Here is a 57,671-nt window from a genome sequence, read left to right on the forward strand (position 1 = left end):
GTAGCTGATCGCTTTCCAAAATTCCTGTGATCGTATCGCTTTCTTAAAGCGGGTGCAAACATACAAACTGTTTTTATTCTGACAAAAACTTTTTTAAAGTTTTTTTAGTCTGTTTTTCGCTGTTTTAATGAACTGTCTCCGTTAAAATCGGACTGCAAAGATACTACCTTTACTTTAAATAAAACAAGAAAAAATTAAACTATTTTTTAACCTTTTCTTATTGTATCACACACCCTATTTTAATGAACTCTTACTAACTTTTTAGCTTACCGCTTTTCCGTTAGCGGGTGCAAATATAGAACCCTTTTTCCATTCAACAAGCACTTTTCTTACCTTTTTCTTACCCCTCTTTTTAACCTGTTAAACCTTAACTATTTACATGTAAACTTTTTTTATTCCATCACCCTTCTTCAACGAGTACACTTCTATTTTAGCCCTCCCCCTGCTATTAAAAAGGTAGAGTTCTCTATTTATACATCATAATAACGGTAACAATTCGCGTTAGGGATTGCAGCGACATCCTTTTGTTTTTATTTTTAAAGTTTAGTTGAGACTAAAAACAAAAGATATAGTGGAAAGCCCGACAGTTTGTATTGTTGTAGCGCAGCGGAAACCAATGACAAAGTGGAACGCCCACACAAATAGATTAGCTTATTTGAAATACCTTATATATATATTGTATTAAAAATGCTTTTACAATATCTTTGCGATTCAAAATTTCCACTTGTAAGGAAATTACACATAACACATAATATATAATGATTAAAATTACATTACCTGACGGGAGCGTCAAAGAGTTTGAAAAGAACAGCACTCCAATAGATGTTGCTAAAAGTATTAGTGAAGGTTTAGCTAGAAATGTTATTTCGGCTAGTTTTGAAGGAAACACTATTGAAACCTCTACCCCACTTACCACAGATGGCTCGTTAGTTTTATATACATTTAATGATACAGCAGGTAAAAAGGCTTTTTGGCACTCGTCTGCTCACGTATTAGCGCAAGCTATTTTAGATTTTTATCCGAACGCAAAATTGACAATTGGTCCTGCTATTGAAAACGGGTTTTACTATGATGTTGATTTTGGTGAGGATACCGTTTCTGAAAAAGACTTTGATAAGATAGAAAAGAAATTCTTAGAGCGTGCTCGCGAAAAAGCAGAGTTTAAAATGCGTTCTATTTCTAAAGCTGATGCTTTAGCTTATTATAAAGCACAAGATAACCAATATAAGGTAGAGCTTATTGAAGGTTTAGAGGATGGTGATATTACTTTTTGTGACCATAGTGACTTTACTGATTTATGCCGCGGAGGTCATATTCCGAATACTGGAATTATCAAAGCTGTAAAGATTATGAATGTTGCTGGTGCATATTGGCGCGGTGATGAAAAGAACAATCAGCTTACTCGTGTATACGGAATCTCTTTTCCGAAGCAAAAAGAATTAAAAGAATATTTAGAACTTCTTGAAGAAGCCAAAAAACGTGATCATAGAAAACTTGGAAAAGAATTAGAACTTTTTACTTTTTCTCAAAAAGTAGGTCAAGGTTTACCTTTATGGTTACCTAAAGGGGCTGCTTTACGTAATAGACTTGAAGACTTCTTAAAAGCTGCTCAAAAGAAAGCAGGATATGAAATGGTAATGACTCCACATATTGGTCAAAAGGAATTATATGTTACTTCTGGTCACTATGCTAAATATGGTGAAGATAGTTTTCAACCAATTACAACTCCAAAAGAAGATGAGGAGTTTTTATTGAAACCTATGAACTGTCCGCATCACTGTGAAGTTTACAACCATAAACCTTATTCATACAAAGATTTACCTAAACGGTTTGCTGAGTTTGGTACTGTATATAGATATGAGCAAAGTGGCGAATTACACGGTTTAACACGTGTACGTGGTTTTACTCAAGATGATGCACATATTTTCTGTACTCCAGAACAATTAGATGAAGAATTTAAAAACGTAATTGACCTTGTATTATATGTATTCGGATCATTAGGTTTTGAAAACTTTACCGCTCAAGTTTCTATCAGAGATATGAAAAATCCTGATAAATATATTGGTTCTGTTGAAAATTGGGAAAAAGCTGAACAAGCAATTATCAATGCAGCAAAAGATAAAGGTTTAGATTATGTAATTGAAGAAGGTGAAGCAGCTTTTTATGGACCGAAGTTAGACTTTATGGTAAAAGATGCTTTAGGTAGAAGTTGGCAGTTAGGAACTATTCAGGTAGATTATAACTTACCAGAACGTTTCGATTTACATTATAAAGGAGCTGATAACCAATTACACCGCCCTGTAATGATTCACCGTGCACCATTTGGTTCTATGGAACGTTTCATTGCTGTTTTATTAGAACATACCGGTGGGAATTTCCCACTTTGGTTAACCCCAGAACAAGTTATTATACTGCCAATCAGTGAGAAATATCAAAATTATACCAAAAAAGTTTTAACTTTGTTGGAAAATTCCGAAATTCGCGCCCTCGTTGATGATCGCAACGAAAAGACGGGAAGAAAGATTCGTGATGCCGAAGTTAACAAAATACCATTTATGGTAATTGTTGGTGAACAAGAAGAAAAAGATGGCACAGTATCTGTAAGGAAACATGGCGAAGGAGACCTAGGCACATTTACTATAGAAGAGTTCATTTCTTTAATACAGAATGAAGTTAGTAAAACATTAGTTCCTTTCGGTAGTTAAAAAAATAGATAGTAATTTTAAATTTATAAGTCATAGCAATTAGAAGAAAAGGCGGTAGAAGACCCGCAAGAGTAATTAAAGAAGATCAACATAGAATTAACGATAAGATTAAATATGTTGACGAAGTTCGTCTAGTAGGCGATAACATAGAAGTAGGTGTATATCCTTTAGCTAAAGCTAAAGAGATTGCACGAGAGTTAGAATTAGATTTAGTTGAAATTTCACCTAAAGCTGTTCCTCCTGTTTGTAAAGTTATTGATTACAAAAAGTTCTTATACGAGCAAAAGAAACGTGAAAAAGCTTTAAAAGCAAAAGCTACCAAAGTTACTGTAAAAGAAATTCGTTTCGGACCTCAGACTGATGAACATGATTATGAGTTTAAAAAGAAACATGCCGTTAAGTTTTTACAAGACGGAGCAAAATTAAAAGCATTTGTTTTCTTTAAAGGACGTTCGATTGTATTTAAAGAACAAGGACAAATTTTACTATTAAAACTAGCTCAAGAACTAGAAGAATATGGTAAAGTAGAGCAAATGCCAAAATTGGAAGGAAAACGTATGATTATGTTTATCGCCCCTAAAAAGGTTAAATAAACAAATCTGTAACAATAATATAAGCAAGATAAAACTAAAGATCAAAGATGCCTAAAATTAAAACAAAATCTAGTGCCAAGAAACGTTTCAAGTTAACTGGTTCTGGAAAAATCAAAAGAAAGCACGCGTTTAAAAGTCACATCTTAACAAAGAAGTCTAAAAAACGTAAGCTTGCATTAACACACGCTACATTAGTACACAAGTCTGATGAAGCTAACATTAAGCAACAATTAGTATTAAAATAATTGTTAGCCAGGTAGTAAATTAATTATTAACCATGGAGTTAGGCTCAATAAAGTACTTTTAAATAAGTCGCCTACTACAAAAACACATTTGAATTATGCCAAGATCAGTAAATTCAGTAGCTTCAAGAAATAGAAGAAAGAAAATCTTGAAGCAAGCAAAAGGTTACTTTGGACGTCGTAAAAACGTTTACACAGTAGCAAAGAATGCGGTTGAAAAAGGAATGCTTTATGCATACCGTGACCGTAAAAACAACAAGAGAAACTTCCGTTCATTATGGATTCAACGTATTAACGCTGGAGCTCGTCAGTTCGGAATGTCTTACTCACAGTTTATGGGTAAAGTTAAAGCTAATAATATCGAGTTAAACCGTAAGGTTTTAGCTGATTTAGCTATGAACAACCCAGAAGCTTTTAAGGCCATTGTAGAGAAAGTAAAATAAGTTTCATAACCTTGCTTATACTAAAAACCCAAACCTAAACGTTTGGGTTTTTTTAAACCATCTTATATTCATCAATTGAAATAAAATACCAATCCTATGAAATTTTTCAAAATAGCATTCATCTTTATTTTTACTCAAAGTATTATCGCTCAAGAAAACCTTCCTGAACAACCAAATACTGTTGAGAACCAATTTAATGAACTTTATAAAAAATCAAATAATTACCAGATTTATAAAGTAATAAAGAAGAATGAATACTTAAGACTTCAAAAAAGTATATTAGACAGTATAAAGGTAATTAAAACAGATGCTGCTTCTAAACAAGTTAAAATAAATGAACAACAAAAAAGTATTACTGAGTTACAAACAAAAATTGATACTCTAAATACGGATTTAGCTACTTCTATTGGTAAAGAAGATGCGATTTCATTTATTGGAATTCCTTTAGACAAGGCTACCTATAACACTATTGTATGGGGTATTATTTTTTCATTATTAGCTGGATTAGCTTTCTTTATTTATCGTTTTAATAATAGTAATGTAGTTACTAAAGAAACTAAGAGTTTATTAGCTGATACTGAAGAAGAGTTTGAGCAGTACAAAAGGAAGTCTATAGAAAAAGAACAAAAATTACGTAGACAATTACAAGATGAAATAAACAAACAACGTGGTGTAAATTAACCTCACCACTCGTTAACATAAAAAAGCAACCCTCATCTGGCTACTTCTGTAACCTAAGGGTTGTTTTTTGGTTTAACCTTTTACATTATTTAGATAATTTTTGTCTGTATAAAAAAGCTATTTGAAATTAATACACTTAACAAATTAATTAATGAAAAAGAATTTAACACTCTTACTAATTTTCACTTTCCTGAACACATTTAGTCAAACCAAATACGAGATTAAAGGTTTTTCAGAAAAATATAAAGGACTGTTAACTATTGAAAAAGGTTATGAAAATGAAATTTTTAAAAAAGGAAGTGTTGTCGTTTTTGACTCTAAAACAAATACAAAAATAATAGAAATCTACTCCGACGAATTAACCTTTGAATTAGAGACCATAGGAGTTGTTAAAACTAATATTTTAGAACTTCCTTATGGAGAACAAAGTATTTTAATATATAAAGATTTTAATTTTGATGGCATTAAAGATTTAGCCATTATGGATGGTCAATTTAGCTGCTATCATGGTCCATCTTTTAGAATATATCTAGAAATTAACAACAAACTAACATTTAGTCCTGAGTTTACTCGATTAGCACAAGAATATTGTGGTATGTTTCAAACGAATGACAACACAAAAACCATTCACACTATCACAAAAAGTGGTTGTTGCTGGCATCAATATTCAACTTTTAAAGTAGTTAACAATATACCAACCCCTACTCTAATCATAGAAGAAAGTGCTGAAAATGCTCCTTTTTATTCGACTACTACAACAGAATGGAGTAACAATAAAAAAAGCAAAAAAACTACTAAAACACTAGATTTAGAATATGATGGAATCTCTCAAATACTATCATTTAATCTTATTAAAAACCAAAAACAGGTAGTTCTATTCAGCATGAATGACCAAGAACTTAATTATGCGTTGATTAAGCCTAACGGAGTTGTAGAATTTTCATTTCCTCTTGAAACGATACAAGAAAATCATAATTTCACCCTCAATAGGAAAGATAACACATTGACCTTTAAAAACAGGAATGCAACTTACCAAATCTATCAAAAAGGTGAAGAAAACAAAATTAATAGCATTGGAATACTTGTTACGGTAAATGGTAAAAAATACGATTTAAAAGGAGAACTAAGTTCTATAGAAGGAAGCTTAGAAACTCTGAAAAACATAAAATTAGACAATCTAATCAGCAAATAAGTTTTAGCTTCGAATATTTTTAACAAAAAATCCCGAGTTTGTAACTCGGGATTTTTTTATGTGTTATTCTACCTATTAAGATAAACCAGAGATTACTCCGTTATTATCAATCTTCATGTTTTCTGATGCTGGCACTGCAGGTAACCCAGGCATACGCATCATTTTTCCTAAAATAGGAATGATAAATTGTGCACCAGCTGCTATTTCTATTTCACGAACATTTACGGTAAACCCTTCCGGCCTTCCTGTTAAACTTTCATTATCAGAAAAAGACTTTTGAGTTTTAGCCATACAAATAGCAAAATCATTAAAACCTAACCTATCTATTCTTCGCAAGTTTAATTCTGCTTTTTTATCGTAAGTTACTCCACTAGCACCGTAAATCTCTTTAGCTATCTTTTCTATTTTCTCTTTTACAGGACTTTTCCAATTGTACAACGGTTTGTATTGAGTTGCTTTATTTTCAACTACATCAACCACAGCTTTGGCTAATTTTTTAGTTCCTTCACCTCCTTTAGCCCATCCTTCTGAAACGACTGCTTGCACTCCTAATTTAGCACAAGCGTCAATTACAAACTGTACTTCTTCATCAGTATCGGAAATAAAAGAATTAATAGCTACAACAGGTTCAATATTGAACTTTCTAATATTTTCAATATGCTTTTCAAGGTTTTTGAATCCATTCTGTACACGTTCTAAACTCGGCGTATTGTATTCTTCTTTTGGTGAACCTCCGTGATGACGCAACGCTCTAATGGTAGCTACCAACACCACACATTTAGGATTTAATCCTGCATATTGTGATTTAATATTCAAAAATTTCTCAGCTCCTAAATCTGCGCCAAAACCAGCTTCTGTGACAACATAGTTTGATAATGACAATCCCATTTTAGTCGCAATAATTGTGTTTGTTCCTTGTGCGATATTTGCAAAAGGTCCACCATGAATAATTGCAGGATTCTCTTCCAATGTTTGTACTAAGTTAGGTTTTATAGCATCTTTTAATAAAATAGCCATAGCATCTTGCGCTTTTAAATCACGAGCGAAAACTGGTTTTTTATCAAAAGTAAATCCAATAAAAATATTCCCTAAACGTTCTTTTAAATCGTCAAAATTAGTTGCCATACAAAGAATTGCCATTACTTCAGATGCTGGTGTAATGTTGAATCCGTCTTCTCGAGGAATTCCATTAGCTGTTCCTCCCAGTCCAATCGTTATTTGACGTAAAGAGCGATCGTTCATATCAATAACACGCTTCCATAAAATAGTTCTTGGGTCAATATTTAAATTATTAACGCTACTCTGTAAATTGTTATCTATTAAGGCAGACAATAAATTGTTTGCTTTTTCAATAGCATTAAAATCTCCTGTAAAATGTAAATTGATATCTTCCATAGGAACTACCTGAGAGTATCCCCCACCTGCGGCACCTCCTTTAATACCAAAAACAGGTCCTAATGATGGTTCACGTAATACGACAGTAGCTTGTTTTCCTACTTTATTTAATCCTTCAGTTAACCCAATAGAAACTGTTGTTTTTCCTTCGCCTGCTGGTGTCGGAGTTAATGCTGTTACCAACACCAAATTATTCTCTTTTATCTTTTCTTCGTCTATTAAATCAAGTGGTAATTTAGCTTTGTACTTTCCATACATTTCTAAATCATCTTCACTTACTTTTAATTTACTGGCTATATGTTTAATATGTTGTAATTCTTTTGCTTGAGCAATCTCGATATCGGTTAAATGCGCCATGGCAAATTGTTTAAAATTTAAGTTATTTGTTTGTTGTAAAAAGTAGGTAAATATACGCAATATAATCCCTACAAAAACTGACTTTTGTTAGCATTTATTCCCCAATTATTAGCTTATTACATAAATATGATAAAAGAATTGGCTTTTCTTTTAACGAAACGCTATATTTGCACGTTTTTAAAATAAAGTCGATTTAAATTATTTACAATGCAAAACAAAGGATTAATTAAATTATTTGCTATACTTTTTGGTTTAGTAAGTATTTATCAATTATCGTTCTCGTTTTTCGCCAATAAGGTAGAAGACAGCGCGAAACAGTATGCGAAAGCAAATGTTAGTGATAACAATGGAAGAGCTTTAGCTAGATATGAAAGAAAATACTTAGATAGCGTAGCTAACAAAGAGGTAGTAAACTTAGGATTTGCTAAGTACTCTTACAACGACATCAAAGACAAAGAAATGAACCTTGGTCTTGATTTAAAAGGGGGTATTAATGCAATTTTACAGGTATCAGTAAAAGATATCTTAATTGGATTATCTAACGATTCTCAAAACACAACTTTTAAGCAAGCATTAAAAAATGCTGATGAAGCTCAAAAGAACAGTCAAGCGAATTACTTAGATTTATTCTACGATGAGTTCGAAAAATTAAGCAACGGTAACGTTAAATTAAGCGACCCAAGCATTTTTGGAACTAAAGCTTTACGTGATAAAATAGACTTCAATAAAACCAACGAGCAGGTTAAATCGACTTTACAAGAAGAAATCAACACTTCTATCAACACTGCTTTTGAAGTATTACGTAGCCGTATTGATAAATTTGGAGTTGTTCAACCAAACATCCAACGTATTGGAAACTCTGGTAGAATTCAAGTAGAATTACCAGGAGCAAAAGATATTGATCGTGCTCAAAAATTATTACAAAGTACTGCTGAATTACAATTTTGGGAAGTACACACAAATGCTGATGTACAAAACTTTTTCTTTACTGCGAATGCTAAAGTTGCTGAATTATTAAAAGATGACTCAGCTACTGAAGAAGTTAAAGATACTACTAAAACAGCTGATAATATTGATGATTTATTAGGTGAGTCTGCTGATTCAACAAATGTTGAAACTCAAAAGAACTTATTCACTTACTTATACCCTAATGTAGCTCGAAGTCCTCAAGAAGTGAGTCCTTTAGTAGCTCAATCTAGAGTTCAAGATACAGCAAAAGTTAATAACTTTTTACATAACAAAGAAGTAAGAGCTTTATTACCTAACAACTTAAAATACACTAAGTTTTTATGGGATTATAAAGCACATCCAGGTGCTGATGGTAGTGAACTTATAAATTTATACGCTATTAAATCTAATAGAAAAGACAAAGCTCCAATTGATGGTGACGTTATTGCCGATGCTAAGCAAGAATATAATGAAATGAGTAAGCCTGTGGTATCTATGTTAATGAATGCTACAGGAACTAAGCAATGGGCAAAAATGACAGGTGAAAACGTTGGTAAATTCGTTGCTGTTGTTTTAGATAATTATGTATATACAGCCCCTAGTGTAAACCAAGTAATTTCTGGAGGTAGCACTCAAATATCTGGAGGTTCTATGACCGTTACAGAAGCACAAGATATTGCAACTGTATTAAAAGCTGGTAAATTACCTGCACCTGCTAGAGCTATTCAAATGGAAGTAGTTGGACCTTCTTTAGGTAAAGAATCTATCGATGCAAGTATGGCATCATTCGGATTAGCTATTATTTTAGTTTTAGTTTGGATGTTCTTATATTACGGAAGAGCTGGTTTATATGCTAACATTGCCTTAGTGGTAAACATCTTATTCATCTTCGGAATTTTAGCTTCTTTCAACTCTGTATTAACATTACCAGGTATTGCGGGTATTATCTTAACTATAGGTATGTCGGTTGATGCGAACGTAATCATTTTCGAAAGAATTAAAGAAGCTTTAAGCGGAGGTAAAAACTTAGGTGACTCTGTAGAGGAAGGATTTAGTATAAAAGGAGCATTATCTGCAATTATTGATGCTAACATTACCACTTTATTAACGGGTGTTATCTTATATACTTTTGGTACAGGACCAATTAAAGGATTCGCTTTAACATTAATGATTGGTATTGCTACTTCTTTATTTACTGCTGTATTTATTACTCGTTTATTTATTGACGGAGCAGTTACTAAAGGAACAAGTTTACCTTTCAATACTGGATTATCTAAAAACTGGTTTAAAAACATCTCTATCGAGTTTTTACAAAAACGTAAAATCGCTTATATCATTTCAGGATTCTTCATCGTTGTTGGTTTAGTTTCTATATTCACTGTAGGATTAAAACAAGGAGTTGACTTTAAAGGAGGTCGTTCTTATGTAGTTCGTTTTGACGAAGCTATGAAAGGTAACGAGGTTGCTGAAGAATTAAAAGCTGTATTCGGTACTGCTCCTGAGGTTAAAACTTATGGATCTGATCATCAATTAAAAATTACAACTGCCTTTAAAATTGACGAGGAAGGAACTGAAGTTGATGACGAAGTACAAACTGCTTTATACAATGGGTTAAAGTCTCACTTAGGAAATACTTCTTACGAGGATTTCAAACCAGGTTTTGAAAAAGCTGGAAACGGAATTATGAGTTATATGAAAGTAGAACCTACAATTGCTGACGACATTAAGCAGGCTGCTTTATGGGCGGTATTAGGATCGTTAATTGTAGTATTCTTATATATCTTATTACGTTTTAGAAAAATGGCTTACTCTATCGGTGCAGTAGTTGCTGTTTTCCATGATGTATTAGTAGTATTAGGAGTATTCTCTTTATTATACAAATTCATGCCATTTGATATGGAAATTGGTCAGTCGTTTATCGCTGCTATCTTAACAGTAGTAGGATACTCATTAAACGATACCGTGGTAATTTTTGATAGAATTAGAGAGTTTACTGAAGGTAAAAATTCAGTTACTGCTAACTTAGTAAACAAAGCATTATGTAGTACTTTAGGAAGAACTATCAACACCTCTTTAACAACATTATTAGTAATGTTAGCTATCTTCTTCTTCGGAGGAGACAGTATTAAAGGATTCATGTTCGCATTAATCGTGGGTGTAGTGGTAGGTACTTACTCTTCTTTATTCGTTGCAACACCAATTATGTTCGACGTTTCTAAAAAAGAAGAAAACAAATAAGCGCTACTTAAACATATATAAAACCGTTTTGAAGTTTATTCAAAACGGTTTTTTCATTTAATATCAAGAAACTATCTTTGCATTCTGATGAAAATTACAAAACTTCACGATTTATATTTTAAAGAGTTCATTTCAGCTAATGAAATCTCTAGCATTATTACATCTTTAGCTAAACAAGTTAAAAATGACTTACCAAAAGACGAGGTTCCTGTTTTTATAGGGATTTTAAACGGTTGCTTTGTTTTTACTGCCGATTTTTTACGTCAATACAAAGGTGATTGTGAAATAAGCTTTGTAAAATTATCTTCCTATGAAGGTACTAGTTCAACAGAAAATGTAAAAAGTTTAATAGGTCTTAACGAAGACTTGACAGGACGTACTGTTATCATTTTAGAAGATATTATTGATACCGGAACAACACTTCAAGAAATCTACGAGATTTTTGCAACAAAAAATTTAAAAGAATTAAAAATAGTTACACTTTTCTACAAACCAGATGTATATCGTAAAGAATTACATATAGACTATATCGGAAAAGGTATTGAAGACAAGTTTATTGTTGGTTACGGTTTAGATTACAAAGGTTATGGTAGAAATTTACCCGCTATTTATCAATTAACAACACAACCCAAAATGAAAAACATCGTATTATTCGGTCCTCCAGGTGCAGGAAAAGGCACACAAGCAGAAATTTTAAAAGAAAAATACAATTTAGTACACATTTCTACAGGAGACGTATTCCGATTTAATATTAAAAATCAAACTGAATTAGGGTTATTAGCAAAAACATATATTGATGCTGGTGATTTAGTTCCTGATGAAGTTACAATTAACATGTTAAAAGAAGAGGTTAACAAAAATGCTGACGTAGCAGGATTTATTTTTGATGGTTTTCCTCGTACAGAATCTCAAGCAGAAGCTTTAGATGCATTTTTAGCTGAAAAAGGTGAGCGCATTAACGGAATGGTTGCTTTAGAAGTTCCTGAAGACTTACTAGTTGACCGTATTTTAGAAAGAGGAAAAACAAGTGGTCGTTCAGATGATATGGACGAAAGTAAAATTCGTAATCGTTTTAACGAGTACAACACTAAAACAGCTGTTTTAAAAGATTTTTATCAAGCTCAAGGCAATTACTACGGCATAAACGGAGTTGGTTCTATTGAAGAGATCACACAACGTTTATCAGACGTATTTGATACATTATAAACAAACAAAAAGGTAAAGGTTAAGGGCAAATGTTCTTTTGCCTTTTATCTTTAACCTAAAACCCAAAACAATGACTGAAGGAAATTTTGTCGACTATATAAAAATTTACGCATCATCTGGTAAAGGTGGTCGTGGATCTGCTCACTTACATCGCGAAAAGTATATCACCAAAGGTGGTCCTGATGGTGGTGATGGTGGTCGTGGTGGACACGTAATTTTACGTGGCGATAAGAATATGTGGACACTTTTCCATTTAAAATTTAAACGTCATTTTAGAGCAGAACATGGTGGTGATGGTAGTGCTAGTCGTAGCACAGGTCATGATGGTGCTGATGTTATAATTCCTGTTCCGTTAGGTACTATTATCCGTGATGCTGATACTGACGAAATTTTACATGAAGTTATTGAAGACGGACAAGAAATCATCTTATTAGAAGGTGGTAAAGGCGGTCGTGGTAACTGGCATTTTAAGTCATCTACAAACCAAACTCCTCGTTACGCACAACCAGGTATTGACGGACAGGAAGGTTGGTACCGTATTGAGTTAAAAGTTTTAGCTGATGTTGGTTTAGTTGGTTTCCCAAATGCTGGAAAATCAACGTTATTATCAGTTATTACCGCAGCAAAACCGAAAATTGCTGATTATGCGTTTACGACCCTAAAACCTAACTTAGGAATTGTAGAATACCGTAATCACCAGAGTTTTGTAATGGCCGATATTCCTGGAATTATTGAAGGAGCTGCTGAAGGAAAAGGTTTAGGACATCACTTTTTACGTCATATCGAGCGTAACTCTACCCTACTCTTTTTAATTCCTGCCGATAGTGAAGATATTCAAAAAGAATATGAAATCTTATTGAATGAATTACGCAAGCACAATCCTGAATTGTTAGATAAAGATCGTTTGTTAGCTATTTCGAAATCGGATATGTTAGACGACGAATTAAAAGAAGAAATTAAACAAGATTTACCAGAAGGTATTGAAACTATATTTATCTCTTCTGTTGCCCAACAAGGTTTAACAGAACTGAAAGATAAATTATGGCAAATGTTGAATTAATTCTTCTTTCTAAATAACATTACAAAAAGCAATCTCATATGAGGTTGCTTTTTTGTTTTGGTTATTAATAGACAAAAAATTAAATTAGTAAATTAACTACTCATTTTAAAAAAAAACATGAAAAAGACAAGTTTACTAATACTGATTTTATTAATTTCAACTAATATTTTTTGTCAAACTAAAATAGATAGTTTAGAAATCTTAATTAACAACCTTAAAGAAGAAAAAAGTATCATAGATGAAAAAATAAAAAATGCCGAAAAAGAAATAATCAAGATTATTAAGGCTGAAGGTTATGAAATCACAGTTAAACTTCCTTATTATAAAAAGTATTTAGAGGTAAAAAACAAAATTAAAGGAGGGAGAATTATCGCCAAAATTAAAGATGGAGAAAAGCTTCTTGTTATAGGTAAAGAAGATATTTATCTAAAAGTAAAAATTAAAGATAAGATTGGATTTACTTTTATTTCAAATCTAGAGCCTCCAATTAATTTATTAAGTCAAAAAAAAGAATATTATAATTCTTTCAAAAAAAACACTACTTCGAATTCTTTTAACTATTCTACAGGCAAAACTTATAAAAGCAAATGTTCGAGTACTCAATGCACTGGAAGGACAAAAAAGGGTTCTAGATGTAGAAATAGAACAACTAACTGCAGCGGAAGGTGTTACAGACATTAGTGAAAACTGTTTACAACACTCTCTTCGCTTCTATAAAAGCACGTTTCCAATAATTTTAGAGTAAACAATAAGATAAAAAAACACCCTTTAAAAGGGCGTTTTTTTATTCCATATTCCATATTTTTTCAATTATTTCTTGATAGATGGTGTTTGCATTTTTATTCGTACTTCTTTCTACATACTCTCTCATTAACACTACTCTATCAACTGCTCCTGGATGTGTAAAGATTTCTGGTCCTAACAAGTTTTGTAAAACTTCAAAATTTGTTGTTAAATCATTTCCTAGCTCCACCTCTTGTGTAGTAATTAAATGAACCGCTATAATATCGGCAAGATATTCTGCTTTTTTATATGCATTTGTTTTATTTCCGTTAGGTATTTCTGATCCTAAATTAAATTGCTCTGCTTGTTTTAGTGTTACAATATGTCCTAACTCATGTGCCAATACAAAAGCTTTTATATAATCTTTATCGTACTCTATTAAACCTTGGCTTACTTCAACATAGTTCATTGCCGCTCCTGCATTTACAGTAGTGTCTTCTTTGTCAATTCTAAATTCATTTGGAATATCAACACCTGCAAACTCTTTAAACAACGGTTTTACTGTTTTTAAGTACAGTTCTTTTAATTTATCTTCTTTTGTTACGTTTTCTACTATTTCTTCTTTTTTAGTTTCACTAGTATTACAGCTTACTACTAAAAAAGCTGTGATAAGCATTATTATTTTTCTCATAAATTTTAGAATAAAAAAACACCCTTAGAAATAAATTCTAAGAGTGCTTTGCTGGGGAATAAACATTAATTAATAATATGTGTATGTAATACTAGTATTGATAAAACCGAATACAACATACGAAGCCGTTAATGGGTAACCGTCTGTATTATATACATAAGTTACCGGAGTATCGCTTGAAAAACTTCCCTGCGTAGGATTATTTATATTTACTCCATCTAACCCTGTTCCTACATTAATTTTAGCAAAAGCTGTAGGATATACTCCTTTAAAAGGGTTGTTTTTCTCATCATAAGTATTCTCTAACGCCTCAGTACCTACTGTTTCTGTTTTAACATTTCCTTCTTCGTTATATATATAACTTGTATTAGCTACTCTACCATTCTCTTTATTCAGCCTCTCTTTTTTCTCCAATCTATTTTCTGTATCATATGTATATGTATATGTATATACTTCTATACCATCTTCCTTCTCAACAGCACTTACAATTAAATCTGTATCATTATATGTATACACAGTGCTTTTTGTATCGGACTTTACTTCTATTACTTGATTTTTATTATTATATACAATCGTATAAGTTCTAGTAACTCCACCTTCTTCTACAACATATGAGTTAATAAAATTAGAATTTTCGTCATAAGTATATGTAGTAATACTTTCGCTATAGTCATCTTTAAAATGATACGTTTTTATTTGTGAACCACTACCTACTTCACCACGAATATTAATAGTAACATTGTATACTTTTTCATCACCGTTTTCAGCAGTAACCGTAAAAGGCATAGCTTCACCATCAACAAAGTTTACTGGTTGTCCTGGTGCTGGAGAAATTGTAGCTTTTTCTGAAATAGTAATATTAGGTACTAAACCTGAAATGCTTGTATTAAAAGGAACACTGATTGTAATATTGTTTCCTAAATCGTAAACAACATCGTCTTCAGTTAATCCTTCAAAGTCTATATTAAAACTTGTAATACTGTTTAATGATGATTGTACTATTTTGTCACTATCATCGCTAGAGCAACTTACCATTACAAGTGCTATAATTAAAGACAAAAAAGGGAAAACTTTTTTCATAATGTAAAAATTTAAAAATTAGTATTTTACTATCGACTTCTTTTATTCCGTTCGATAATCACGGATTATACTTTAAAAGTTTGGGTTATTTATTTTAGCATCGTTAGGAAACTTAACTACATATCTACTATCATTTTTTTGTAATGTGTAATTTTTTCCTTCATACCACTTTACAATTTGTGGTTGTGTAGTTCTCTTTAAATCATTCCAACGTTGACCTTCAATTGCAAACTCACGTGCACGCTCATCTAATATTTCTTCATACAACTCTTGTTTGTTTAAAGAGTTGATATATGTTGTATACGTCGTCATTTTAGACGGAGTATATCTGTTTTTTGCAAACGCTAACAATTCTGTTTTTGCTAAACTTAATTCGCTTTGTTGCGTATACGCTTCTGCTAAAATCAAATACAGTTCTGCTACCCTAAAGGTAGATCTATACTTAATATTAGCTGTTTTAGCAGCTCTATAAACTGTTCCTTCTTTCTTAAAATATATGTTGAATCTTAAATCATTTGTTCTATCGTATTTACTTAAAAAAGTATCAGACATAGAAGCGTAAGTAGTGATATCAAAAGAAGATACCATATCTAAGGCTAAAATAGATTCTACTGAATTAAATTCTGAAGGCATTATAGAACTATCTGAGTTTAAATCTTGAACAGTATTTTTTATAGCCAATGCTTCTTTAGCTGCATCAATAGCTTGTTGCCATTGATTTTTAGATAAAAACACTTTCGCTTTTAAGCTTTTTAAAGCTATTGTTGAGAATCTATAATTTAAGCCTGTTTGTTGTTGTGTAACATTTAAACGTGTTTCTGCATTTGTAATATCTTGTAAGATTTGCTTATAAACTTCTTCAACAGACTGAATATCATACTTCTGATCTAAATTGTACTCAGTTACTACAGGTACTCCTCCATCGCTATTAGCAGTTGTACTGTTATAAGTTTTACCATATAAGTTAACCAACTGAAAATATTGCAAAGCTCTTAAGGCATACGCCTCTCCTACCAATTGATTAATTTGAGTAGCCTCTCCAGTAATTTCAGCTTGATTTTCTATAACGTGGTTTGCATGAAAGATTATTTTATAAAAACTAGCATACGAAAAAGCTGTTGTTAGTGGTGACGCACCGGCATCATTCCAAATAAAAAGATCTTCATACTGTTCTGACCCTAAAGATGCTTTAGTTAATTGAAGTTCATCACTTCTGTATGTAGTTAACACATGGTTATTCTTTTCTATACCATAAGCTGTTGTTAAAAAACTTCTGTAATCTTCAACCGATTTAGGAATTATTTGTCCTATTGGTTCTACATCTAAGTAGTCATCACACGAAACCATGCTCACTACTACTATGAATAATATATATATGTGTTTTCTCATTTCTGTATTTTTTAAAAAGAAAGGTTGAATCCGAAAGAAATAATTTTTGGTATTGGTTGTGAGTATGGACTACCAAAAGTTTCAGGGTCGAAATATCCATCGTAATCTGTTCCGAAAACAAATAGATTTCTTCCTTCTAGGTTAAAGCTTAATCTTGAAACATTCATACTTTCTAAGTACTTACTTGGTACATTGTATCCAAACTTTATACTGTTAACTCTTATGTATGAAATTTTATCTACCCAAATATCTAAATCTCTAAACGTATTACCTGAATCGTAAGTATGATACCAACTGTAAACTAAATCTGTGTCAAAACCTGGTGTTGTGCTCCCTATCAACGCTGGGTAATTTCCTGTACCTGCTTTTAATACTTCTTTGTTAAAGTTGTAATTTGGACTTACCTGTGTTGGGTGATACGAAGGTGTTCTTCTAACTGTTTGATTTAAGTTAAAGTTTGTAGCTATACTTAAACTGAAATCTTTATACTGAAATTTATTGATGAAACCTCCACTAAACTCAGGATCTCCATTACCTACATAGGTATATAAATTTCTATGCTCTTCATCGGTTAATTGACTTCCATCAACTCCTTCTGATAAGTTATAAAAATCTACTGCTGTTACTTTCTTACCATCTTTCCAAAATAATGGCAACCCATTACTATCTATACCAGCAGTTTTAATGGCAAAAACTGCATTTACTCCGTATCCTAATAACGATGGTCTTAATTGATTATCTCTCGTTTGAATTCTTTCTACAGTATTTTTATTATGAGAAATATTAAAGCTAGTTGTCCATATAAAATCATCTTTTACAATATTTCTCGTATTAATTGCTAATTCAACTCCTTTATTACTTAGCGTTGCCCAGTTTGTATTGATAAAGTTGAACCCAGACTCTAACGGTATAGCTTGTAAACCAATTAGATCAGTACTTTTACGATAGTAGTAATCTGCCGATACATATACTCTGTTATTAAACATTCCCAGATCAAACCCAACATTTGATGAAACTGTTTTTTCCCAACGTAAATCTTTGTTTGGAGCTGAAATAACATTAATACCTTCTTCTGTTGTTCCTGGTAAAATAGTTACCTCATCATAAAGACCTACAACGTAAGGAGAGGTAGATTTATCTATATTTCCTTGTACACCATACGAACCTCTAATCTTTAATTCATTAATAGCGTCTACATCAAAAAAGTTCTCTTTTGCTACGTTCCAAGAACCTGCTACAGACCATAATGGTAAGTATCTAAATTTAGGATTTACACCAAATAAATTAGAACCGTCATATCTTAAACTTCCGAAAATTGTATATTTTCTATCATAAGTGTACGAAGCTGTTCCGAAGAATGATGCGTATGCATTTTCATTAACTGTTTTTCTATACGGTTCAAACAACTTATTCTTCAATGCTCTTTCATCAGTTATTTGTACAGTGCTTAATGTATTAGGGTTAAAACCAAATCCTTTTGTATGAATCTCTGTACGCTTATCTTCTCTAAACTCAGTTCCTAACATTACATCAATCTCATGGATATTATTAATTGACGTGTTGTAATTTAAAGTACTCTTCCAGTTGTATTGAAAAGCATCGCTATTCCAGTTTTGAATTATCCCTCCTTCGGGTAAGAAAAAAGCATTTTGTCCATTATCGTCTTGATATCTAGATCTAAACCTATATTTTCTTGTATAATAACTTTCTTTATCTGAAAATTTCTCTGTTTTATCAAAGTCAAATTGCATTCCAAACTGTGTGTATAGTTTTAAGTTGCTATTTAACTTATAAGTAAGATCTATAATTGGTTTGATAGAATACGATGTTAGCTCCTGATTTGTGTTTTCTCTTTCTTCTAAAGGATTATACTTGAAACTTACACTTAAATCATACCTTTCAATTAAATCAGGATCATAATTGTAACTTCCATCTGCATTATATGGTGTAAAGTAAGGATTTACCCTTCTTGAATAATAAGCTGGGTTTGTATAAGCATCTGCACCTGTTATGTATGATGTGTTTTTATTTCTACTTGCAAAAACTGATACGCCTACATTTAATTTGTCGTTTACATCATAATCATTTTTAAACGTAAGGTTGTATCTATTCAGCCCAGTCCCTTTAGTAGTTCCTTCTTCATCAAAATATCCTAAAGAGAAATAGTATCTTGATTTTTCACTACCCCCAGAAAGCGTTAATCCGTATTGTTGGTTTATTGCTGCTTGATACAACTTATTACCCCAATTAACATCTTGATTTCTTAAGTTATTAATTACATTTTGAGCTAATGGATTTATGCTAGAAAATCCGTTGTTTTGAAAATTATCGTATTCTCCATAAGCATCTAAAATTCTAGCCACTTCTCCTCTATTACTTTGGTAAGTTAAATCTGGTCTGCTCGCTAAACCTAATTCAAAATCTACTTTCTCAGAAGCATTCATTAAGTTTAACTTATCAAAATCTGGTCGTAAGGTTAAAAAGGTATTTGAATTAAAGTTAATTCGCATCGCTCCTTCTTTACCTTTTTTCGTAGTAATTACAATTACTCCGTTTGCAGCTCTTGCACCGTAGATAGAAGTTGCCGAAGCATCTTTTAACACCGTAATCTCTTCAATATCTTCTGGGTTAATTCCTGCAATAGGAAAAGATTTTAAATTATCGATATTGTCTTTATCTCTAAAATCTTTTGGAATATCGTTTCCTTGTAAAGGAATTCCATCTAAAACCCATAAAGGATCAGAAGAACCTGTTAATGTTGATGTACCTCTAATTTGAATTTTTGCTGGTGCTCCTGGTGCTCCAGTAGTTGGTTGTACTAACACCCCTGATATTTCACCTGAAAGCATTTGATCTACGTTAGCAGTACCTGCTTTTTTAACGTCATCTGTTTTAATTTTAGCAAATGATGAAGTTACTTTTCTCTTTTCAATTTTTTGGTATCCTGTTATAACCACCTCTCCTAAAAGCTCTTCTTTTTCTTTTAGAGATACTATAATGTTAGTACTTCTATTTTCTACATTAATCTTTTCTGTTTCAAATCCCATGTAAGAAATTATAATATACTTTGTTTCTATTGGAGCATTGAAAGAAAAGTTACCATCAAAATCGGTAGTTGTGCCAATCATAGAAGCTTGTATAACATTATCTATATTGGTTTTATTTCCAATCATTTTTGTTGAAGCATAAATAGAAACTCCTGGAAGTGTTTCATTTCTAGCTTCATCGATAACTGTACCACTAATTATTTTTGTTTCTTGCGCAAAAACTGAAAATGGTATAAGTAGCAGCAAGTAAATTATTTTTTTATTCATCATCTTAATTATTCAAATTATACTCAATTCTAGCTATTAAATCATTGTAATGGTTTTGTGTAGCTATATTTCCTTTCTTCCTTTTCTTCTTCAATAATTTTAAAATTCTTTCTAATTCTGCTCTCTTATTTGAACCTGCATCTGATACCCTAGGTATATATGTAAAGTGTACATTTTTAAAGTTCTTATCATCACTAGAAATTGTTGTCTGTCTGGTTTTCTTTAAAAGTGTATTTCTATCAACAGTTAGTACATCTACGTAATTTTTTTGAGTCATACGATCAAACATATCTAATGGCTCATTCTTCATTGTTTTCTTGAAGATCGCTTTATAAAGCTGATCAAATAAATACTCTTCGGTAAATACTTCTTCTGTATCTGAACTCAACACTTTATTTTCTGTAATACGCATTAGTCTATCTGTATGCACCAAACGATATATCATATTCGTTTGATAAGCTCGATGCATAGATATTGGAGAATAAAAACGTTCTCCGTCTGGTGCATCTCTTACAGGATATACTTTGTGAATTAACTCTGGAGTAAACAACCATTTTTGTGGTAAAATTGCCTCATTTATTATATACTCTAATGCCTCTTTTTGAACTTTGGCTGGTACAGGCACAAAGGTATTTTTATTATCACCATAAATAGTATTATTAATATAAATTCCTCCAATGTTAGCCATTACATGACCGCTATATAGTTGCCATTGATCTATCACTGCTTTGTATAGTTTGGCAGCTTTGTAATAATCTTCCCCTTCTTCTTTGGTCCATATTAAAATATTAGGTACAATTCTTTGTAGGTTTTTCAATCCATACTCACTTGCTTTCACTGCATTATCTCCTAAATCTTCACTTTGCGATCTTGGATCTATAACTTTTCCCTGCTGAGGCCCATAGAAGTATAAAGGGTCATTTTCGTGTTTTCTTATCCACTGATTTAGTATAGGTAATTCTTCATGGGGTGTTTTCACATCTAACCAACGATAGCCCCAATTGATAGCGTACTTATCATACACTCCTATTTTTGGACTGACTTCTGTTATATTATCTCCTGGTTGAGCAACATAATTGTAACGAGCATAATCCATTATAGATGGAGCTGTTCCTCCCATTTTTTTGGTAAAACTAGCTGACCTCAACGAGTCTACAGGGTAACTAAACGATGCCCCCATATTGTGTTTTAATCCAAACGTATGTCCTACTTCATGAGAAGACACAAACCTTATTGATTCTCCCATAATTTCATCTGAAAAAACATTAGCTCTTGCTTCTGGGTTTATAGGCCCTGTTTGTACACGAATCCATTGATGCAACCCTTTCATTAAGTTATGCCACCAAATAATATCTGATTCTAAAATTTCTCCACTTCGTGGATCTACTATAGATGGTCCCATTGCATTTTGCCTTTCTGAAGCTACATAGGTAATTACTGAATAACGAACATCATCAATATCGAAATCTTTATCTTCTTTGGTCACTTCTTTAACAACCACAGCATCCTTAAATCCTGCTTGCTCAAAGGCTTTATTCCAATCATATACTCCATTTTCTATATATGACACCCATTTTTTTGGTGTTGCTGGATCTATATAATAAACAATCTGTTTTTTAGGAGTTACTAACTCTCCTTTTTTATATTTTTCTATATCCTCTTCTTTAGGCTCTAACCTCCAACGTGTAATTAACTCTCTATGCTCTACTTCATGTTGACTATCTGAATAATAATCCATAGGTTTACTAAAATACCCTATCCTTTTATCTCCAAAACGAGGTTTCATTACATTAGTTGGGAGCAAAACGATGTTTGTTGTTACCCCTATAGATAAAGGTAGTGCAGTACTTTTTCCTTCAGAAACTGATGTAGTTAAAAGTGATTTAACTACAATATTTTTTGAAAACGTTTTTAATTTTTCAACTTTAGAAAGCTTTGTTTTAACGCTTCCTCCCAAACCTATGTTTGAAAGTAAATCATTAAAACTTTTATCTTCTCCATTAAACACTCTATTTACTTTAATAAGAGCTGTAGTCTTCTCTTCATTTTCAGACTCTATTTTAAATCCTTCAATAATAGATTCTCCAAAGTTTTCTTGTACTGAAAGAGTTATTGCGTTGTCTTTTGGCGATTTAACCCTCGGAGTTAATGTTTTTACCCAAACCTTGTTTAATACAGTATCTTTATAAAACCTTACTAACTTAGTTTCATAAGCCATTCCTTTATTTAACCCATGCCCATTAAGTTCGTAAGGTACTTTAGATACTTTGTTGACAATTAAGAAGTCCTTTGAAAACAATGAATCAGGAATTTCAAAATAGATATCTTCTTTTAATTTATAAATATTGAATAATCCATTTTTTACATTCCCTTCTTTCTTTAATTTAGAATAAGACACATTACTACTATCTTTAATAGAATCTTTCTTCTCCTCTTCTTTCTTTTGTGCAAAAAGAGAAGTGGTAAAAACCACAAGCAGTAAGCTTAATGTTTTTAATTTAACACCCTTCATTTGAGTATAACTCTTCATAAATTATTTTGATTAATAAGCAACCAAATGTAGAACTGAAGATGCTTTTTAAAAATTAAATGAGAGTGAAGTGCCTTTTAACAGGAGTGAATTTTACTATTTTGACAATAAAGGAAGGTAACATTTAAAACTTTTCTCAAAAATCACTGTTTTAAATGAAGTTACGCTATAAAACGTATAAAAATCACTCAAATAACTTAAACCAATACCATAACTTGTTTCAGTATTGTTTTTTCTTGGGTTATAATTATTACTTACTATAATTATATCTTTTTCTATTAAAACTTTAATAAAAAGAGGCGTTTTTTTTGTTATTTCATTATGCTTAATTGCATTTTCAATTAAGGTTTCTAAAGCTAAAAAAGGTATTTTTTTTAATAGTGTTTTTTCTTCTGCTCTATTTATAATTTCTAAGTTTATACTATTATTAAACCTAATCTTTTGCAAAAAGAAATACTGCTCTAAAAAATATAATTCTTCTTTGACTGTGGCCTTATTAGCATCTCTTTCCTTTAGTAAGTACCTATAAACTTCCGAAAGTTTTAACACAAACTGTTGAGACATTGTTTTATCTACACCTATTAAAACATGTAATGAATTCAAAGTGTTAAATAAAAAATGAGGATTTAACTTTTTACGTAACTGACTTAATTGTAAGCGCGCATTTTTTTGTTGATATTGCTCATTGCTTATAGCTAACTTTTTTCGTTCTTTTTCATATTGAAGTGCTTTCAAATGCTGACTCCTAAGCTGACTACGAGAAAATCCGAATATTAGCATAAAAGTTAATAATGCCAACAAACTCATCCAAAGCAAATATTCTTTTATGTTGTTTACAGATTCTTTAATTAAAATATTTAAGGGGAAACTTGTTATTAAAACCAACTCTGAGTTACCTGCCTGTACTACATTATAGTACCTTAACACCTCTAAGCCTAAATACTCTGAAGTAACCGTTGATTTAATTTGTTGATTATTTTTTATTCCTCTCTTGGAAGATTTGATAATACTATTTGGTGAAATATTGTTAAAAAAAGATTTTTCTTGCTTCCCTATATAACTAGTATCTGGATGTAGCATACAAACGCCTTCTTTATCTGTAACAATAACATAGCCTCCATACCCTTTATACTTTTGTGAAAAATAGTTCCAATATTTTAATAAATTTATATTGTAACCAAATACTACCATTGATTCATCAGGCAACTTGTATGTAATAATTTTTTGGTAGTACGTAATGTTATTTAATCCTAACACCACATTAAAGGTTTGGTTCTCTTTTTTAAACCCTCTTATTTTTTCAAGTGTCTCTTCTTCTAGCTCTTTAGTTCCTAAAAAGGACGTATATGTAACTTCTTCGTTTCTTTTAAAAAAATAAATGAAACTTGCATCAATAACTTCTTCCGAAAAAGCAAGCTCACTATTAAATAATAATCTATTTTTTAATTCGGATTCCTCTAAATTTACACCTTTGTCTAAAATTTTTTGCGCTCCTGAAATAAACTTATTAAACTCATTAAAATCAAATTGTAAAATATTCTTCTTCTCCCTTACAGTTTGACTTATCACTTCCCCCACTAACCTCTCTGCCTCCGAAGTTATTTTTTGAGTTATAAGTCTGTACCCTATAAAAAATAACACAATCAACGATACACTTACTAAAAGGTAATATTGATGTTTTCTTTTTTTTAACAGAAATCTCATTCCTTCTAATTATCTAACCAATTCTTAAAGTCTTTAATTCTTTGAGCACTTACTAGAAGTATTTCTTCTACATTAAGATCAGACTGTAAATCTATTTTTATACGATTATTACTATACTTAGAAATATTTTTTATAGCAGAGTGTTGTATGATATACTTTCTATTGATTTTAAAAAAGTATTTTTCAGAAAGTTCTTCTTCTAAACTAGAAATCGTTCCGTCATAAAGATAGCTTTCATTATCAAAAGTAAACAAAAACAAATATTTTCCTTGTGCCATAAAATAGGCTACATCTTCTCTTTTTATAGAAATAGATAAATTTCCTTTTGACACTAAAAAACGTTCTTTTTCTTTTTGATCGTTTATTTTGCTACTCATTTGTAGTAACAGTTGTTCTAATTTATCGCTATAACCTTTATCTTCATTTAAGCCAACATACTTTTCTATAGCTTTTTGCAATGCTTCTTCACTGTAAGGTTTTAATAAATAATCTATAGCAAAAAACTGAAATGATTTTATAGCGTACTCATCAAAAGCTGTTGTAAAAATAATAGGTGTAGAAGTTTTCAATTTTTCAAAAATTTCAAAACTATAACCATCTCCCAAATGAATATCACTTAAAATTAAGTCGCATGTATTGTTTTGAAGCCATACAATTGAATCTTCAACACTTTCTAATCGCTTTTTTACAGAAATTGAATATGGACTTTTAAGTAATAAATTTTCTAAAGAAGATGCTGCCAAATCTTCATCTTCAATAATAACTACATCTAATACTTTCATTTACTTTATAGAGATTTAAGAGGTATCTCCAAAAGTATTAAATTATTTTTATCTTTAATTAAAAGTTATGTTTATGCTAACTTATGGAAGTTTATTAAAAACTACAACACCCTTTTCGCTTCTATAAAAGCACGTTTCCAGTAGTTTTCATGTAGTGAGGTTACAATAACCCCTTGCGAAGTAGTGGAGTGAATAAAACGTACATCCCCATTATCAACAGAAGTTACCAAACCTACGTGATTTATAGGTCCTCTCCTCCCTCTTGTTTTAAAAAATAATAAATCGCCTCTTTGCACTTCTCGTAACGAAATTCTTTCGCCTTGTCGATACATTTCACGAGAACTTCTAGCTATGGATACATCTCGTTGTTGAAATGACGTAAAAATTAACCCCGAGCAATCCATTCCTTTTTTTGTCATTCCACCAAAACGATACGGAACTCCTTTGTAGGTAACTGCTGTCCATATAATTTTATCGGCAACTGTTACTTCGTTCACCTTAACCTCTTCAGTAGCTTCTGACTTAACACTTGCTACATCAACTGCTTTAGGAGTAATTGTTGATGCTGTTTTTTGGTAAGTTCCACTCACATTTTTTGACGATCCACAAGAAATCATTAAAAACGACAGTGTACATACAAAGAGGATTTTTTTAATCATAGGTGTTTTATTTTTTTACTCCATCAACAATTAATTTTGCTGCTTTGGCAGAGGCTCCTTTACCTCCTAGTTTTTGTTCCAAATCGAAATACGATAAAAATAATTGCTGACGATGTTCTGTTTCTAAAATACGCTCTAACTCATACTTTAAGCTTTCTTTCGTAAAATCATTTTGTATCAACTCTTTTACCACTTCTCTATCCATAATCAAGTTGACAAGTGATATATAACTTAACGTAATTATTCGTTTTGCTATTTGATACGATATGTTGCTTCCTTTATAACAAACCACTTGAGGCACTTTAAATAGTGCTGCTTCTAAGGTTGCGGTTCCTGACGCTACCAAAGCAGCATACGAAATACTTAATAAATCGTAGGTTTTATTATTGATGAACTTCACATTCGCATCACCAATAATTTCTTTGTAAAATTCATACGACTGACTAGGAGCACCCGCTACTACAAATTGATACTCAGGAAAATCATCTACCAACGATAACATTACCGATAGCATTTTGGTTATCTCCTGTTTTCTACTTCCAGGTAATAATGCTATAATTTCTTTATAACCTAAATCGTGTTCTTTTCTAAATTTATCTATCGACACCTGCTTTCTACCAGCAATCCCATCAATTAAAGGATGCCCTACAAAGTGTACATTGTATCCGTACTTTTTGTAAAACTCTTTTTCAAACGGAAGAATCACAAACATTTCATCGATATCACGTTTAATATCTTTTACCCTACCTGCTCTACTTGCCCAAACTTGTGGAGAAATATAATAATTGGTTCTAAAACTTTGTTGCTTTGCCCATTTAGCAATACGAAGATTAAAGCCTGAGTTATCTATAAAAATTAGTACATCAGGATTAAATTGAGCAATGTCTTTTTTACAGAAAGAAATCATACCCAAAATCTTTCGTAAGTTCATCAACACCTCAACAAACCCCATAAAAGCACGTTCTTTATAATGTTTAACCAACGTACCTCCTACTTCTTGCATCAAATCTCCACCCCAAAAACGAATGTCTGCTTTCGGATCTTGTTTCAACAACGCCTTCATTAAGTTTGCTCCGTGTAAATCACCCGAAGCTTCTCCTACAAGAATGTAATACTTCATCTACTAAAATTAGAAAAATTTTAAAATTGCGGTTAATAAAGCTACTGCAATCGTAGTTATTAACACTCCTCTTGCTCTGTAATCTTGTTTCTTTTTTAAAAAGACCCAAAACACAAATAAATTAGGTATTGCCGATAATGCTATTACCGATCCTAACATACCTCCTTCTTTTATTTTGCTTAGTGTTTCAGATATATCTGATTGTGAAATGTATTGTATGTACACAAAAAATCCACATGCTGTTGCCAATAACGATACTAAAATTCCTATGGCTATTTCTTTCTTTATATGTCCCATGTATGTAATTTTTGAATTGCGTGATGCGCTGTCATATCAAACTGAACAGGCACCACAGAAATATAACCGTTTTCTAACGCCCAAATATCGGTATCTTGTCCTTTATCTCTGTTTACAAACTCTCCTGAGAGCCAGTAATATTCTTTTCCGAACGGACTTTTACGTTTATCAAACGTTTCTTTCCAATATCCATTTGCTTGTCTACAAATACGAACTCCTTTAATATCTTTCTCTTTTAACTTCGGAATGTTTACGTTTAAAATCACCCCATCTGGTAAACCATTTAGTAACACATTTAACGCAATTTTTTCTATAAACTTACGTGCAGCTCTAAAATCGGCATGCCAATCAAAATCTAACAATGAAAAACCTATAGCTGGAATCCCTTCAATACCTGCTTCAACAGCAGCACTCATCGTTCCTGAATAAATTACATTAATGGATGAATTAGACCCGTGATTAATTCCTGAAACACATAAATCAGGGGTACGATTCAATATTTCGTTCTTTGCCATTTTTACACAATCGGCTGGAGTACCCGAACAACTGTATTCAATTTGCGGACCTTCATCTATAGTAATTGGATTACAATGTAGGACATTATTTACTGTAATTGCATGCCCCATTCCACTTTGTGGACTATCAGGAGCGACGACGACTACATCTCCTATTTTATTCATAATTTCAATCAACATTCGAATACCTGGAGCAGTAATTCCATCATCATTAGTAACCAAAATTAAAGGTCTGTCTTGCATGGTATGTAAGTTTTACAACAAATGTAACACAAAAAAAGGATTCTTTTTTTAACATTTCGTAAAGACAGATTCGTTTATTTTATGTGTAAAATTGTGGTAATCAAACACAAGCGTCATGACACAAATTATTGTTCATCTCACTATTTTTATTATTTCGGCTTTTTGTGCTATTATTTCAATCTAACACAATATATATTATCTAAGTATTTTTAGATAAATAGTAATGTTACTTACTTGAATGAACCTAAAGTTTGAATTAAGAGTATATAAATTAAATCGCTGCTTTTATAAAAAGCATCAAAACTTAAAAAATTGGCATTATTTTAGTAGCTTAGCAACACAACTAAACTACCCAACACAAATTTAAAGATAGAAGGTTTTATGAAGACGAAGTTTATTATTCCATTTTTAGCAATTACATTATTATTTTCGAACTCTGTTAGCTCGAATACACTTCCTAATAATGACCCAGAAAAAGATAGAGTTATAGTATATGTTTTAAAAAATATTTTAAGTCGTTACCACTATGTTCAAAAAGATTTGAATGATGATTTTTCTGAACATGTATACACTACTTTTATTGATGGTTTAGACCCAAGTAAACGCTATTTTACGCAAGAAGATTTAAAAGAATTTTCTCAATATAAATATCAAATAGATAATCAATTAAGAGAATCTAACATTGATTTTTACAAACTAGTTTATAATCGTTTCCTTGAAAAAATGGAATCAGGAAAAGCTAACTATCGTGCTTTATTAAAACAACCTTTTAACTACAAAAAAAATGAGGTAATTGATATTGATTACGACAAAGTTCCTTATGCTAAAAATGAAACCGAATTAACAGACTACTGGAGAAAACAATTAAAACTATCTATTTTAAGCAATATAGAAGATGCTGAAGCACAGCAAAACGAAAAGGCTAAAAAAGATAAAAACTTTAAAAAGAAATCTTTTAAAGAATTAGAAGTTGAAGCTAGAAAGAAAGTATTAAAAAACATGGACGATTTGTACATGCGTATTGGAGAATTGGAAAATTCTGACTGGTACTCTACTTTCTTAAACAGTGTGGTAAGTGGTTTTGATCCACATACAACATATATGTCACCTAACATTAAAACACGTTTCGACCAAGAAATGTCTGGTAAACTTGAAGGAATTGGTGCTCGTTTACAAAAGAAAGGAATTTACACGCATATTGTTGAGTTAATCTCTGGAGGTCCTGCTTGGAAACAAGGAGAACTAGAAGCTGATGATATCATATTAAAAGTTGCTCAAGGAGACGAAGAACCTCTAGATATTGTAGGAATGCGTTTAGATGATGCTATTAAATTTATCAAAGGAAAAAAAGGAACAGAGGTACGTTTAACCGTTAAGAAAAAAATTGATGGTTCTATTAAGATTATTCCTATTATTAGAGATGTGGTAGAGCTAGAAGAAACTTTTGTAAAATCGAGTATTGTTGAAAAGGACGGTAAAAAATACGGAGTTATAAACCTTCCAAGATTTTATATTGATTTTAATGACTTAAGCAGAAGAGATGCTGCAAAAGACATGGAGCAAGAAATTGAGCGTTTAAAGAAAGAAAATGTAGAAGGTTTAATCGTTGATTTACGTGATAACGGAGGTGGCTCATTAAAAACAGCCATTGAAATTGGAGGTTTATTCATTAAAGAAGGACCTATAGTACAAGTAAAGTATCGAGGGGAAGACCCTTTGGTAAAAAATGATACTGATTCTAAAATACAATGGGGAGGTCCATTAGTAGTAATGGTAAATGAATTCTCTGCTTCTGCATCAGAAATTTTTGCTGCAGCAATGCAAGATTATAAACGTGGAGTTATTATTGGTGGTAAACAAACTTATGGTAAAGGAACCGTACAAAACGTATTACCAATCAATCGTTTTTATGAGCAATACCCTGACGATTTAGGTGCTTTAAAAATGACCATTCAAAAGTTTTATAGAATTAATGGTGGTTCTACACAAATTGAAGGTGTTTATTCTGATATTTCACTACCAAGCAGATACAGTTACATGGATTTTGGTGAGCGTGATTTGGAAGGTGCTTTACCATGGGATAAAGTTAAGCAGGCTAACTATACTGCTACCAATACCTATAGTAATTTTGCTGATGTTGTTTACAATAGTAAGCAACGTGTAATGAGTAATGAAAAATTTAATAAGATAAACGAGTATGCAAAATGGCTAAAGAAAAACCAAGACGAAAGAATATACTCATTAAATTACGAGACCTTTAAAAAAGAAGGGGAAGCAAAAGTTAAAGAAGGAGAAAATTTCAAAGATATTTTTAAATTCGATTCTCATTTAACATTTAAATCACCTAAATACGAATTGAACCTATTTAAAAAAGATACGGTTTTAGAAGAAAAACGCGTTACTTGGCATAAAAACTTACAAAAAGACATTTACATTAATGAAGCATTAAATGTATTGAGTGAGTTACGAATGAATAACCACCAAGTTGCTATCAAGAATTAAAAAAACGGGGATATCCCCGTTTTTTTTATCTAATTACTACTTATGCTAAAAAACACTTTTCTAAGTTTGGCTGCTAATTATTCAAGTGACAAAACACTACACCTAACTCTTTGGGAAGAAATCGTTGAAAATCACACTAACAAAAAGCGATACTATCATACATTAGAACATCTTGAGAGTTTACTTTTTCAACTTACTCCAATAAAAACTGAAATAAACCATTGGAACACCATTTTATTTACACTTTTCTATCACGATGTAATCTACAATTCACTTAAAAGTAACAATGAAGAAAAGAGTGCTGAATTCGCTATTCAAAGAATGCAACTACTTTCTGTTCCCCAAGAAATTATTAAAAGGTGTGAAAATCAAATTTTGGCTACAAAACACCATAAGCTATCAGAAGATACTGATACTAATTATTTTACCGATGCTGATTTAGCTATTTTAGGCGCGAATTGGGAAACATACGAGCAATACTATAAAAATGTAAGAAAAGAGTACGTTGTCTATCCTAACTTAGTTTACAATTCTGGTCGAAAAAAAGCACTAAAGCATTTTTTAACCATGGATAACATATTTAAAACTGAATATTTCTATAAAAAATTTGAAAAAACTGCTCGAAAAAATATTCAACGAGAAATTGACTTCTTATAAAAGTTCTATCTTCACTACTAACCCTTCATTAGCACGAACATTAAACACCGTTTCGTCTTCAAAAATTAGGTATTGTCCTTTTACACCAACCAATTTACCAGTATAAGTTTCTTGCTTTTCTAAGTTTAAACTCTTAGGTTTTTTTGGATATTTCTCTACAGGAAATTGAATATTTGTTTCCGTATTCGTAGCTATATAATATTCTTTCACTTCTTCAGGAATAAACTCTTGTAAACGCTCTCTCCACTCCACCAAATTTTCATCCTTAATATCGTTTTTCAACATTGTTCTCCAATTGGTCTTATCGGCTACATGCTCTTTTAAAGCAACTTCTGTTATTCCTGCTAAATATCTATTTGGCACCTCAACTATTTCAATAGCTTCATGTGCTCCTTGATCTATCCAACGAGTTGGCACTTGTTGTTTTCTAGTTACACCAACTTTTACATTACTTGAATTTGCTAAGTACACGATATGCGGTTGTAACTGCACTTTTTTCTCATACTCTAAGTCTCTATCTTCCTCTCCCAAGTGCGCTTTACTCAATTCAGGACGCATAATCCAATCTCCTGCAGTAGGGATTTCAAAAAAACAGCTCTTACAAAAACCTTGACGATAAATTTTCTTTTCTAAATGGCAGTTTAAACACTCATAAGTAACAAAACTTAAAGACATGTCTCTATTCAATAACTGATTCATATTCAAATAACCAGATGGCATCTCTAAATAATACTGAACAGTTGTAAGATTCTCGGTAGGCATTTTTTTTAAAACTCCTTGGTATTGCATGTCTTAAATTTTATTACTTTTAGCTTCACAAACTTACTGTAAAAAAATTGAATTAAGAGTTAAACTATGACGTTTCCATTTATAAATTCAATCATTTCTTGGTTCTTAAAAAAGCGTAAACATCAAGTAGAGTTGTTTTTAAAGTATCCTATTGATGTGCAAGATGAATTGTTACTCAAACTCGTAAGTACTGCTAAGAATACTGAATTCGGAAAACAACAAAACTTTGCTTCAATTAAAAATTACTCCGACTTTGCTAATAACATTCCTATTCAACGTTACGAAAGTATTGAACCACTTATTGAACGCTGTAGAAAAGGAGAACAAAATTTGTTTTGGCCAACGCCAATTCGTTGGTTTGCAAAATCTAGCGGTACTACCAATGCAAAAAGTAAGTTTATTCCTGTAAGTGATGAAGCTATTGAATATTGCCATTTCAAAGCAGGAAAAGACATGTTGTGTTTGTATATTAACAACAATGAAAATGCTAAATTGTTTACAGGAAAAAGCCTTCGTTTAGGTGGAAGCTCAGCTGTGTACGAAGACAACAACTCTTATTTCGGAGACTTATCGGCAATTATTATTGAAAACATGCCTTTTTGGGCAGATTTTAGCTCTGCTCCAAGACAAGAAACAGCATTGATGAGTGAGTGGGAAACCAAAATGGAAGCCATTATTAACGAAACCATTCATGAAAATATTACCAGTTTAGTAGGAGTTCCTTCTTGGATGCTAGTTCTGCTAAACAAAGTTCTAGAAAAAACCGGAAAGGATAATATTTTAGAAGTTTGGCCTAATTTGGAAGTATATTTTCATGGAGGAATCAACTTTAATCCATATCGTGAACAGTATAGAAAATTAATTCCGAAAGACGATTTTAAATACTATGAAACCTACAACGCTTCTGAGGGATTCTTCGCTATTCAAGATCGGAACAACTCTGACGAAATGTTATTGATGTTAGATTACGGAATTTTTTACGAGTTCATTCCTATGGATCAATACGATGGAGAAAACTCTAACGCAATTCCTTTATCCGAAGTTAAAAAAGATGTGAACTATGCTATTGTAATAACTACTAATGGCGGTTTATGGCGTTACTTAATTGGAGACACGGTTAAATTTACCTCAACTGACCCCTATCGTATAAAAATTACTGGGCGTACCAAACATCACATTAACGTTTTTGGTGAAGAATTGATTATTGAAAATGCTGAAGAGGCATTGAAAGCTGCTAGCGATAAAACCAATAGTGAAATAAAAGAATATACCGTTGGACCTATTTTTATGAATGAAAAGGAAAATGGAGCTCACGAATGGATCATTGAATTTGAAAAACCTCCTAAAAATCTTGCCTTCTTTACTGAAATGTTAGATAATGCTTTAAAAAACTGTAACTCTGACTACGAGGCTAAACGTTATAACAACATGACTTTGGCAATGCCTAAAGTACATCAAGCCCGCAAAGGTTTATTTTACGATTGGATGAAAGAAAAAGGGAAATTAGGTGGGCAACACAAAGTTCCGAGATTATCTAATGAGCGTAGCTTTGTTGAAGAACTGTTAAAACTCTAAGCTTATTCTGTTTGAATTTTTAATGGCAAGTGATATTGCGTAACTACAGGAATACCTCTTTTTGTTGCTGGTTGTATTTGTGGTAATTTTTCAATAGTAGATTTTAAAATACTGTCTAACTCTGGAAGCTGCTGATTAACATCCTTCGATGCGGTAATATTTTTCAATATAAATTTACCTTCTGCATTAATTAGTAAGTCGATAAGTACCTCTTCTTCTATTCCTTCTTGTATTACGAAAGAATATTCTTGTAAACTTTTAGCAAACCTTTCATGGATTTCTTCTCTAAAACACTTTGATTTTTCTTCTTCTGAAAGACTTCTACATCTATTGAAAGCAGGGGAAACATCTACTTTCGTAAAATCTACTATAGTATCAAAAGCTCGAAAACCACCTTTTTTAGATGGTAAAAAAAAATCACAAGAAGTAGTTAGTAAAAGTAAAAAGACGGCATAACGTATATTCATCTTATTGATTTTAAGATGAATATACGAATTTTACTATTAATCTAAGATTTCTCCCAGTAAGAAGTAATGTTTTTTTATCGCTTCTAATCGCGTTTTCACATATTCAGTATATGAAACATCTTTTCTTTCAAAACGATTTATATAAGTTTTATAGTGCTTATATGCAATTTTCTTATCTTCATAATAAACTTCACTCTTTAAAGCTAAATGAAACAGTGCTTGGTAATTTTTTTTATTCTCATCAAAAGCTTTTTTATAGAAATTAAGTTCTTCTTTAGAGTTACCTAATTCTTTATACACCCTAGCTAACTGGTAATATTCCACATCTCTTGGTTCTTTCCCTATAAAAGTAGCTAACATATAATTCAATTGTGCTTTCTGAAATTTTCTCTGTTTAAAATCAATATCTCCCAAATAAGTATATGCTTTAAAATCTGATCGATCTATTTTAAGTGCTTTATTAAAATACTCTTTTGCTTTTTTATACTTCTTCAAATTAAAATAACTGCGCCCTAACATTTTTTGAGTATAATGCTCATTAGGTTCTATAGAATCTATCTTTTCTAATAGCTTAATTGCTTCTTTATACTTTTCTTTTCTGTATAGATTATTAATTTTAAGCTTGTTTAAAGCTATGTGATTTGGATCTACTTCTAATCCTCTATTAATAAAAATACTTGCAGAATCTTTATCTCTTAAAAAAGTATAAGCTAACGCCAATTGATGAATCGATTTAATATGTTCTTCATCATTTTTATAAGCTTCTAAAAAGCTATTAATTTTTAAATTTCTCTTATTCAACATTGCATATCCAACCCCTAATTGATAATAGTAGTTTGCATTGGTACTATCTTGCTGAATTATATTCTTAAAAGTCTCTATTGACTTAGCTGGTTGTTTGGTTTTTGCATATAATTTTCCTAGTTGATACTGTATCAATAAGTTTTCAGCATCCTCATTTACAATTCCTTCATAAATTTCAATTGCCTTTTCTAATTTTTTTTCTTTTTGATACGCTTTTCCCAAATTTACTTTTACAGCATAATCATCTTGCAATGCCAATGCTTGCTCATAATATTTAGAAGCTTGCTTATGATTATCTATAGAAGCATAAATTGCTGCTATTTTTGAAGTTGATTGAAAAGTAGTATCCAACTCATGTAACTTTGTTAATGCTGTTTGATAGCGCCCTTTGTTTAGTAAACTATCAATAGTTTGAAAAGCCGAAACTTGCGCCTCGACTTTTATTATTCCTACTACAAAAACAATAAGTAAAATTTTATTTTTCACGTTTCTATTTTTGATATTATTCATTGGTTATCTGTGACCAAGATACTTATTTTATTTCACCTCAAAAGTAATTGGTAAGGTATAACCTACTTGAACTTTTTTACCTCTATACTCACCTGGTTCCATTTGCGGCAATTTTTGTGCCAACTCTTCGGCGTACTTTTTCAATGTTGGGTGTGGTGCTCTTGCTCTTACATCTATTACTTTACCTTCTTTATCTATTTTAAACTGAACATAAATTCGCTTTTTTCCTGCAGAAAGCCCAAGATCTTTAGTTATCGACATATCAAAATTATCTTGAACAAACTTACTCACACTTTTATGAAAACAATCTTTATCTCCTTCTGCACATCCAGGAAACGTTGGTGCTTTATCCAACATAGCAAAAGGAACATCGTCTCCCTCTATTATGCTTCCTTTATTAGATTTAATTTTTTTAAGTGAAACACTCATATCCATAAATAAAACTTTACGAGCTTTATTTTCAAACCCTTCATAAACTTTTAAGTCTATGTCTTGACCTTTTTCTTTAAACCTATTTACAACTTCATTGTATTCGGACAACTCTAAACTCGTTAGATCTTTTAATTGCACTTCTTTTGTTTTAGGTTCTTCAATCCCCATATACACATCCATATAAGATTGCTTTGATTCAAAAATTCGCTTATTAATTCCTGACTCATCTAAATACATTACTGAATTTTCTTTTTGCTGCTCAACATTACTTGTTTCACTTGAACATGCCGTATATAAAATCATACTTCCTAAGAGCGGAATTAACAACAAATACTTTAATTGTTTCACTTTTTTTGATTGTGCTTTCGTCATCATAATAATTCGTTTTTTGATTAATGAATGTTTATAAAATTGATTAATGAATGAAATATGCTCGACCTGAAAAATATCGGCGAGTAAATGGTTTATATAGTTTTCTTTTTTATCTGATTTGCTGGCTACAGCATCTGAAATATATTCATGAACCAGCGAAATGCGGTTTTGATACACATACACCATTGGGTTAAACCACATAATAATTTTTAAAAACTCAAAAAACAGCAGATCTAATGTGTGTTTTTGTACGCTATGTACCAATTCGTGTTGAATGATTTTTTCTTGTTTTGATGATGGAATATCCTTTCCTAAAAAAATATAATTGAAGAATGAAAATGCCTTAGTTTCTTTTGGTAGTAATACCAATTTATAATTTTCTTTTCTAGCAACCCCATATTGTAAGACCAATCGTACGATTCGTTCTAATTTTACTAAAAACACTACAAAAAATAATAAACACCCAATCCAAAACAATACATCTAAATAATTAACAGATTGATACCAAGCAGCTTTTTCGATTACTTTTTGTGGAGATAAAACTACTTCAGGCAATAAAATATAATACTCTTGTGGCACCGCCTTTTGAACTGTTGGAATTTTCAACAATGGCAACACAAAGGACAACACCGCTGTACTTAGCAAATACCACCTATTTTTTGTAAAAAATGTTTCTTTACTTAAAAAGAAATCATACACCGCTACAAAAAGTACTTGAAATAATATAACTTGGATAATATAGTTTATCATGACTCCTTATTTTTATTCACCTCTTTTAAAATACTTTCGAGTTCTTGGATATCCATTTTGTTTTCTTTCATAAAAAACGATACCATACTTTTAAACGAACCTCCAAAATAGCCGTCCATAAGCTTATGCAAGCTCTCATTACTATACTCAGCCTTCTCTATTAGCGGATAATACTCATATCCTCTACCCTTTGGCTTATGCCCTACAAACTCTTTAGTTTCTAAAATCCTGATGATTGTTGAAACCGTATTGTATGCTGGTTTTGGTTCTGGCAACTCTTCTATTACTTCTTTTACAGAAGCTATTTTTAGTTCCCATAATACTTGCATTATTTGTTCTTCTGCTTTCGTTAATTGCTTACTCATTTTATTTATTTAAATATTTCACTTTACCACATTGGGAAAATTTTTCTTTCTTTGTTAAGTCTATTTTTAACTTTGTGATATTTTCAGTCAGCAATTGTTCATATTCTCTTTTTTTACTATTAGTAACATTTTCATTCATTACTTTAAACACCATATAATTCACTTCTCCGTCTTTATTACAATAAATTTTATTGAGTATTTTCACAGAACTGTCTTTTATTCCCCAATCAAAGTCATTATCTTTTAAAATCTTCCCTACTTGTTTATGAAAATCACTCCATGATTTCGTTACTTCCTTATATTTTTCATCTGTTGTAAATTCTGGATTTAATAAATTTTTATACTTAGTATCTAGATCTAGCTTTTTTATTTTATTAATTGCTACTTCATTTTGAAGATTTACAACTACTCCTTCATTTTCTTTATTACATGAGAACAACACAATAAGTAAACAAACCAATAATAACTTTTTCATATTTGACGCTTTATATTTTTAAATTATAACAACAAATATAACTAAAAAATTAGTTTAAACTAATTTTTTAGTTAATAAATATGTAACAAAGCTTTAATATCTTCGTCTTATTAATAAAAAAATTAATGGATATATTTTTAGTTATACTAGGGTTTGTATTTGCTTGTTTAGGAATGGTTGGATCGTTTTTACCTGTTTTACCAGGACCTATTACTAGTTGGGTAGGTTTATTATTATTACACTTAACTAGTGTTATCCCTCAAAACTGGACCTTCTTAGGAATTACCTTAGCTATTGCTATTATTATATTTATTCTCGATTATTTTATACCCGCTATGGGAACCAAACGCTTTGGAGGTACAAAATATGGTGTATATGGTACAACTATAGGTTTAATTATTGGACTCTTTACTCCTATTCCCTTCGGAATTTTAATCGGCGCTTTTGTAGGTGCTTTAGTTGGTGAATTAATTTATGACAGTAAAGATACCAACCGAGCTATTAAAGCTTCATTTGGTGCTTTTCTAGGTTTTTTAGCTTCGGCAACTATTAAATTTTCTATTGCTACAGTATACTTAGTATTGTTTATTGTGAAGTTTTTTGAATACAGTAATTCTTTCTTTTAGAAAAGAACTTCATCTATATTTCAATTCTAGCTGATAACTCTAAGATTTCTCTCTTCGGTAGAAATGACGATTCTCATAATTAACTATTTAGCCCCGATTGCAGCATTTGTTTGAGCTCCTCGCAGAGAGCGAGTGCGAAAAGCGGGAAATAGCTTCTAAAAAACACTTAAATTTAATGCAAAAAAAAAGCAACCCATCTCAGGGAAGCTTTCCATTGGTTAACAAAACCATGGTACTATTTAAAGTACCTAACAACACAACTAAATGCTGTCCTTTTAAAATTAGACAGCCTGCAAATATACACCCTTTTTTAAAGTTTGCAAACTTTTATTCTTTTTTTACAAAAAATGTGAATCTGTTAAGCGTTGTTTAATTCTGCAATTGATTGTATCTTTGCAGCTTCATTAAAAATTAATAAAAATTAACCCATGCAATTATCAGAACAAGAAGTTGTACGTAGAGAAAAGTTAGGGAAGCTAAGAGAATTAGGCATCAATCCCTACCCAGCTGATTTATTTCCTTTAAATTCAAATTCAACAAAGATTAAACAGGAGTTTGAAGAAGGAAAAAAGGTGGTGATTGCAGGTAGATTAATGTCACGTCGTATTCAAGGAAAAGCTTCTTTCGCTGAATTACAAGATAGCGAAGGTCGTGTGCAAGTATATTTTAACCGTGACGAAATTTGTACTGGTGAAGACAAAACTTTGTACAACGAAGTGTACAAAAAATTATTAGATATTGGTGATTTTGTAGGAATTGAAGGAGAGTTGTTTAAAACTCAGGTTGGAGAAATCACTGTTATGGTTAAAGATTTTAAATTATTAAGTAAATCTTTAAAACCATTACCACTACCAAAAGTTGATGCTGAAGGAAATACCTTTGACGGATTTACCGATCCTGAAATGCGTTACCGTCAACGTTATGCTGATTTAGTGGTAAATCCACAAGTAAAAGAAGTATTTGTAAAGCGTACAAAGTTATTCAACGCTATGCGTCAGTTTTTTAACGATGCAGGATATTTTGAAGTAGAAACGCCTATTTTACAACCAATTCCTGGTGGTGCTGCTGCAAGACCATTTATTACACACCATAACGCATTAGACATTCCGTTATACATGCGTATTGCGAATGAGTTATACTTAAAGCGTTTGATTGTTGGTGGTTTTGATGGTGTATATGAGTTTTCTAAAAACTTCCGTAATGAAGGAATGGACAGAACACATAATCCAGAATTTACCGCAATGGAAATTTATGTAGCTTACAAAGACTACAACTGGATGATGGAATTCACCGAAAAATTATTAGAGCATTGTGCTTTAGCTGTAAACGGAACTACTGAAGCTACTTTTGGAGAGCATAAAGTTGACTTTAAAGCTCCGTATGCACGTGTTACTATGGCAGATTCTATCAAACACTTTACTGGTTTTGATATCAACGGAAAATCGGAAGATGAAATCCGTAAAGCTGCTCAAGACATGGGTATCGAAGTGGATGAAACGATGGGTAAAGGAAAGTTAATTGATGAGATTTTTGGTGAGAAATGTGAAGGAAACTACATTCAACCAACGTTTATCACAGATTATCCGAAGGAAATGTCTCCGTTATGTAAAGAGCATCGTGACAATCCTGAATTAACAGAGCGTTTTGAACTAATGGTTTGTGGTAAAGAAATTGCCAATGCATATTCTGAATTGAACGACCCAATCGACCAACGTGAGCGTTTTGAAGCTCAGTTAAAGTTAGCTGCTCGTGGTGATGATGAAGCTGGTGAGTTTATCGATCAAGATTTCTTACGTGCGTTAGAATATGGTATGCCTCCTACTTCTGGATTAGGAATTGGAATGGATCGTTTAATTATGTATTTAACGAACAATCCTTCAATTCAAGAAGTATTATTCTTCCCACAAATGAAACCAGAGAAGCAAGCTCCTTCTGTTGAGTTAAACGATGACGAAAAAGCATTGTTAACTTTAATTGAAAAAGCTGAAAAAATAGAGTTGAATGAATTAAAAACTCAAAGTGGTTTGTCTAACAAAAAGTGGGACAAAACCATTAAAGGATTAACTAAAAACAACCTTGCTAAAGTTGAAAAAACTGAAGAAGGTTTAATTGTTGAAATCGTATAACGTATTTCAAAAAACTATATAAAATTAAAAAGCAATCTCGTTTGAGATTGCTTTTTTGTTTGGTTTTTATGCTATTTTGGGTAAATTACCTAGCTATGGATTTCATTTAAAAAAATATAAACTGAATATGACTATTGTAATAATTCTAGGTATGAGATACATTATCTATGAACAAAACAAAGAGAAAAAGAATCAGATTAAACGAAATGAAAAATTTAAAAATGTAGAACTACGCAGAAAGAGTTGTATAAAAAAGCTCCTGAATATATAAATAATGTTATAAAAATCAATGCTATATTCGAAAAACTAACATCAACAAATATTCCTAATTTAAAAATAGACTATACTTCTGAAGAAAATTACCGCCCTAATCAACTTGTTAAAGATATTTCTCTAAACTACGATGAAATATCTTTTTCTATTAGATTAATAGCAAGTCAAATCGATGGGGTTTGTTTTATATGGGAAAAAACTGACATTAAACCTTTTACAACTTTAAAAATGATTACTAATGAAAAAAATGATATAACTGTTAATAAAATATTGAATGAATTGAAAAGGATATCTATAAGTTTAAAATAGATATTTAGAATTTACCCTATGAAAATTACCAACACACAAGCGTTAAATTTAAAAAACAGATGAAGGTTTAATTGTTGAAGTTATGTAATGTATTTCAAAGACTAAATAGAATTGAAAAGCAATCTTATTGAGCGCATTTAAAATATGGTTACTTTTTTATTAATTTAGCTTTTATTTATTTTATTAAAAATTAAAAGCATATGAAAGAAATAGGTGTTGGACTTATTATTGGTTTAACTTTTACTACTACTATTTTAATATTGAAAGCGAAAACATTTACACAACTACAAAAAATATTTTTAACTTTTTGTTTTCTTTTTCCTCCTGCTCAGTGGATTTTAGCTATGTTATTATTTTTTTTTAACAAAAAAAAACTTTCACTAAAATCAAAACTAAAAATTCAAAAAACTACACAAAACACAGTACCTCAATCAATTGAAGACCAAAAAGAAAACTTACTATTTCTTTTAAAAAAAGGTATCTTAACAGAAATTGAATATCAAGAAAAAATAAACCTAATTAAAAATAAATCTATTTTAAAAAAAGTTCACACATCAACTGAATATAAAAGCCTAAAAAAAGTATATGATAGTAAATTGTTAACTAAAGAACATTTTGATAATAAAGTAAATGTTTTAGTTGAAAAACACAAAGAATATGTATCTTTATTTGGTGACAATAATTATTCTGAATTTAACTGGAGATTGTTTTACTATATAAAACTTAATTCAAAAATAAAAACAGAAGACTATGATGATAATGATTTCTTAGGTATATGGAACTTCAAAAGTGGACAAATCTATTTTGATAAAGATGATGATTCTTTAGAAAAGAAAGTTGTGATTAAATGGGATAACGGAATTAGTCGATTTGGTAAATGGAGCCTTAATGAAAATAAAATTAACCTTAACCTAAATAAAAACTCAGAGATTAATAAAATCACTTTAAATATTGAAGAAATTGGAACAAATATAATATCCTACACAATGGGTAATGTACAATACATTGGCTATAAATTAATCTAACTACTTATTTTATATAGCTTTTAAAAGCTTGTTGGCTAATATAGATATATCATTATTATCTTTTTCTGAAAAAATATTTTTAGGATAATTTTTAAAAAAGTTCCCCATTCTTACTAAAAAAGATCTTCTATTCTCTATATCATTAGGTTTTACGTTAAAAGAACTAATTGAACTACTTAAATGTTCTGTAACATAATTAATAAACCTTTCATAATCTCTCTCAATACTTAAATTAAGTATTCTAATTATAAATATAGATTCATACCCGTACTTATTTACTTTAAAACTATATCCATCGTAGTATATTTCAGTTTTCATATCAACCTCTGAATTAATATTTTCTAATATAATTTCAGCTATTTCTAATTCATACTTTTGTTTTTTAGAAACATTTATTAAATTATGTTCAATATTTTTATATTTCATATTCTAAATATACAACAATAATTTTCAGTTTTTTTCATAACTTTAAAGAGCTATGAAAAAATTGCTAACATATCCTCCTTTTCATTTTTTGCTATGTGTTATTGTAGGAATAACACTTCAGTTTTACACACAGATTTGGCAATTTAATTTTCTTTATTTAGGCTACTTTTTACTAAGTTTTATAGCTATTCTCTATTTCTTAAAAAGACTTCAAAAGCGTAAAATTTTTAGTTTAGTTAGCTTATTCCTGTTTGTTTTCATTGGAGTTAGCGCCACCTATATTCATAATCCAAAGAATTATGTGAATTATTATGAACATCAATTAACAGATGGCTCGTATTCTATACTTACTATACAAAAAGTATTAAAACCAGGGAATTATTATACAAAATATGTAGCTAAAGTTTCACAAGTAGATTCTACTACAACCACTGGATATATTCTTCTAAACATTCAAAAAGATAGTACAAAAACCTCACTAGCCGTAGGTAATCGAATTTTTATAAAAACTTCTTTTAAAGAGCTGATTCCACCTTTAAATCCGCATCAATTTGACTACAAGCAATATTTAGCCAAACAATATATTTATCATCAATTATTTTTAAGCGAACATGAGTTTAAACAACTTAACAATGCTAGTTTTTCTATAATCAATTTATCGGCTAGTATCAGAGAAAAAATACAGAATTCTTTAAACCAACATCGTTTTACTGACGATGAATTTGCTGTGATTAATGCATTATTACTTGGTCAGCGTCAAGAAATATCAAAAGAATTATTAGAAAGCTATACCAATGCAGGCGCAATTCACATTTTGGCTATTTCAGGCCTTCATATAGGTATTTTGTTACTACTACTCTCCTATCTATTTAAACTTTTAGAAAGACTTCCGTATGGGATGATTCTTAAAACTGTTTGCATTGTAATACTACTCTGGTCTTTTGCTTTTATCGCTGGTTTATCAGCCTCAGTAGTACGTGCCGTAACTATGTTTACTTTTGTAGCTATCGGATTATCATTTAAACGAAGTAAAGTTATTGAGTATTCTTTGATAAGCTCTATGTTATTTTTACTATTGATAAAACCGATGTTTTTATTCGATGTTGGATTTCAACTTAGCTATTTAGCCGTTTTTGGAATTGTTTGGGTACAACCATTACTCTATGATTTATGGAAACCTAAATTACGATTTCTAAACAAAGGATGGCAATTGTTTACGGTTTCAATAGCTGCACAAGCAGGCATATTACCTATTAGTTTGTATTATTTTCATCAGTTTCCGGGGTTATTTATTCTGTCTAATTTAATTATCATTCCTTTTTTAAGTGCAATTTTGTTCGGTGGAATAGTAATTGTTCTTCTAGCTACATTCAATATATTACCTCAATTTATAGCTGATATATACGGGTTCGTTATTTCTTTGATGAATTATTTTGTTGGCTGGGTTTCACATCAGGAAGATTTTCTATTGAAAGAAATATCGATGTCATTCTGGGCGATGTTGGCTTGGTATGTATTTACCATCTTCTTCTTTCAAGTTTGGATTCGGAAAACTTCTAAAAGTATTGTTTTCTTTCTGACTTCAATTCTTCTTTTACAAGGAGTTTATTTTTATGAAAAATACCAGCGAGTAAACAAAAATGAGTTTATTGTGTTTCATAAAAGTCGACACTCAATTTATGGAAAAAGAAATGGCGGTGAACTACACATTTTTAGTTCGATAAATGATTCTATTCTTCAACAAGAAAAGCTTTTACAATCATACAGAATAGGAGAACATATTCTTTCTAAAAACATAGATTCAATATTCAACGTTACATCTTTCAACAATAAGCAGGTATTGGTAATAGATAGTTTAGGAGTATATCAAATAAAGGGAATTCGAAAGCCTATTGTAATTTTACAAAACAGTCCTAAAATCAATTTAAATAGATTAATTACTACGCTAAAACCTCAGCAAATTATTGCAGATGGAAGTAATTACAAGTCATACATTAATAGATGGAAAGAAACTTGTAATAAACAAAAAACACCATTTTGGTATACTGGTCAAAATGGTGCTTATATTTTTAAAGAATAACTTTTACATAGCACTTTTGAAGTTTTTTTCAAACTCTAGCCAAGGTGTATTCTTATAGTTATCTTTGTTAAAGTACGCTAGTATTTTTTCAAACCTTTTTTCTTCTAAATACCCAGGTACATTTTGCAACAATTGTCTTTCTGTATTAAAAAAAGCTGTTGAAGGATAACTTAACTGACCTCTCATTATAGCAGCTGCTAGCTGGTGATACCCTCTTCTTCCTTGAGCTTGATAAGAAAATGTTTTTCCTTGAAACATAATATCATGTTTAGCCTCTCCATTTAATTTTACAGGGTAATAATGTGTATTGATATAATCTACAATCACCTTGTTTTTATAAGTAGTTTTATCCATTTTTTTACACCAACCGCACCAATCAGTATAAATATCTACCATAATTGGTTTAGGATCTTTCTCACTCATTTCCATTGCTTGCTCAAAAGTTAACCAATTAATCTTATCATCTTGTGCTCTTACTCCAAATGAAATAATGGTAAAAACAGCTACTAATATTATTTTTTTCATATCCTTAAAGTCTCAATAAGTGTTCCAAATTTACAAAAAAACCTGCCAAGTTATTGTCTTGACAGGTTGTTAAAAGTTCTTTTAACCTAAATTTAGGGTTATTTCACCCCGTGCATTAACTTTTTTATTACTGGGTTTAAAGCTATAACTAAAAGCCCTGCTATTGTTGGTACAATTGTAAAAATTAAGAAGAAAGTTGATAAACTGTATTCTTTTGTAATATTTTCAATTTGACCTCCAAATACTGCTGCTAATTTATTACCTATCGCAATTGCTAAGTACCACATACCAAACATAAACGCAATCATACGTGCTGGCACTAATTTAGACACATACGAAAGTCCTACTGGTGATAAACATAATTCACCTAATGTATGGAATAAATATGCTAAGATTAACCATATCATACTTACTTTAACTCCGTCCGTAATTCCATAAGCTCCAAATGCTAATAAACCAAAACCAACAGCCATGATTATTAATCCTAAACCGTATTTAACAGCTGCAGATGGGTTATATTTTGAATCCCACCACTTAGAGAATAAGTTTGCAAATGCAATAATGAAGAACGAGTTTAAAATTGAGAACCAAGATACTGTAATTTCTGAAGCTTCCGCAGAAAACTCAACGTACAACATCCATCCTACTAATGCCCATACTCCTAAGAAACATACTGCTAACACAATGTTTGATCCTGGGATTTTTTTACCAGTTTCTTTTCCTAATAAATATAACACCCAAGTGATAATTAGTAGAGGAATTACTGTTAATAGAGTATTTACTATGTTAAAAATTGTTTGTGCATTTCCTGTTAAAACTCTATCAACATTATCACGAGCGAAAAGGATTAATGAAGTTGCTCCTTGCTCGAAACTCATCCAAAAGAACACAGTAAAAAATGCAAAAATGATTACCGCTATCATTCTATCTCTTACAATTCTTGTATATCGTGATATACGAGAAATTGTTAAGAACAAGAATACTGCTAAACCAAATAATACTGCCACGTATTGTCCATCAAAGTCTCCAATTTTTAAAGCTCCAAAAAGATCTATTCCTCCAATTTTTGACAACGGATCGTTAATTGCATATCCTAAACCAATAACAGAAGCAATAACTATTAAAATTTTATCTAAGCTTGTAAAAGGGTTTGCCTTATCGCTCTCATTAGACGTATCAGCAACTGATACTTCGGTAGTTTCTTCCTCATCTTTTTTAGAAGGAACATCACCAATGGTACCGAATAATGGTTTTGCTAACCAGAACTGTAACGTTCCTAATAACATAAAGATTCCTGCTAAACCGAATCCCCAAGACCATCCTACTTTTTCTGCTAAGTATCCACATAACATCATTCCGAAGAAAGCCCCTGCATTAACTCCCATATAAAAAATGGTGTATGCTCCATCTTTCTTTTCCGGTAAGTCTTTGTACATTTCAGAAATAATAGACGTCATATTAGGTTTAAAGAAACCAGTACCTATTACTAATAAAGCTAAACCAACATATAACCAAAACTCTGTTTCAATAGCCATTGCAGCATGCCCTAAGGTCATAATGATCGAACCAATAACTACTGCCCAACGATAACCAGTTAATTTATCAGCTATAATACCTCCTAAAATAGGTGTTAAGTATAACAACATTGCATAGGTACCAAATAACGCCCCTGCATTTTCTGCTGACCACTCCCAACCTGGGTTCGCGCCAATGGCTGCTGCTGTTAAAAAGTTTATTAATAACACGCGCATTCCGTAAAACGAAAAACGCTCCCACATTTCTGTAAAAAACAGCACAAATAACCCCGAAGGATGACCTAATACTTTTGATTTAAAAAAATCATTTGATGCTACTGAACTCATATTTATTTATCGTTTATATATAACAAACCTCATGATAGTTTTTATCATGAGGTTAAATGTTCCTTATTATTTTACTCCGTGCATTAACTTTTTAAGCGGAAAACTTAAAAGGAATAATACTATACCTCCTGCTATTGGAATCCAAACTAAGATGTTAAAGAAATCTGCCATAGAAGATTCTTGAGCTATCTTTTCCATATAACTAGAAAAAGTTCCTGCAATCATATTCCCCATAGCAGAAGCAAAAAACCAAATACCAAACATAATACCTAGTAATCTTTTCGGCGATAACTTATTTACATAAGAAAGTCCTACTGGAGACAAACTTAACTCTCCCATTGTGTGTAATAAGTATGCTAAAACTAAAAAGATCATACTAGCCTTTTGTACTGAATCTCCACCAATATTTGCCGCTCCTATTACCATAGGTATGAAACCTAACCCTAATAATATTAAACCGATAGCAAATTTTTGTGGCCCATTAGGGTTGTATTTTGTCTTGGCTAATTTTTGCCAAATCCAAGAAAACAATGGTGCTAAGGTAAAGATGAATAATGCATTTAAACTCTGAAACCATGTTGCAGGCACTTCTGGGTTTTCATCAAAAAACTGGTTATAAATCATGTACCCGATAATTCCCCATAAAATAACTACACTTAACGCCATAAACATCATTGCTGTAGCATACGTCTTACCAATTGCTTTAAACATTCCTACAAATAACCATGTTAAAATTATTACTGGTAAAGCTGATAGTAAAGCTCCAAAAACTTTAAATACAATCACCCCTGTTCCTTCTAAACTTCTATCAGTATATTCACTTGCAAAAATATTCATACTTGAACCTGCTTGCTCAAAAGCTGCCCAGAAAAAGATAGAGAAAAACGCTAAAACACCAACAACAATTAATCTTTGTGTTTCTACTTTTGTTAACGGCTCTTTTTCTACTACTGCGGTTTCTTCTGAAATTTCCTTCTTTGGTGCTAATCCAATTTCTCCAAACATTTTTTGTGCTAAATGGAACTGAATTAACCCTATAAACATAAATACACCTGCTAATCCAAAACCATAATGCCAACCTAAAGTCTCCCCTAAATAACCACATAATATTGATCCTAAGAAAGCTCCCACGTTAATTCCTTGGTAAAAAATAGTGTATCCTGAATCTTTTTTATCACTCCCTTCTGGATATAACTGCCCTACAATTGAAGAAATATTAGGTTTAAAAAATCCGTTACCTACAATTAATAAACCAAGCCCTAGGTAAAAAGCAGGCATTGGTTCAAAAGCTAATGATAAATGCCCTAAAGTCATTAATACAGCACCTATGATAATTGCTTTTCTAAATCCTAAAATTTTATCAGCTATAATTCCTCCAATAATTGGAGTAATATAAACAAGCATTGTGTACCAACCATATAAACTACTAGCATCACTTTTAGTCCATCCTAACCCTGGATTATCACTAGCTACTTCGCTAATTAAATATAAAACCAGTAAAGCTCTCATACCGTAATATGAAAAACGTTCCCACATTTCTGTAAAGAACAACATAAATAATCCTACAGGATGCCCAAATATTTCCCTTTCGGTTGCTACATTTTTAGCCATAATATATTGTTTTAGTTTATAAGTTGTTTTTAATAAAGTTAGTCATTTTGGTATACAAGTGTAAACGAGTGTTCCCTCCATAAATACCATGATTCTTATCTGGGTACATACCCCATTCAAATTGCTTATTAGCCTGAATTAAAGCTTCAGCCATTCTGTAAGCGTTTTGTACGTGCACATTATCATCACCTGTTCCATGAATTAATAAATATTTTCCTTTTAATAATTCTGGATAATTTAAAGGTGAGTTGTCATCATATCCTGCTGGATTTTCCTCTGGTGTACGCATGTAACGTTCTGTATAAATAGTATCATAAAAACGCCATGTAGTAACTGGTGCCACTGCTATTGCTGCTGCAAATACATCATTTCCTTTTAATAAACAGTTGGTACTCATATGTCCTCCAAAAGACCACCCCCAAATACCAATTCTATTTGCGTCTACATAAGGTAACTTAGCTAATTCTTTAGCTACTGAAATTTGATCTTCAGTTTCATGTTTTACTAAGTTCATGTAGGTTACTTTTTTGAAGTCTCGACCTTTAAAACCTGTTCCTCTTCCGTCAACACAAACAACAATATAACCGTCTTGTGCTAACATTTGATGCCAATAATCATTAGAACCATTCCAGCTATTCTTTACATTTTGAGAACCTGGACCAGAGTATTGATACATTAATACTGGATATTTTTTGTTCTCATCAAAGTTTACAGGCTTGATAGTGTACATATTTAAGTCGTTTCCGTTAACATTAATTGTAGAAAACTCTTTTTTACTTAAATTATATCCTGTAATAGTTTCTTTTAAAGCTGCATTATCAATAATCGTTTTTAACACTTTTCCTTCATTATTTCTTAATGTATATACAGGCGGTGTGTTTGCATCAGAAAATGTATTGATAAAGTAGTGCATGTTTTTACTAAAAGAAGCTCTATTTGTTCCTGAAGGATTACTTAACAACTTCTTGTTATTTCCGTCTAGAGAAACACTATATACTCCTCTATTGATAGAACCATTTTCTACAGATTGATAATAGATAGTTTTCTTATCAGCATTATAACCATAGTAAGAAGTAACTTCCCAATTTCCTTTAGTTACTTGATTTAATAACTGCCCGTCTTTACTATAATGATAAATATGGTTGTAACCATCTTTTTCACTTGTCCAGATAAAACTGTTATCATCTAAAAATGTTAAATCATCATTAATGTCTACATAAGCTTTATCTGTTTCATTTAAAACTAAGTGACTTCTGTATGAGTTAGCATCAACAAAATACATTTTTAAATCGTTTTGATGACGGTTTAAAGTGCGTACAGCTAATAAATTAGCATCTTTTGTCCAGTTAATTCTCGGAATATACTCGTAATCTCCCACTCTAATCTCAGCAGTTTTACCAGTATTTAATGAGAAAATATGTAAGGAAACTTTAGCATTAGCTTCTCCTGCTTTTGGATATTTAAAAACGTGTTGTGATGGATACTTTTCTTTTCCGTAAACATCCATAGAAAACGTTTTTACTTCAGTTTCGTTAAAACGTAAAAAAGCCAAGTTATTACCATCTGCACTCCAATCGAAAGCTTTTACAAAACCAAACTCTTCTTCGTATACCCAATCAGTAATACCATTAATTATCTCATTCTTTTTACCGTTGCTAGTTATTTGAATAACTGTATTATTAGAAAAATCTTTAATAAATAAATTATTTGCTTTAGCATAGGCTACTTTTTTGCTATCAGGAGAAAATGTAGGTTCTTGAATATCTGTACCTATAAGATCCAATGTCTTTTTAGCAATATCGTACACATAGAATGTACCTAAAAAAGAATGACGAAAAATTGGTTTAAAGTTGGTACCTAAAATCAATTTAGTTTCGTCATTGTTAAAACTGTATGATTGAAATGTTTTCAATCCCGCTAAATCTTTACTATTTACAATAGTGGCTACTTTTTCTAGAGTTTCATAGCTGTATTTATCTACTGAAGTACTTCCGTTTTCATAGTTTAGTAGCGAATAAAAATCTCCATTCATAGAGTTTAAAGAATTCATATAATCTGCTCTAAACGTGCCTTTTCTCCATATATCCTCTAAGGAAATATCTTTTTTCTGAGCTTGCACTAGCGAAGATATCCCTATAAATAATAGTAATAATTTCTTCATATTAAGTTGTTGTTTATCTAAAAAGTTTGCCAAGTTTACGGAAAAATAGCCAAAAATCCCCTCAAAAAAATCATAAAAACTAAATATCACCTCTATTTTAACACGTTTAACTTATCTTTGAACCATCAAAAAATGAATTGAGGATGTCTAAAACAATCTCTGGTTTTTCAAAACTTACCAAAGAGGAAAAAATAGACTGGTTGGCTAAAAGTTACTTTAACAATCAACCAGAAATTACACAAACCATTAAGCAATACTGGAATGTAGATGAAAAACTACAACAGTTGCATGATGATTTTATCGAAAATACTATTTCTAACTTCTATATGCCTTATGGCGTTGCTCCTAACTTTGTAATTAACGGACGTAGTTATGCAATACCAATGGTAGTTGAAGAGAGCTCAGTTGTTGCCGCTGCTTCTAAGGTAGCAAAATACTGGAGTACCAGAGGTGGGTTTAAAACAGAAGTGATTTCTACAACTAAAATAGGTCAGGTACATTTTATGTATGCTGGTGATAAAAAAGAGTTAGAAACTTACTTCAACCAACAAAAAACAGAATTACGTGCTGCTACAGCATCCATCACAAAAAATATGGAAAAACGTGGTGGTGGAATTCTAGATATTCAATTAGTTGATAAAACCGATAAACTAGCTGATTACTATCAATTACATGTTACGTTTGAAACAAAAGATAGTATGGGGGCTAACTTCATTAACTCTTGCTTAGAAGCTATTGCAAAAGCTTTTAGAAAAGATGATATTGAAATTGTAATGAGTATTCTTTCTAACTATGTTCCTGAATGTTTAGTTAGAGCTGAAGTGAGCTGTAAAGTAGAAGAGTTAGGTGGAAAGAACCCTGAGAAGTTTGCTCAAAAATTTGAACAAGCTGTTAAAATTGCTGAGATAGAACCTTATCGAGCAGTTACTCATAATAAAGGAATTATGAACGGAATTGATGCTGTTGTACTTGCTACTGGTAATGACTTTAGAGCAATTGAAGCTGGTGCACATGCATACGCTTCAAAAGATGGACAATATAAAAGCTTAACACACTGCGAAGTAAAAGACGGTATTTTTAGGTTTTGGATTGAAATCCCTTTAGCATTAGGAACTGTTGGTGGTTTAACTGCTTTACACCCCATGGCTAAATTATCGTTAGACATGATGCAAAAACCAAGTGCACGCACTTTAATGCAAATTATTGCTGCTGCTGGTTTAGCTCAAAACTTTGCTGCTTTACGCGCCTTAACCACTAAAGGTATTCAACATGGGCACATGAAAATGCACTTGATGAATATCTTAAATCAGCACAAAGCAACCAATGAAGAAAAGGAAGCTGTGGTAGCTTATTTTGATGACAGAACTGCCTCACATAGTGCTGTGGTAGAAAAATTAAACGAGTTACGTAAACCCAAAGTACAATGGGTAGATTTTTTAAATGAGGAAGAAGTACGTAGTACACTTGCTAATTTAAGAACTGATGCAAAACCTTTATTTGGAAAAATGAATGGACAGCAAATGGTGGAGCACGTAAGTGCAGTAACTCAAATAGCTAATGGAAACTGGAATGTCGACATTTATGTTTCTGATGAGAAGTCAGCTAGAAGAAAACCGTTTTTAAATTCTGATAGTGAATTACAAATCGGATTTAAAGCTCCATTTTTATCAGAAGACCCAACTCCATTAAAGTTTAACTCTATGGAAGAAGCTGTTGATGATTTAATCGAACAAGTACAACATTTTGAAACTGTTTTTAATGAAAATCCAAACAGAAAGGTAGTACACCCATTTTTTGGTGAACTAGATTATGAATATTGGAAAAAATTCCAAGTAAAACATTTCACACATCACTTTAAACAATTTGGATTAGTATAATGCGACACTATTCTAACGGAAAATTATTACTCACTGGAGAATATGTTGTTTTGGATGGTGCAACTTCTTTAGCTGTTCCTACTAAGTTTGGGCAAGATTTAATTGTTGAACCCATCAAGGAACCTCAACTTATTTGGGGAAGTTTTACACATACTGGAGAATGTTGGTTCGAGGCTTCTTTTGATTTACCCAAACTAAGATTAACTTCAGCAACGTTTAATTCAGACAAAGAAGGAAGTGCCGAGTTTATTGCTGAGACTTTACGAGATATTTTACAAGAAGCAAAACGTTTAAATCAAGAATTTTTAAATACTGAGCACGGTTTTATTGTAAAAACCAATTTAACTTTTCCACAAAACTGGGGATTAGGAAGTTCATCAACCTTAATTAACAATATTGCTACTTGGGCAAACGTGAATCCGTTTACCTTACTTTGGAATGCTTTTTCTGGTAGTGGTTACGATATTGCTTGTGCAAAACACAATACACCAATTCTATATAAACTAAAAGAAAAACAACCTCTTGTTGAAGAAGTTAATTTTAAACCTAGTTTTTCTGAAGAGTTATTTTTTATTCATTTGAATCAAAAACAAAATAGTAGAGAAGGAATTGCTCATTATAAAAAACACAAAGAAGAAGCACAACAATTAATTCCAGAACTCAATGATTTAACTCAAGAGTTTTTAAAAGCTAAAACTTCCAAAGACCTGGGTAAAATTATCATTGAACATGAGCGAATCATTAGTTCTATTACAAAGCAAATCACTGTAAAAGAGAGATTGTTTTCTGATTATTTTGGTGAAGTAAAAAGTTTAGGAGCTTGGGGTGGTGATTTTGTTTTAGCTACTGGAAACGAAGACACAATAAGTTATTTTAAACAAAAAGGATTCGACACTGTTCTTTCGTATAAAGAAATGATTTTATAATGAAAAAAGTAGTTATTATAGGTGGTGGAGCAGCAGGTTATTTTACTGCAATAAATGCAAAAGAGCTCAATCCTAAATTAGACATTACAATTCTCGAAAAAGGAAAAGAGGTTTTACAAAAGGTGAAGATTTCTGGTGGAGGTCGCTGTAATGTTACTCATGCTTGTTTTGAACCCAAAGAACTAACAAAATTCTACCCAAGGGGTGAAAAAGAACTACTTGGCCCATTTCATAAATTTATGACTGGTGATACTTTTGAATGGTTTGAAAATCGTGGAGTTCCTTTAAAAATTGAAGAAGACAATCGAGTATTTCCTGAAGCTAATACTTCTCAAGCTATTATAGATTGTTTTCAAGATGCTGTTGACAACCTCGGAATTACTGTGTTAAAAAACCATGGTGTAAACTCCATTTATCAACAAGATAAAAAGTGGTTTATCAACACAAAAAATCAAGATTTTGAAGCTGATTTTGTGGTTGTTGCTGCAGGAAGCAGTAAAAAAGTTTGGGATTTATGTAAAACCCTAGACCATACTATTATTGAACCCGTTCCTTCTTTATTTACTTTCAACATAAAAGACAAACGAATTATTGATTTAGGCGGAATTTCGGTACCTAATGCAGAAGTTTCACTTGTTGGAACTAATTTAGAAAACTCTGATCCTTTATTAATTACTCACTGGGGTTTAAGTGGACCTGCTATTTTAAAATTATCAGCTTTTGGTGCTCATATTTTAGCTGACAAAAATTATCAATACAATGTACTGGTAAATTGGTTAGGACAAGATACAAATTCTGTTCTCGAAGAGTTACAAGAACTAAAAAAATCACAGGCTAAAAAACAGATATTTTTAAAATCACCTTTTAATGATATCCCACGCCGATTATGGGAACGATTGGTTACAGCTTCTGAAATAAAAAATAGTCAAAATTGGGCTGATATCTCTAATAAACAGCTTCAAAACTTAGCAAACGAACTTACCAAAGGGTTATTTAATGCTAATGGACGTACTACTTTTAAAGAAGAGTTTGTTACCGCTGGTGGTGTGGATTTAAAAGAAATTAACTTTAAACGTTTTGAAAGTAAAAAACATCAAAATTTATTCTTTGTAGGTGAAGTGTTAAATATTGATGCCGTTACTGGTGGTTTCAATTTTCAAAATGCTTGGACAGGTGGTTTTATTTGCGCTAATGCAATTGCTGAATAAAAAATCATTTCGAACAAAGTTTTAAGAGTTCTTTCTTCGTTCGAAATGACTTTACTTTTTTTAATCTTCGTCTTCTCCTTCTTCTTCGTAGCAATTAAAAATAATTGAATATCCGTATTCTACAGCTTCTTCATATAATTCTTTTTGCTCATCATCTTCTACATCATCAACAGAATCTAGCGTAAAATATTCATCTTCTATTTCTACTATTTTCCAGTCTTCATTTTTGATGTAAAATTTAGCTAATTGCATAGCTCCTTCAATATCTTTATAGTCGATATACAAACTCACATAAGCTCCTAAAACTTCATCGTAATGTTCAGAAGATTTTTTAGGTTTTGCTAAGGCATTAATTAAAAACATAGGTTTATTTTTTTGTGTTACTTAAGCTAATTCTCCTCTATGAGGCTTTAATGCATCTCTAAAAACTTTCATATACTCTTCATCAACCACTATAAAAGCTGTGGTATGCATTTCGTTTAAAGATACAAAATTTACTTCATGATATGGCAAGTTATCTATCTGCGAAAATTCTTTTAAATGAATACAGTGATGCTTTGCTGTTTCCAATCCATCTGGACCTTTAAAATCCCAAATCAATTTAATTTTTCTCATGCAACAAAAATACCCATTTCTATATTAGAAATGGGTATTAAAAGAGCTAACTGATCAAAAAACTAGATTAGTCTTCTCTTTTCCATAGCAAGATTATATCAAAGAGTCGTCCTAAAAGGAAAATAAACAATCCTAATGTTGGTGCCAATAAACCTACTCTAAGTCCTCCTACCAAAACTGAACGAGAAACACTTGTTGCCATTGCTATTGCTTCCAACCCTCCTAACATCCCTAAAACAAACTCAAAAACTCCAAAAACAAAAGAAAACAAGCTAATTGATTTGATAAGTTTAGCATTTTTCTCTGTATTATTCTTCAAACCTTTAATAAATAAGAAAACTGTAAGTATTAATAATACGATAAGAGTAATCATAAACGGTGCTCCACCTTCGATAATAAAATCCATAAAATTAGTTTTTAAATTATATGTTGTAAAAGTATGATTGACCTCAAATAAAAAATTAAAATTACGATAAACAACCTACTTCTCTCCTCTTTTAACAAGTTTAACTTCCAAAATAGAAAACTGGTTAAAAAGCCTACTTAATCCTTATTTCGTCTATTTTTACTTTTATTTGAGCTTAAAATTGTGCTTTTTTACAAGATGTTAAAAATATTTACTCCTTTTTTATACAAAATTCCTCTTCATATTTTATTTTGGGGGCTTGTATGGTTATTTTTTTACTTATTCTTTAGTACAGGGAGTAACAACCCTCAATTCCTTTTTTGGTTCACTAGTATTTTATCCGCTATTTCTATTATAACATCCTATGTTTTTGCGTACAACTTAATTCCTAATTATTTACTTACTAAAAAATATTGGTCGTTTTTACTATACACTAGTTATGCTATCATTTTTACACTTTTTGGTGTATTGGCTACTGTTGTTTTTGGGTTTGTTTTCTTTTTTAATTTAGAATTTCAAAACATGCCTGCCTTAACCAAAAGTTCCTCTGTTATTTTGGTATGTGTATTTTTAATCATTGTTTTAGCCAGTGGATATAAAATACTAAGCCATAATTATAAATCGATTGAAGAGAAAAAAACCTTAGAAAATAAATTCTTACAGACTCAATTACAGCTAAAAGAACAAGAACTAAAATTCTTAAAAATGCAGATCCATCCACATTTTTTGTTCAACACTTTAAACACCCTATACGGATTTGCCCTTAAAAAATCGGATACTGCACCAGATATGATTTTAAAGCTTTCCAACTTATTAGATTATATCCTCTATCAAGTTGATAAACCTTCAGTACTATTAAAAAATGAAATTCAACATATTGAAGATTATATCTCTTTAGAAAAAAGGCGTTTTCAAGAAAGTTTAGAAGTTAATTTTATCAAAAACTTACATGATGACACTATTCAAATTCCACCAATGTTGTTGTTACCCTTTGTTGAAAATGCTTTTAAGCACGGTACACAAATTAACGATGTTTTACATATTAATATTAATTTAAAAACTACTGAAGATTTTTTGAGTTTCCATATCAAAAACACATTCAAAGAAAACACAAACAACAAGAAAGGAATTGGACTAGAAAATATTCAAAAAAGATTAGAAATGTTGTACAACCAACAGTCTAAACTTTCTATTTCATCTGAAAACGATCTCTTTATTGTTGATTTAAAAATCCCGTTAAAAAATGGCTAAGAAAATAACTTGTGTAATTGTTGACGATGAACCAATAGCTAGAGAAATTCTCGAATCGTTTATAAAAAAAACACCTAACTTAGAGTTAATTGCAAGCTGTAAAAATGCAGTAGAAGCATTACAGGTTACACAAACTGATGCAATCGATTTATTCTTCTTAGACATTAATATGCCAGAAATTAACGGATTAAGCTTAGCTAAAATCATTAATAAAAAATCTAACATAATTTTTACCACAGCTTATCGAGACTATGCTGTTGATGGTTTTGATTTACAAGTTACAGATTACTTACTAAAACCTATTGCCTTTGATCGATTCTTACAAGCTGTTCAAAAAATTTCAACACCAAACTCCTTTATAAATACTTCTAAAGAAAATGAAACTTCTAAAGATTTTATGTTTGTAAGAGCTGATAGAAAAATGGTAAAAATTAACTTCTGTGACATCTTATACATTGAAAGTTTAGGTGATTATGTAAAAGTATTTACCAACGATAGCACAATAATAACTAGAGAAACAATTAGTAGTTTTGATGATAAATTACCTAAAGAGCAATTT

The 57,671-nt window shown here is 31.2% G+C and carries 49 protein-coding genes (1 of these 49 running past the window's edge); 23 read left to right on the forward strand and 26 right to left on the reverse strand.

The window, feature by feature from the left end; translation table 11 throughout:
• The first annotated feature begins 758 nt into the window (after positions 1 to 758).
• The 6 genes from thrS (at position 759) to C8N26_RS00135 (ending at position 5,856) form a co-directional block, all read left to right on the forward strand.
• The gene (thrS, locus tag C8N26_RS00110) at positions 759 to 2,705 is read left to right on the forward strand and encodes a threonine--tRNA ligase (protein WP_120185525.1); all 1,947 of its coding nucleotides are present in this window, start codon (positions 759 to 761) and stop codon (positions 2,703 to 2,705) included.
• Positions 2,706 to 2,779: 74 nt separating this feature from the next.
• Complete coding sequence (gene infC / locus C8N26_RS00115; protein WP_262607195.1) at positions 2,780 to 3,298, forward strand: translation initiation factor IF-3; 519 nt, start codon at positions 2,780 to 2,782, stop codon at positions 3,296 to 3,298.
• A 47-nt stretch (positions 3,299 to 3,345) separates the two neighbouring features.
• The gene (gene rpmI / locus C8N26_RS00120) at positions 3,346 to 3,543 is read left to right on the forward strand and encodes a 50S ribosomal protein L35 (protein WP_028891165.1); all 198 of its coding nucleotides are present in this window, start codon (positions 3,346 to 3,348) and stop codon (positions 3,541 to 3,543) included.
• A 95-nt stretch (positions 3,544 to 3,638) separates the two neighbouring features.
• Complete coding sequence (gene rplT, locus C8N26_RS00125; RefSeq protein WP_028891166.1) at positions 3,639 to 3,983, forward strand: 50S ribosomal protein L20; 345 nt, start codon at positions 3,639 to 3,641, stop codon at positions 3,981 to 3,983.
• 96 nt (positions 3,984 to 4,079) lie between these two features.
• Positions 4,080 to 4,664: a hypothetical protein gene (locus C8N26_RS00130; RefSeq protein WP_028891167.1), complete on the forward strand. Its 585-nt coding sequence runs from the start codon at positions 4,080 to 4,082 to the stop codon at positions 4,662 to 4,664.
• A gap of 151 nt (positions 4,665 to 4,815) precedes the next feature.
• Positions 4,816 to 5,856, forward strand: a complete 1,041-nt coding sequence (locus C8N26_RS00135; protein ID WP_028891168.1) for an XAC2610-related protein — start codon at positions 4,816 to 4,818, stop codon at positions 5,854 to 5,856.
• A 75-nt stretch (positions 5,857 to 5,931) separates the two neighbouring features.
• On the opposite strand, the gene C8N26_RS00140 is transcribed toward C8N26_RS00135, so the two are convergent.
• On the reverse strand, positions 5,932 to 7,608 hold the full coding sequence (locus tag C8N26_RS00140; protein WP_120185526.1) for a formate--tetrahydrofolate ligase: 1,677 nt from the start codon (positions 7,606 to 7,608) through the stop codon (positions 5,932 to 5,934).
• A 207-nt stretch (positions 7,609 to 7,815) separates the two neighbouring features.
• On the opposite strand from C8N26_RS00140, the gene secDF reads away from it, so the two are divergent.
• The 4 genes from secDF (at position 7,816) to C8N26_RS00160 (ending at position 13,741) form a co-directional block, all read left to right on the forward strand.
• Positions 7,816 to 10,794: a protein translocase subunit SecDF gene (gene secDF / locus C8N26_RS00145; RefSeq protein WP_120185527.1), complete on the forward strand. Its 2,979-nt coding sequence runs from the start codon at positions 7,816 to 7,818 to the stop codon at positions 10,792 to 10,794.
• 87 nt (positions 10,795 to 10,881) lie between these two features.
• Positions 10,882 to 12,000 carry an adenylate kinase gene (locus C8N26_RS00150; RefSeq protein ID WP_120185528.1) on the forward strand — a complete coding sequence of 373 codons (1,119 nt, stop codon included), beginning with the start codon at positions 10,882 to 10,884 and terminating at the stop codon, positions 11,998 to 12,000.
• 70 nt (positions 12,001 to 12,070) lie between these two features.
• Complete coding sequence (gene obgE / locus C8N26_RS00155; RefSeq protein ID WP_028891172.1) at positions 12,071 to 13,060, forward strand: GTPase ObgE; 990 nt, start codon at positions 12,071 to 12,073, stop codon at positions 13,058 to 13,060.
• Positions 13,061 to 13,177: 117 nt separating this feature from the next.
• Positions 13,178 to 13,741, forward strand: coding sequence for a hypothetical protein (locus C8N26_RS00160; protein WP_120185529.1), 564 nt, complete (start codon positions 13,178 to 13,180; stop codon positions 13,739 to 13,741).
• 103 nt (positions 13,742 to 13,844) lie between these two features.
• Here C8N26_RS00160 and C8N26_RS00165 read toward each other — a convergent pair whose 3' ends face one another.
• The 11 genes from C8N26_RS00165 to surE form a co-directional block, all read right to left on the reverse strand.
• A complete protein-coding gene (locus C8N26_RS00165; RefSeq protein ID WP_120185530.1) occupies positions 13,845 to 14,474 on the reverse strand; it encodes a M48 family metalloprotease in 630 nt (209 codons plus the stop codon).
• Between the two features lie 69 nt (positions 14,475 to 14,543).
• A complete protein-coding gene (locus tag C8N26_RS00170; protein ID WP_120185531.1) occupies positions 14,544 to 15,554 on the reverse strand; it encodes a DUF5018 domain-containing protein in 1,011 nt (336 codons plus the stop codon).
• Positions 15,555 to 15,626: 72 nt separating this feature from the next.
• Positions 15,627 to 16,943 carry a RagB/SusD family nutrient uptake outer membrane protein gene (locus C8N26_RS00175; protein WP_120185532.1) on the reverse strand — a complete coding sequence of 439 codons (1,317 nt, stop codon included), beginning with the start codon at positions 16,941 to 16,943 and terminating at the stop codon, positions 15,627 to 15,629.
• A gap of 11 nt (positions 16,944 to 16,954) precedes the next feature.
• The gene (locus C8N26_RS00180) at positions 16,955 to 20,236 is read right to left on the reverse strand and encodes a SusC/RagA family TonB-linked outer membrane protein (protein ID WP_317124618.1); all 3,282 of its coding nucleotides are present in this window, start codon (positions 20,234 to 20,236) and stop codon (positions 16,955 to 16,957) included.
• A gap of 25 nt (positions 20,237 to 20,261) precedes the next feature.
• Positions 20,262 to 22,787, reverse strand: coding sequence for a zinc-dependent metalloprotease (locus tag C8N26_RS00185; protein ID WP_120185533.1), 2,526 nt, complete (start codon positions 22,785 to 22,787; stop codon positions 20,262 to 20,264).
• Between the two features lie 96 nt (positions 22,788 to 22,883).
• Complete coding sequence (locus C8N26_RS00190; protein WP_120185534.1) at positions 22,884 to 24,491, reverse strand: histidine kinase; 1,608 nt, start codon at positions 24,489 to 24,491, stop codon at positions 22,884 to 22,886.
• A 5-nt stretch (positions 24,492 to 24,496) separates the two neighbouring features.
• A complete protein-coding gene (locus tag C8N26_RS00195) occupies positions 24,497 to 25,273 on the reverse strand; it encodes a LytR/AlgR family response regulator transcription factor (protein WP_120185535.1) in 777 nt (258 codons plus the stop codon).
• A gap of 101 nt (positions 25,274 to 25,374) precedes the next feature.
• On the reverse strand, positions 25,375 to 25,932 hold the full coding sequence (locus tag C8N26_RS00200) for a C40 family peptidase (RefSeq protein WP_120185536.1): 558 nt from the start codon (positions 25,930 to 25,932) through the stop codon (positions 25,375 to 25,377).
• 7 nt (positions 25,933 to 25,939) lie between these two features.
• Positions 25,940 to 27,052: a lipid-A-disaccharide synthase gene (gene lpxB, locus C8N26_RS00205; protein WP_120185537.1), complete on the reverse strand. Its 1,113-nt coding sequence runs from the start codon at positions 27,050 to 27,052 to the stop codon at positions 25,940 to 25,942.
• A gap of 9 nt (positions 27,053 to 27,061) precedes the next feature.
• Positions 27,062 to 27,349 (reverse strand): hypothetical protein, encoded by a 288-nt coding sequence (locus C8N26_RS00210; protein ID WP_120185538.1) that lies wholly within the window; start codon positions 27,347 to 27,349, stop codon positions 27,062 to 27,064.
• The gene (gene surE / locus C8N26_RS00215) at positions 27,337 to 28,107 is read right to left on the reverse strand and encodes a 5'/3'-nucleotidase SurE (protein ID WP_120185539.1); all 771 of its coding nucleotides are present in this window, start codon (positions 28,105 to 28,107) and stop codon (positions 27,337 to 27,339) included. Before surE ends, C8N26_RS00210 begins: the two co-directional genes overlap by 13 nt.
• Positions 28,108 to 28,488: 381 nt before the next feature.
• Here surE and C8N26_RS00220 point away from each other — a divergent pair, with 381 nt between their 5' ends.
• The gene (locus tag C8N26_RS00220) at positions 28,489 to 30,609 is read left to right on the forward strand and encodes a carboxy terminal-processing peptidase (protein ID WP_120185540.1); all 2,121 of its coding nucleotides are present in this window, start codon (positions 28,489 to 28,491) and stop codon (positions 30,607 to 30,609) included.
• 42 nt (positions 30,610 to 30,651) lie between these two features.
• Positions 30,652 to 31,266, forward strand: coding sequence for an HD domain-containing protein (locus C8N26_RS00225; RefSeq protein WP_120185541.1), 615 nt, complete (start codon positions 30,652 to 30,654; stop codon positions 31,264 to 31,266).
• On the opposite strand, the gene C8N26_RS00230 is transcribed toward C8N26_RS00225, so the two are convergent.
• Positions 31,261 to 32,055 carry a DUF2797 domain-containing protein gene (locus tag C8N26_RS00230; protein ID WP_120185542.1) on the reverse strand — a complete coding sequence of 265 codons (795 nt, stop codon included), beginning with the start codon at positions 32,053 to 32,055 and terminating at the stop codon, positions 31,261 to 31,263. The genes C8N26_RS00225 and C8N26_RS00230 overlap by 6 nt on opposite strands.
• 66 nt (positions 32,056 to 32,121) lie before the next feature.
• Between C8N26_RS00230 and C8N26_RS00235 the strand changes: the two genes are divergently transcribed.
• Positions 32,122 to 33,630, forward strand: coding sequence for a GH3 auxin-responsive promoter family protein (locus tag C8N26_RS00235; protein WP_120185543.1), 1,509 nt, complete (start codon positions 32,122 to 32,124; stop codon positions 33,628 to 33,630).
• Positions 33,631 to 33,632: 2 nt separating this feature from the next.
• Here the strand turns inward: C8N26_RS00235 and C8N26_RS00240 are convergent, their stop codons facing one another.
• From C8N26_RS00240 to C8N26_RS00260, 5 genes are read right to left on the reverse strand one after another with little or no spacing between them, the layout of a single operon-like run.
• Complete coding sequence (locus tag C8N26_RS00240; protein WP_120185544.1) at positions 33,633 to 34,097, reverse strand: hypothetical protein; 465 nt, start codon at positions 34,095 to 34,097, stop codon at positions 33,633 to 33,635.
• Between the two features lie 36 nt (positions 34,098 to 34,133).
• Complete coding sequence (locus C8N26_RS00245; RefSeq protein ID WP_170141607.1) at positions 34,134 to 35,387, reverse strand: tetratricopeptide repeat protein; 1,254 nt, start codon at positions 35,385 to 35,387, stop codon at positions 34,134 to 34,136.
• A gap of 51 nt (positions 35,388 to 35,438) precedes the next feature.
• Complete coding sequence (locus C8N26_RS00250; RefSeq protein ID WP_120185546.1) at positions 35,439 to 36,965, reverse strand: M56 family metallopeptidase; 1,527 nt, start codon at positions 36,963 to 36,965, stop codon at positions 35,439 to 35,441.
• A complete protein-coding gene (locus C8N26_RS00255) occupies positions 36,962 to 37,330 on the reverse strand; it encodes a BlaI/MecI/CopY family transcriptional regulator (RefSeq protein ID WP_120185547.1) in 369 nt (122 codons plus the stop codon). The genes C8N26_RS00250 and C8N26_RS00255 overlap by 4 nt, the downstream gene beginning before the upstream one ends.
• A gap of 1 nt (position 37,331) precedes the next feature.
• On the reverse strand, positions 37,332 to 37,805 hold the full coding sequence (locus C8N26_RS00260) for a hypothetical protein (RefSeq protein ID WP_120185548.1): 474 nt from the start codon (positions 37,803 to 37,805) through the stop codon (positions 37,332 to 37,334).
• A gap of 125 nt (positions 37,806 to 37,930) precedes the next feature.
• Here C8N26_RS00260 and C8N26_RS00265 point away from each other — a divergent pair, with 125 nt between their 5' ends.
• From C8N26_RS00265 to C8N26_RS00290, 4 genes are all read left to right on the forward strand, one after another.
• The gene (locus C8N26_RS00265; RefSeq protein ID WP_028891186.1) at positions 37,931 to 38,431 is read left to right on the forward strand and encodes a DUF456 domain-containing protein; all 501 of its coding nucleotides are present in this window, start codon (positions 37,931 to 37,933) and stop codon (positions 38,429 to 38,431) included.
• Between the two features lie 428 nt (positions 38,432 to 38,859).
• Positions 38,860 to 40,557 carry a lysine--tRNA ligase gene (lysS, locus tag C8N26_RS00275; RefSeq protein ID WP_120185549.1) on the forward strand — a complete coding sequence of 566 codons (1,698 nt, stop codon included), beginning with the start codon at positions 38,860 to 38,862 and terminating at the stop codon, positions 40,555 to 40,557.
• Between the two features lie 243 nt (positions 40,558 to 40,800).
• Positions 40,801 to 41,139, forward strand: a complete 339-nt coding sequence (locus tag C8N26_RS00285; protein ID WP_120185551.1) for a hypothetical protein — start codon at positions 40,801 to 40,803, stop codon at positions 41,137 to 41,139.
• Between the two features lie 200 nt (positions 41,140 to 41,339).
• Positions 41,340 to 42,164: a hypothetical protein gene (locus C8N26_RS00290; protein ID WP_120185552.1), complete on the forward strand. Its 825-nt coding sequence runs from the start codon at positions 41,340 to 41,342 to the stop codon at positions 42,162 to 42,164.
• A 9-nt stretch (positions 42,165 to 42,173) separates the two neighbouring features.
• Here C8N26_RS00290 and C8N26_RS00295 read toward each other — a convergent pair whose 3' ends face one another.
• Positions 42,174 to 42,590, reverse strand: a complete 417-nt coding sequence (locus C8N26_RS00295) for a hypothetical protein (protein WP_120185553.1) — start codon at positions 42,588 to 42,590, stop codon at positions 42,174 to 42,176.
• Between the two features lie 52 nt (positions 42,591 to 42,642).
• Here C8N26_RS00295 and C8N26_RS00300 point away from each other — a divergent pair, with 52 nt between their 5' ends.
• On the forward strand, positions 42,643 to 44,670 hold the full coding sequence (locus C8N26_RS00300; RefSeq protein WP_120185554.1) for a ComEC/Rec2 family competence protein: 2,028 nt from the start codon (positions 42,643 to 42,645) through the stop codon (positions 44,668 to 44,670).
• A 3-nt stretch (positions 44,671 to 44,673) separates the two neighbouring features.
• Here the strand turns inward: C8N26_RS00300 and C8N26_RS00305 are convergent, their stop codons facing one another.
• From C8N26_RS00305 to C8N26_RS00320, 4 genes are all read right to left on the reverse strand, one after another.
• Positions 44,674 to 45,195 carry a thioredoxin family protein gene (locus tag C8N26_RS00305; protein WP_120185555.1) on the reverse strand — a complete coding sequence of 174 codons (522 nt, stop codon included), beginning with the start codon at positions 45,193 to 45,195 and terminating at the stop codon, positions 44,674 to 44,676.
• 98 nt (positions 45,196 to 45,293) lie between these two features.
• Positions 45,294 to 47,057 (reverse strand): peptide MFS transporter, encoded by a 1,764-nt coding sequence (locus C8N26_RS00310; RefSeq protein ID WP_120185556.1) that lies wholly within the window; start codon positions 47,055 to 47,057, stop codon positions 45,294 to 45,296.
• A 66-nt stretch (positions 47,058 to 47,123) separates the two neighbouring features.
• Positions 47,124 to 48,668, reverse strand: a complete 1,545-nt coding sequence (locus C8N26_RS00315; RefSeq protein ID WP_120185557.1) for a peptide MFS transporter — start codon at positions 48,666 to 48,668, stop codon at positions 47,124 to 47,126.
• Between the two features lie 16 nt (positions 48,669 to 48,684).
• A complete protein-coding gene (locus tag C8N26_RS00320) occupies positions 48,685 to 50,829 on the reverse strand; it encodes a S9 family peptidase (protein ID WP_120186049.1) in 2,145 nt (714 codons plus the stop codon).
• Between the two features lie 137 nt (positions 50,830 to 50,966).
• On the opposite strand from C8N26_RS00320, the gene C8N26_RS00325 reads away from it, so the two are divergent.
• From C8N26_RS00325 to C8N26_RS00335, 3 genes are read left to right on the forward strand one after another with little or no spacing between them, the layout of a single operon-like run.
• Positions 50,967 to 52,706 (forward strand): hydroxymethylglutaryl-CoA reductase, degradative, encoded by a 1,740-nt coding sequence (locus C8N26_RS00325; RefSeq protein WP_262607182.1) that lies wholly within the window; start codon positions 50,967 to 50,969, stop codon positions 52,704 to 52,706.
• On the forward strand, positions 52,706 to 53,632 hold the full coding sequence (locus C8N26_RS00330) for a GYDIA family GHMP kinase (RefSeq protein WP_120185559.1): 927 nt from the start codon (positions 52,706 to 52,708) through the stop codon (positions 53,630 to 53,632). Before C8N26_RS00325 ends, C8N26_RS00330 begins: the two co-directional genes overlap by 1 nt.
• Entirely contained in the window at positions 53,632 to 54,840 is a 1,209-nt protein-coding gene (locus C8N26_RS00335) for a BaiN/RdsA family NAD(P)/FAD-dependent oxidoreductase (RefSeq protein ID WP_120185560.1), read from the forward strand. The genes C8N26_RS00330 and C8N26_RS00335 overlap by 1 nt, the downstream gene beginning before the upstream one ends.
• A 60-nt stretch (positions 54,841 to 54,900) precedes the next feature.
• Here C8N26_RS00335 and C8N26_RS00340 read toward each other — a convergent pair whose 3' ends face one another.
• The 3 genes from C8N26_RS00340 to C8N26_RS00350 form a co-directional block, all read right to left on the reverse strand.
• Entirely contained in the window at positions 54,901 to 55,203 is a 303-nt protein-coding gene (locus tag C8N26_RS00340; RefSeq protein ID WP_028891197.1) for a hypothetical protein, read from the reverse strand.
• A 21-nt stretch (positions 55,204 to 55,224) separates the two neighbouring features.
• Entirely contained in the window at positions 55,225 to 55,455 is a 231-nt protein-coding gene (locus C8N26_RS00345; protein ID WP_028891198.1) for a hypothetical protein, read from the reverse strand.
• Between the two features lie 67 nt (positions 55,456 to 55,522).
• Positions 55,523 to 55,861, reverse strand: coding sequence for a hypothetical protein (locus tag C8N26_RS00350; RefSeq protein ID WP_120185561.1), 339 nt, complete (start codon positions 55,859 to 55,861; stop codon positions 55,523 to 55,525).
• Between the two features lie 198 nt (positions 55,862 to 56,059).
• Here C8N26_RS00350 and C8N26_RS00355 point away from each other — a divergent pair, with 198 nt between their 5' ends.
• Both C8N26_RS00355 and C8N26_RS00360 read left to right on the forward strand, forming a co-directional pair.
• The gene (locus C8N26_RS00355; RefSeq protein WP_120185562.1) at positions 56,060 to 57,112 is read left to right on the forward strand and encodes a sensor histidine kinase; all 1,053 of its coding nucleotides are present in this window, start codon (positions 56,060 to 56,062) and stop codon (positions 57,110 to 57,112) included.
• Positions 57,105 to 57,671: the 5' portion of a LytR/AlgR family response regulator transcription factor gene (locus C8N26_RS00360; RefSeq protein WP_120185563.1), read on the forward strand. It continues 141 nt past the right edge of the window; only the first 567 of its 708 coding nucleotides appear in the window; the start codon lies at positions 57,105 to 57,107; its stop codon lies off the right edge, out of view. The genes C8N26_RS00355 and C8N26_RS00360 overlap by 8 nt, the downstream gene beginning before the upstream one ends.

The organism is Tenacibaculum lutimaris (assembly GCF_003610735.1).
Lineage (GTDB): Bacteria > Bacteroidota > Bacteroidia > Flavobacteriales > Flavobacteriaceae > Polaribacter > Polaribacter lutimaris.

What these genes read in the sequence shown, in the direction of transcription:
- C8N26_RS00240 (WP_120185544.1), bottom strand. Translation starts at nt 34,097, where the DNA reads ATGAATATACGTTATGCCGTCTTTTTACTTTTACTAACTACTTCTTGT.
- C8N26_RS00295 (WP_120185553.1), bottom strand. Translation starts at nt 42,590, where the DNA reads ATGAAATATAAAAATATTGAACATAATTTAATAAATGTTTCTAAAAAA.
- C8N26_RS00200 (WP_120185536.1), bottom strand. Translation starts at nt 25,932, where the DNA reads ATGATTAAAAAAATCCTCTTTGTATGTACACTGTCGTTTTTAATGATT.
- rpmI (WP_028891165.1), top strand. Translation starts at nt 3,346, where the DNA reads ATGCCTAAAATTAAAACAAAATCTAGTGCCAAGAAACGTTTCAAGTTA.
- C8N26_RS00315 (WP_120185557.1), bottom strand. Translation starts at nt 48,668, where the DNA reads ATGGCTAAAAATGTAGCAACCGAAAGGGAAATATTTGGGCATCCTGTA.
- C8N26_RS00210 (WP_120185538.1), bottom strand. Translation starts at nt 27,349, where the DNA reads ATGGGACATATAAAGAAAGAAATAGCCATAGGAATTTTAGTATCGTTA.
- C8N26_RS00165 (WP_120185530.1), bottom strand. Translation starts at nt 14,474, where the DNA reads ATGAGAAAAATAATAATGCTTATCACAGCTTTTTTAGTAGTAAGCTGT.
- C8N26_RS00190 (WP_120185534.1), bottom strand. Translation starts at nt 24,491, where the DNA reads ATGAGATTTCTGTTAAAAAAAAGAAAACATCAATATTACCTTTTAGTA.
- C8N26_RS00230 (WP_120185542.1), bottom strand. Translation starts at nt 32,055, where the DNA reads ATGCAATACCAAGGAGTTTTAAAAAAAATGCCTACCGAGAATCTTACA.
- C8N26_RS00305 (WP_120185555.1), bottom strand. Translation starts at nt 45,195, where the DNA reads ATGAAAAAAATAATATTAGTAGCTGTTTTTACCATTATTTCATTTGGA.
- C8N26_RS00170 (WP_120185531.1), bottom strand. Translation starts at nt 15,554, where the DNA reads ATGAAAAAAGTTTTCCCTTTTTTGTCTTTAATTATAGCACTTGTAATG.
- C8N26_RS00135 (WP_028891168.1), top strand. Translation starts at nt 4,816, where the DNA reads ATGAAAAAGAATTTAACACTCTTACTAATTTTCACTTTCCTGAACACA.
- rplT (WP_028891166.1), top strand. Translation starts at nt 3,639, where the DNA reads ATGCCAAGATCAGTAAATTCAGTAGCTTCAAGAAATAGAAGAAAGAAA.
- C8N26_RS00345 (WP_028891198.1), bottom strand. Translation starts at nt 55,455, where the DNA reads ATGAGAAAAATTAAATTGATTTGGGATTTTAAAGGTCCAGATGGATTG.
- C8N26_RS00265 (WP_028891186.1), top strand. Translation starts at nt 37,931, where the DNA reads ATGGATATATTTTTAGTTATACTAGGGTTTGTATTTGCTTGTTTAGGA.
- thrS (WP_120185525.1), top strand. Translation starts at nt 759, where the DNA reads ATGATTAAAATTACATTACCTGACGGGAGCGTCAAAGAGTTTGAAAAG.
- C8N26_RS00150 (WP_120185528.1), top strand. Translation starts at nt 10,882, where the DNA reads ATGAAAATTACAAAACTTCACGATTTATATTTTAAAGAGTTCATTTCA.
- C8N26_RS00160 (WP_120185529.1), top strand. Translation starts at nt 13,178, where the DNA reads ATGAAAAAGACAAGTTTACTAATACTGATTTTATTAATTTCAACTAAT.
- C8N26_RS00340 (WP_028891197.1), bottom strand. Translation starts at nt 55,203, where the DNA reads ATGTTTTTAATTAATGCCTTAGCAAAACCTAAAAAATCTTCTGAACAT.
- C8N26_RS00350 (WP_120185561.1), bottom strand. Translation starts at nt 55,861, where the DNA reads ATGGATTTTATTATCGAAGGTGGAGCACCGTTTATGATTACTCTTATC.
- C8N26_RS00310 (WP_120185556.1), bottom strand. Translation starts at nt 47,057, where the DNA reads ATGAGTTCAGTAGCATCAAATGATTTTTTTAAATCAAAAGTATTAGGT.
- C8N26_RS00335 (WP_120185560.1), top strand. Translation starts at nt 53,632, where the DNA reads ATGAAAAAAGTAGTTATTATAGGTGGTGGAGCAGCAGGTTATTTTACT.
- lpxB (WP_120185537.1), bottom strand. Translation starts at nt 27,052, where the DNA reads ATGAAGTATTACATTCTTGTAGGAGAAGCTTCGGGTGATTTACACGGA.
- C8N26_RS00185 (WP_120185533.1), bottom strand. Translation starts at nt 22,787, where the DNA reads ATGAAGAGTTATACTCAAATGAAGGGTGTTAAATTAAAAACATTAAGC.
- C8N26_RS00320 (WP_120186049.1), bottom strand. Translation starts at nt 50,829, where the DNA reads ATGAAGAAATTATTACTATTATTTATAGGGATATCTTCGCTAGTGCAA.
- C8N26_RS00355 (WP_120185562.1), top strand. Translation starts at nt 56,060, where the DNA reads ATGTTAAAAATATTTACTCCTTTTTTATACAAAATTCCTCTTCATATT.
- C8N26_RS00140 (WP_120185526.1), bottom strand. Translation starts at nt 7,608, where the DNA reads ATGGCGCATTTAACCGATATCGAGATTGCTCAAGCAAAAGAATTACAA.
- lysS (WP_120185549.1), top strand. Translation starts at nt 38,860, where the DNA reads ATGCAATTATCAGAACAAGAAGTTGTACGTAGAGAAAAGTTAGGGAAG.
- C8N26_RS00255 (WP_120185547.1), bottom strand. Translation starts at nt 37,330, where the DNA reads ATGAGTAAGCAATTAACGAAAGCAGAAGAACAAATAATGCAAGTATTA.
- surE (WP_120185539.1), bottom strand. Translation starts at nt 28,107, where the DNA reads ATGCAAGACAGACCTTTAATTTTGGTTACTAATGATGATGGAATTACT.
- C8N26_RS00175 (WP_120185532.1), bottom strand. Translation starts at nt 16,943, where the DNA reads ATGAGAAAACACATATATATATTATTCATAGTAGTAGTGAGCATGGTT.
- C8N26_RS00260 (WP_120185548.1), bottom strand. Translation starts at nt 37,805, where the DNA reads ATGAAAAAGTTATTATTGGTTTGTTTACTTATTGTGTTGTTCTCATGT.
- C8N26_RS00225 (WP_120185541.1), top strand. Translation starts at nt 30,652, where the DNA reads ATGCTAAAAAACACTTTTCTAAGTTTGGCTGCTAATTATTCAAGTGAC.
- C8N26_RS00290 (WP_120185552.1), top strand. Translation starts at nt 41,340, where the DNA reads ATGAAAGAAATAGGTGTTGGACTTATTATTGGTTTAACTTTTACTACT.
- secDF (WP_120185527.1), top strand. Translation starts at nt 7,816, where the DNA reads ATGCAAAACAAAGGATTAATTAAATTATTTGCTATACTTTTTGGTTTA.
- C8N26_RS00250 (WP_120185546.1), bottom strand. Translation starts at nt 36,965, where the DNA reads ATGATAAACTATATTATCCAAGTTATATTATTTCAAGTACTTTTTGTA.
- C8N26_RS00130 (WP_028891167.1), top strand. Translation starts at nt 4,080, where the DNA reads ATGAAATTTTTCAAAATAGCATTCATCTTTATTTTTACTCAAAGTATT.
- C8N26_RS00195 (WP_120185535.1), bottom strand. Translation starts at nt 25,273, where the DNA reads ATGAAAGTATTAGATGTAGTTATTATTGAAGATGAAGATTTGGCAGCA.
- C8N26_RS00235 (WP_120185543.1), top strand. Translation starts at nt 32,122, where the DNA reads ATGACGTTTCCATTTATAAATTCAATCATTTCTTGGTTCTTAAAAAAG.
- obgE (WP_028891172.1), top strand. Translation starts at nt 12,071, where the DNA reads ATGACTGAAGGAAATTTTGTCGACTATATAAAAATTTACGCATCATCT.
- C8N26_RS00220 (WP_120185540.1), top strand. Translation starts at nt 28,489, where the DNA reads ATGAAGACGAAGTTTATTATTCCATTTTTAGCAATTACATTATTATTT.
- C8N26_RS00300 (WP_120185554.1), top strand. Translation starts at nt 42,643, where the DNA reads ATGAAAAAATTGCTAACATATCCTCCTTTTCATTTTTTGCTATGTGTT.
- C8N26_RS00330 (WP_120185559.1), top strand. Translation starts at nt 52,706, where the DNA reads ATGCGACACTATTCTAACGGAAAATTATTACTCACTGGAGAATATGTT.